This window comes from Bacillus aerolatus (assembly GCF_009183655.1).
GTDB lineage: Bacteria > Bacillota > Bacilli > Bacillales > Domibacillaceae > Pseudobacillus > Pseudobacillus aerolatus.
On the sequence record NZ_WEIO01000003.1, the window covers coordinates 173,015 to 230,685 of the forward strand.

Annotated in this window: 60 protein-coding genes and 1 pseudogene (2 of these 61 running past the window's edge); 13 read left to right on the forward strand and 48 right to left on the reverse strand. The window is 45.5% G+C overall.

All coding sequences use genetic code 11. The features are described from left to right. The 7 genes from wecB to F9802_RS06920 form a co-directional block, all read right to left on the reverse strand. Positions 1-306: the 5' end (the start) of a non-hydrolyzing UDP-N-acetylglucosamine 2-epimerase gene (gene wecB, locus F9802_RS06890; RefSeq protein WP_152150433.1), read on the reverse strand. 834 nt of this gene lie to the left of the window's left edge; the window shows 306 of its 1,140 coding nt (coding positions 1-306); the start codon lies at positions 304-306; its stop codon lies off the left edge, out of view. Between the two features lie 21 nt (positions 307-327). Then, positions 328-957 carry a uracil phosphoribosyltransferase gene (upp, locus tag F9802_RS06895; RefSeq protein WP_152150434.1) on the reverse strand — a complete coding sequence of 210 codons (630 nt, stop codon included), beginning with the start codon at positions 955-957 and terminating at the stop codon, positions 328-330. A 218-nt stretch (positions 958-1,175) separates the two neighbouring features. Beyond that, positions 1,176-2,411, reverse strand: a complete 1,236-nt coding sequence (gene glyA / locus F9802_RS06900) for a serine hydroxymethyltransferase (protein WP_152150435.1) — start codon at positions 2,409-2,411, stop codon at positions 1,176-1,178. Between the two features lie 175 nt (positions 2,412-2,586). Next, positions 2,587-3,159, reverse strand: coding sequence for a TIGR01440 family protein (locus F9802_RS06905; RefSeq protein ID WP_152150665.1), 573 nt, complete (start codon positions 3,157-3,159; stop codon positions 2,587-2,589). Between the two features lie 19 nt (positions 3,160-3,178). Continuing rightward, on the reverse strand, positions 3,179-3,619 hold the full coding sequence (gene rpiB / locus F9802_RS06910) for a ribose 5-phosphate isomerase B (protein WP_152150436.1): 441 nt from the start codon (positions 3,617-3,619) through the stop codon (positions 3,179-3,181). 103 nt (positions 3,620-3,722) lie between these two features. Next, positions 3,723-4,148 carry a low molecular weight protein arginine phosphatase gene (locus F9802_RS06915; RefSeq protein ID WP_152150437.1) on the reverse strand — a complete coding sequence of 142 codons (426 nt, stop codon included), beginning with the start codon at positions 4,146-4,148 and terminating at the stop codon, positions 3,723-3,725. Between the two features lie 90 nt (positions 4,149-4,238). Next, complete coding sequence (locus F9802_RS06920) at positions 4,239-4,790, reverse strand: manganese efflux pump MntP (RefSeq protein ID WP_152150438.1); 552 nt, start codon at positions 4,788-4,790, stop codon at positions 4,239-4,241. A 211-nt stretch (positions 4,791-5,001) separates the two neighbouring features. Between F9802_RS06920 and F9802_RS06925 the strand changes: the two genes are divergently transcribed. Beyond that, complete coding sequence (locus tag F9802_RS06925; protein WP_152150439.1) at positions 5,002-5,781, forward strand: DUF3891 family protein; 780 nt, start codon at positions 5,002-5,004, stop codon at positions 5,779-5,781. Positions 5,782-6,015: 234 nt separating this feature from the next. On the opposite strand, the gene F9802_RS06930 is transcribed toward F9802_RS06925, so the two are convergent. The 13 genes from F9802_RS06930 to F9802_RS06985 form a co-directional block, all read right to left on the reverse strand. Continuing rightward, positions 6,016-7,068, reverse strand: coding sequence for an L-threonylcarbamoyladenylate synthase (locus tag F9802_RS06930; RefSeq protein ID WP_191991795.1), 1,053 nt, complete (start codon positions 7,066-7,068; stop codon positions 6,016-6,018). A gap of 250 nt (positions 7,069-7,318) precedes the next feature. Next, positions 7,319-8,080, reverse strand: a complete 762-nt coding sequence (spoIIR, locus tag F9802_RS06935; RefSeq protein ID WP_152150441.1) for a stage II sporulation protein R — start codon at positions 8,078-8,080, stop codon at positions 7,319-7,321. Between the two features lie 59 nt (positions 8,081-8,139). Continuing rightward, positions 8,140-8,997 carry a peptide chain release factor N(5)-glutamine methyltransferase gene (gene prmC, locus F9802_RS06940; RefSeq protein ID WP_152150442.1) on the reverse strand — a complete coding sequence of 286 codons (858 nt, stop codon included), beginning with the start codon at positions 8,995-8,997 and terminating at the stop codon, positions 8,140-8,142. A 2-nt stretch (positions 8,998-8,999) separates the two neighbouring features. Beyond that, a complete protein-coding gene (gene prfA / locus F9802_RS06945; protein WP_152150443.1) occupies positions 9,000-10,070 on the reverse strand; it encodes a peptide chain release factor 1 in 1,071 nt (356 codons plus the stop codon). Positions 10,071-10,160: 90 nt separating this feature from the next. Continuing rightward, positions 10,161-10,802 carry a thymidine kinase gene (locus tag F9802_RS06950; RefSeq protein WP_152150444.1) on the reverse strand — a complete coding sequence of 214 codons (642 nt, stop codon included), beginning with the start codon at positions 10,800-10,802 and terminating at the stop codon, positions 10,161-10,163. Positions 10,803-10,906: 104 nt separating this feature from the next. Then, the gene (rpmE, locus tag F9802_RS06955; RefSeq protein ID WP_152150445.1) at positions 10,907-11,113 is read right to left on the reverse strand and encodes a 50S ribosomal protein L31; all 207 of its coding nucleotides are present in this window, start codon (positions 11,111-11,113) and stop codon (positions 10,907-10,909) included. 136 nt (positions 11,114-11,249) lie between these two features. Further along, positions 11,250-12,533, reverse strand: coding sequence for a transcription termination factor Rho (gene rho, locus F9802_RS06960; protein ID WP_152150446.1), 1,284 nt, complete (start codon positions 12,531-12,533; stop codon positions 11,250-11,252). Between the two features lie 136 nt (positions 12,534-12,669). Next, positions 12,670-12,816, reverse strand: a complete 147-nt coding sequence (locus F9802_RS19570) for a hypothetical protein (RefSeq protein WP_191991796.1) — start codon at positions 12,814-12,816, stop codon at positions 12,670-12,672. A 219-nt stretch (positions 12,817-13,035) separates the two neighbouring features. Further along, the gene (gene glpX / locus F9802_RS06965; protein WP_152150447.1) at positions 13,036-14,001 is read right to left on the reverse strand and encodes a class II fructose-bisphosphatase; all 966 of its coding nucleotides are present in this window, start codon (positions 13,999-14,001) and stop codon (positions 13,036-13,038) included. Positions 14,002-14,103: 102 nt separating this feature from the next. After that, positions 14,104-15,387 carry a UDP-N-acetylglucosamine 1-carboxyvinyltransferase gene (locus tag F9802_RS06970; protein WP_152150448.1) on the reverse strand — a complete coding sequence of 428 codons (1,284 nt, stop codon included), beginning with the start codon at positions 15,385-15,387 and terminating at the stop codon, positions 14,104-14,106. 125 nt (positions 15,388-15,512) lie between these two features. Next, the gene (fsa, locus tag F9802_RS06975; RefSeq protein ID WP_152150449.1) at positions 15,513-16,160 is read right to left on the reverse strand and encodes a fructose-6-phosphate aldolase; all 648 of its coding nucleotides are present in this window, start codon (positions 16,158-16,160) and stop codon (positions 15,513-15,515) included. Between the two features lie 118 nt (positions 16,161-16,278). Then, on the reverse strand, positions 16,279-17,142 hold the full coding sequence (locus F9802_RS06980) for a class II fructose-bisphosphate aldolase (RefSeq protein ID WP_152150450.1): 864 nt from the start codon (positions 17,140-17,142) through the stop codon (positions 16,279-16,281). Positions 17,143-17,409: 267 nt separating this feature from the next. After that, the gene (locus F9802_RS06985) at positions 17,410-17,772 is read right to left on the reverse strand and encodes a response regulator (RefSeq protein ID WP_152150451.1); all 363 of its coding nucleotides are present in this window, start codon (positions 17,770-17,772) and stop codon (positions 17,410-17,412) included. A 361-nt stretch (positions 17,773-18,133) separates the two neighbouring features. On the opposite strand from F9802_RS06985, the gene F9802_RS06990 reads away from it, so the two are divergent. Then, on the forward strand, positions 18,134-18,655 hold the full coding sequence (locus F9802_RS06990) for a DUF2529 domain-containing protein (RefSeq protein ID WP_152150452.1): 522 nt from the start codon (positions 18,134-18,136) through the stop codon (positions 18,653-18,655). A 117-nt stretch (positions 18,656-18,772) separates the two neighbouring features. On the opposite strand, the gene F9802_RS06995 is transcribed toward F9802_RS06990, so the two are convergent. The 11 genes from F9802_RS06995 to F9802_RS07045 form a co-directional block, all read right to left on the reverse strand. After that, complete coding sequence (locus F9802_RS06995; protein ID WP_152150453.1) at positions 18,773-20,371, reverse strand: CTP synthase; 1,599 nt, start codon at positions 20,369-20,371, stop codon at positions 18,773-18,775. A gap of 197 nt (positions 20,372-20,568) precedes the next feature. Continuing rightward, complete coding sequence (rpoE, locus tag F9802_RS07000; RefSeq protein WP_152150454.1) at positions 20,569-21,117, reverse strand: DNA-directed RNA polymerase subunit delta; 549 nt, start codon at positions 21,115-21,117, stop codon at positions 20,569-20,571. Between the two features lie 92 nt (positions 21,118-21,209). Further along, positions 21,210-21,437 carry a hypothetical protein gene (locus F9802_RS07005; RefSeq protein ID WP_152150455.1) on the reverse strand — a complete coding sequence of 76 codons (228 nt, stop codon included), beginning with the start codon at positions 21,435-21,437 and terminating at the stop codon, positions 21,210-21,212. 215 nt (positions 21,438-21,652) lie between these two features. After that, positions 21,653-24,922, reverse strand: a complete 3,270-nt coding sequence (icmF, locus tag F9802_RS07010) for a fused isobutyryl-CoA mutase/GTPase IcmF (RefSeq protein WP_152150456.1) — start codon at positions 24,920-24,922, stop codon at positions 21,653-21,655. Between the two features lie 12 nt (positions 24,923-24,934). Further along, a complete protein-coding gene (locus F9802_RS07015) occupies positions 24,935-25,573 on the reverse strand; it encodes a TetR/AcrR family transcriptional regulator (RefSeq protein WP_225435217.1) in 639 nt (212 codons plus the stop codon). Between the two features lie 281 nt (positions 25,574-25,854). After that, positions 25,855-26,994 carry an acyl-CoA dehydrogenase gene (locus F9802_RS07020; protein WP_152150458.1) on the reverse strand — a complete coding sequence of 380 codons (1,140 nt, stop codon included), beginning with the start codon at positions 26,992-26,994 and terminating at the stop codon, positions 25,855-25,857. A gap of 14 nt (positions 26,995-27,008) precedes the next feature. Next, positions 27,009-28,145 (reverse strand): acyl-CoA dehydrogenase, encoded by a 1,137-nt coding sequence (locus F9802_RS07025; RefSeq protein WP_152150459.1) that lies wholly within the window; start codon positions 28,143-28,145, stop codon positions 27,009-27,011. Between the two features lie 33 nt (positions 28,146-28,178). Continuing rightward, positions 28,179-29,030: a 3-hydroxybutyryl-CoA dehydrogenase gene (locus F9802_RS07030; RefSeq protein ID WP_152150460.1), complete on the reverse strand. Its 852-nt coding sequence runs from the start codon at positions 29,028-29,030 to the stop codon at positions 28,179-28,181. 96 nt (positions 29,031-29,126) lie between these two features. Then, positions 29,127-29,327 (reverse strand): hypothetical protein, encoded by a 201-nt coding sequence (locus tag F9802_RS07035; RefSeq protein ID WP_152150461.1) that lies wholly within the window; start codon positions 29,325-29,327, stop codon positions 29,127-29,129. Further along, entirely contained in the window at positions 29,317-30,495 is a 1,179-nt protein-coding gene (locus tag F9802_RS07040; protein WP_152150462.1) for an acetyl-CoA C-acetyltransferase, read from the reverse strand. Before F9802_RS07040 ends, F9802_RS07035 begins: the two co-directional genes overlap by 11 nt. 222 nt (positions 30,496-30,717) lie before the next feature. After that, positions 30,718-32,931 carry a heterodisulfide reductase-related iron-sulfur binding cluster gene (locus F9802_RS07045; RefSeq protein WP_152150463.1) on the reverse strand — a complete coding sequence of 738 codons (2,214 nt, stop codon included), beginning with the start codon at positions 32,929-32,931 and terminating at the stop codon, positions 30,718-30,720. 213 nt (positions 32,932-33,144) lie between these two features. Here F9802_RS07045 and F9802_RS07050 point away from each other — a divergent pair, with 213 nt between their 5' ends. Continuing rightward, complete coding sequence (locus F9802_RS07050; protein ID WP_152150464.1) at positions 33,145-34,341, forward strand: phospholipase D-like domain-containing protein; 1,197 nt, start codon at positions 33,145-33,147, stop codon at positions 34,339-34,341. Between the two features lie 208 nt (positions 34,342-34,549). Here F9802_RS07050 and argS read toward each other — a convergent pair whose 3' ends face one another. Both argS and F9802_RS07060 read right to left on the reverse strand, forming a co-directional pair. Then, entirely contained in the window at positions 34,550-36,220 is a 1,671-nt protein-coding gene (argS, locus tag F9802_RS07055; RefSeq protein WP_152150465.1) for an arginine--tRNA ligase, read from the reverse strand. 105 nt (positions 36,221-36,325) lie between these two features. Then, positions 36,326-36,778 carry a DUF1934 domain-containing protein gene (locus tag F9802_RS07060; protein WP_152150466.1) on the reverse strand — a complete coding sequence of 151 codons (453 nt, stop codon included), beginning with the start codon at positions 36,776-36,778 and terminating at the stop codon, positions 36,326-36,328. A 150-nt stretch (positions 36,779-36,928) separates the two neighbouring features. Here F9802_RS07060 and F9802_RS07065 point away from each other — a divergent pair, with 150 nt between their 5' ends. Next, positions 36,929-37,270 (forward strand): hydrolase, encoded by a 342-nt coding sequence (locus F9802_RS07065; RefSeq protein ID WP_152150467.1) that lies wholly within the window; start codon positions 36,929-36,931, stop codon positions 37,268-37,270. Between the two features lie 241 nt (positions 37,271-37,511). On the opposite strand, the gene speB is transcribed toward F9802_RS07065, so the two are convergent. Together speB and speE are read right to left on the reverse strand one after the other, a co-directional pair. Beyond that, a complete protein-coding gene (speB, locus tag F9802_RS07070) occupies positions 37,512-38,396 on the reverse strand; it encodes an agmatinase (RefSeq protein WP_152150468.1) in 885 nt (294 codons plus the stop codon). A 31-nt stretch (positions 38,397-38,427) separates the two neighbouring features. Further along, the gene (speE, locus tag F9802_RS07075; RefSeq protein WP_152150469.1) at positions 38,428-39,258 is read right to left on the reverse strand and encodes a spermidine synthase; all 831 of its coding nucleotides are present in this window, start codon (positions 39,256-39,258) and stop codon (positions 38,428-38,430) included. A gap of 195 nt (positions 39,259-39,453) precedes the next feature. On the opposite strand from speE, the gene F9802_RS07080 reads away from it, so the two are divergent. Beyond that, complete coding sequence (locus tag F9802_RS07080) at positions 39,454-41,508, forward strand: transglycosylase domain-containing protein (RefSeq protein WP_152150470.1); 2,055 nt, start codon at positions 39,454-39,456, stop codon at positions 41,506-41,508. Positions 41,509-41,686: 178 nt separating this feature from the next. Here F9802_RS07080 and F9802_RS07085 read toward each other — a convergent pair whose 3' ends face one another. Then, positions 41,687-42,193, reverse strand: coding sequence for a YwhD family protein (locus F9802_RS07085; protein ID WP_152150471.1), 507 nt, complete (start codon positions 42,191-42,193; stop codon positions 41,687-41,689). Between the two features lie 27 nt (positions 42,194-42,220). Next, positions 42,221-42,865: a site-2 protease family protein gene (locus tag F9802_RS07090; RefSeq protein ID WP_152150472.1), complete on the reverse strand. Its 645-nt coding sequence runs from the start codon at positions 42,863-42,865 to the stop codon at positions 42,221-42,223. A 149-nt stretch (positions 42,866-43,014) separates the two neighbouring features. Between F9802_RS07090 and F9802_RS07095 the strand changes: the two genes are divergently transcribed. Beyond that, the gene (locus tag F9802_RS07095) at positions 43,015-43,203 is read left to right on the forward strand and encodes a 2-hydroxymuconate tautomerase (protein ID WP_152150473.1); all 189 of its coding nucleotides are present in this window, start codon (positions 43,015-43,017) and stop codon (positions 43,201-43,203) included. Between the two features lie 82 nt (positions 43,204-43,285). On the opposite strand, the gene F9802_RS07100 is transcribed toward F9802_RS07095, so the two are convergent. The 3 genes and pseudogenes from F9802_RS07100 to F9802_RS19920 all read right to left on the reverse strand — a co-directional run. Continuing rightward, positions 43,286-43,789: a YwgA family protein gene (locus tag F9802_RS07100; RefSeq protein ID WP_152150474.1), complete on the reverse strand. Its 504-nt coding sequence runs from the start codon at positions 43,787-43,789 to the stop codon at positions 43,286-43,288. A gap of 33 nt (positions 43,790-43,822) precedes the next feature. After that, positions 43,823-45,121 carry an HD domain-containing protein gene (locus F9802_RS07105; RefSeq protein ID WP_152150475.1) on the reverse strand — a complete coding sequence of 433 codons (1,299 nt, stop codon included), beginning with the start codon at positions 45,119-45,121 and terminating at the stop codon, positions 43,823-43,825. 186 nt (positions 45,122-45,307) lie between these two features. Next, positions 45,308-45,530: pseudogene (locus tag F9802_RS19920) on the reverse strand (DUF1450 domain-containing protein); the annotation flags it as partial. Between the two features lie 216 nt (positions 45,531-45,746). Between F9802_RS19920 and F9802_RS07115 the strand changes: the two are divergent. Beyond that, positions 45,747-46,439 (forward strand): RsfA family transcriptional regulator, encoded by a 693-nt coding sequence (locus tag F9802_RS07115; RefSeq protein ID WP_152150476.1) that lies wholly within the window; start codon positions 45,747-45,749, stop codon positions 46,437-46,439. Between the two features lie 124 nt (positions 46,440-46,563). Here F9802_RS07115 and F9802_RS07120 read toward each other — a convergent pair whose 3' ends face one another. Next, a complete protein-coding gene (locus F9802_RS07120) occupies positions 46,564-47,403 on the reverse strand; it encodes a lipoate--protein ligase family protein (RefSeq protein WP_152150477.1) in 840 nt (279 codons plus the stop codon). 124 nt (positions 47,404-47,527) lie between these two features. After that, on the reverse strand, positions 47,528-48,502 hold the full coding sequence (gene pta, locus F9802_RS07125) for a phosphate acetyltransferase (RefSeq protein WP_152150478.1): 975 nt from the start codon (positions 48,500-48,502) through the stop codon (positions 47,528-47,530). Between the two features lie 189 nt (positions 48,503-48,691). Between pta and hemQ the strand changes: the two genes are divergently transcribed. Together hemQ and gerQ are read left to right on the forward strand one after the other, a co-directional pair. Continuing rightward, entirely contained in the window at positions 48,692-49,438 is a 747-nt protein-coding gene (gene hemQ, locus F9802_RS07130) for a hydrogen peroxide-dependent heme synthase (RefSeq protein WP_152150479.1), read from the forward strand. A 522-nt stretch (positions 49,439-49,960) separates the two neighbouring features. Then, positions 49,961-50,401 carry a spore coat protein GerQ gene (gene gerQ / locus F9802_RS07135; RefSeq protein WP_152150667.1) on the forward strand — a complete coding sequence of 147 codons (441 nt, stop codon included), beginning with the start codon at positions 49,961-49,963 and terminating at the stop codon, positions 50,399-50,401. 45 nt (positions 50,402-50,446) lie between these two features. Here the strand turns inward: gerQ and F9802_RS07140 are convergent, their stop codons facing one another. From F9802_RS07140 to F9802_RS07160, 5 genes are all read right to left on the reverse strand, one after another. Continuing rightward, the gene (locus F9802_RS07140; RefSeq protein ID WP_152150480.1) at positions 50,447-50,815 is read right to left on the reverse strand and encodes a DUF423 domain-containing protein; all 369 of its coding nucleotides are present in this window, start codon (positions 50,813-50,815) and stop codon (positions 50,447-50,449) included. A gap of 12 nt (positions 50,816-50,827) precedes the next feature. Then, positions 50,828-51,109, reverse strand: coding sequence for a YwdI family protein (locus tag F9802_RS07145; protein ID WP_152150481.1), 282 nt, complete (start codon positions 51,107-51,109; stop codon positions 50,828-50,830). A 24-nt stretch (positions 51,110-51,133) separates the two neighbouring features. After that, positions 51,134-51,307 (reverse strand): uracil-DNA glycosylase, encoded by a 174-nt coding sequence (locus F9802_RS07150; RefSeq protein ID WP_225435220.1) that lies wholly within the window; start codon positions 51,305-51,307, stop codon positions 51,134-51,136. 133 nt (positions 51,308-51,440) lie between these two features. Then, the gene (locus F9802_RS07155; RefSeq protein ID WP_152150482.1) at positions 51,441-52,121 is read right to left on the reverse strand and encodes a uracil-DNA glycosylase; all 681 of its coding nucleotides are present in this window, start codon (positions 52,119-52,121) and stop codon (positions 51,441-51,443) included. Between the two features lie 77 nt (positions 52,122-52,198). Next, entirely contained in the window at positions 52,199-52,921 is a 723-nt protein-coding gene (locus tag F9802_RS07160) for a DUF4230 domain-containing protein (RefSeq protein ID WP_152150483.1), read from the reverse strand. 160 nt (positions 52,922-53,081) lie between these two features. Between F9802_RS07160 and pdxK the strand changes: the two genes are divergently transcribed. The 3 genes from pdxK to bshB2 all read left to right on the forward strand — a co-directional run bounded on the left by pdxK (position 53,082) and on the right by bshB2 (position 55,106). Continuing rightward, the gene (pdxK, locus tag F9802_RS07165; protein WP_152150484.1) at positions 53,082-53,891 is read left to right on the forward strand and encodes a pyridoxine/pyridoxal/pyridoxamine kinase; all 810 of its coding nucleotides are present in this window, start codon (positions 53,082-53,084) and stop codon (positions 53,889-53,891) included. 132 nt (positions 53,892-54,023) lie between these two features. Further along, entirely contained in the window at positions 54,024-54,371 is a 348-nt protein-coding gene (locus tag F9802_RS07170; RefSeq protein ID WP_152150485.1) for a YojF family protein, read from the forward strand. Between the two features lie 33 nt (positions 54,372-54,404). After that, positions 54,405-55,106, forward strand: a complete 702-nt coding sequence (bshB2, locus tag F9802_RS07175) for a bacillithiol biosynthesis deacetylase BshB2 (RefSeq protein WP_152150671.1) — start codon at positions 54,405-54,407, stop codon at positions 55,104-55,106. Positions 55,107-55,249: 143 nt separating this feature from the next. On the opposite strand, the gene ilvA is transcribed toward bshB2, so the two are convergent. After that, entirely contained in the window at positions 55,250-56,509 is a 1,260-nt protein-coding gene (ilvA, locus tag F9802_RS07180; protein WP_152150486.1) for a threonine ammonia-lyase IlvA, read from the reverse strand. A gap of 579 nt (positions 56,510-57,088) precedes the next feature. Between ilvA and F9802_RS07185 the strand changes: the two genes are divergently transcribed. Then, a protein-coding gene (locus tag F9802_RS07185) for a YjiH family protein (RefSeq protein WP_152150487.1) crosses the window boundary here: on the forward strand, positions 57,089-57,671 show its 5' end (the start). It continues 776 nt past the right edge of the window; only the first 583 of its 1,359 coding nucleotides appear in the window; its start codon is at positions 57,089-57,091; the stop codon falls past the right edge of the window.

The window sequence follows — 57,671 nt, forward strand, 5'->3', positions numbered from 1 at the left end:
CGCTGTATCACCGTGAACAAGAACGATGTCCGGTTTGACTTCTTTCATCACTCCGTCAAGCCCTTCCAGTCCGCGCGTCGTCACATCGATTAATGTCTGGCGATCTTTCATCATGTTTAAATCGAAATCAGGAGTGACTTTGAAAATTTCCAGCACTTGATCGAGCATTTGCCGGTGCTGTGCCGTTACAGTCACAATTGATTCAAATTGTTCAGGATGCTTCTGCAGTTCCAGAACGAGCGGAGCCATTTTAATGGCTTCAGGGCGCGTTCCAAAAATTGTCATTACTTTAATCGGGCGGTTCATCTTGTCTGCACCTACTTCTAATTATTTTGTTCCGAACAAGCGGTCGCCTGCATCGCCAAGCCCTGGCACAATGTAGCCTTTTTCATTCAGCTTTTCATCTAAAGCAGCGATATAAATGTCTACATCCGGGTGAATTTCTTTCATCACTTCCACACCTTCAGGGGCAGCGACGAGGCACATGAATTTGATGCTTGTAGCTCCGCGCTTTTTCAGTGAATGAATCGCTTCTACAGCTGATCCCCCGGTAGCAAGCATCGGGTCCACTACGATAAAATCGCGCTCTTCTACGTCCGATGGAAGTTTCACATAATATTCAACAGGCGTCAATGTTTCCGGATCGCGGTATAAACCCACATGGCCTACTTTAGCGGCCGGAATCAAATTTAAAATGCCGTCAACCATGCCGATCCCCGCTCGTAAAATCGGAACGACGCCGAGCTTTTTACCAGCAAGTGTTTTTGCATTTGCTTCGCATACCGGCGTCTGCACCTGCACATCTTGCAGAGGCATATCGCGGGTAATTTCAAACGCCATCAATGTAGCTACTTCATCTACCAACTCACGGAATTCTTTCGTTCCTGTTTCTTTATCACGAATAATTGTCAACTTATGCTGGATTAATGGGTGATCGAATACATATACTTTTCCCAAAATCATCGCTCCCTTATGTTAAAATCTCATGTCGTTTCATGAAAGCTTTCATTACGCGTATCACATCTAAGCGGCAAAAAAATAAGCTGCTCGTGCAGCCATTTTTCAGCTTCTTTCAGCAAGCTTCCTTTTAATTTTACATAAAAAGTGGGAGAAGAACAAATAAGAAAACGAAAAAACGCCCGGGGAAGAAAGATTCCTTCCGCCGAGCAAAGGGTTTAGCTGTATAAAGGATATTTTGCTGTTAAGTCAGCTGCACGCTGGCTAAGTTCTTTCAGCTTCGCCTCATCTTCATGGTTTTTCAGTGCTTCTGCCATGATTACAGCTACTTCATCCATCGCTGCCAAATCAAAGCCGCGGGATGTGACCGCTGCTGTTCCAATGCGGATACCACTTGTTACAAATGGGCTTTGCGGGTCGAATGGAATCGTGTTTTTGTTGACTGTGATACCGATATCATCAAGCACTTTTTCTGCTACTTTTCCTGTTAAGTCAAGCGATTGCAAGTCAATTAGCAGTAAGTGGTTATCTGTTCCGCCTGATACGAGGGTAATGCCTTCTTTTGTCAATCCTTCGCCTAAACGCTTCGCATTGTCGATGACTGTTTGCGCGTACGTTTTAAAGCTGCTATCAAGTGCTTCGCCAAAGGCAACAGCTTTTGCAGCGATGACATGCATAAGCGGGCCGCCTTGAATACCAGGGAAAATGGATTTGTCGATTTTCTTGCCAAACTCTTCTTTACAAATGATCATGCCGCCGCGCGGACCACGCAATGTTTTGTGAGTCGTTGTTGTCACGAAATCAGCGTAAGGGACCGGATTTTGGTGAAGGCCGGCTGCTACGAGACCTGCAATGTGCGCCATATCAACCATTAAGTAAGCACCGACTTCATCCGCGATTTCACGGAATTTAGCGAAGTCGATTTCACGCGGATACGCGCTCGCTCCTGCTACGATCATTTTTGGTTTGTTTTCGATTGCCTTTTGACGGACATCGTCATAATCGATCCGTTGGTTTTCTTTATCCACGCCGTATTCGATGAAATTGTATTGCACGCCGCTGAAGTTGACCGGGCTGCCGTGAGTTAAATGGCCGCCGTGGGACAAGTTCATACCAAGAACAGTGTCACCTTGCTCCAATACAGTAAAGTAAACAGCCATGTTCGCTTGAGCGCCTGAGTGCGGCTGCACGTTCACATGCTCGCCTCCGAAAATTTCTTTTGCGCGGTCGCGGGCAAGATCTTCAACGACATCCACATGTTCACAGCCGCCGTAATAACGCTTGCCTGGGTAGCCTTCTGCATATTTATTCGTTAAAACAGATCCTTGTGCTTCCATCACTGCTTCACTGACAAAGTTCTCAGAAGCGATCAATTCAATTTTTGTCTGCTGGCGTTTTAATTCGTCTTGAATGGCTTGAAAAACAGCTGAATCTTGATCTTTAAGAATGCTCATGTTCAATCCCCTTTCGAATGTGTGAATCATTTATGTCTTTATGTATTGCTAATTTTAAAAATTCTCTTATATTCTATCATGTTTTCAGCTTGTTTCAAATGAAATTAATAGAAGTTCCGATCTTTTCATAAAAAATAGCCGAATTCCATAATTGAAAAACGGCTATATCTTAACATTAACTAGTGCAGCTTTCATTTATATTCGTTTTTTCATAAACAGCCCTGGCGCCGCCGATCAGTTTCGGACGCGTTACAGCCATCGTAACGTGCGCATGTCCCACTTCTTTTACGCTCGTTCGCAACGGGACGGCTACATGTTTTAAGTGCATGCCGATGAATGTATCGCCGATATCGATACCCGCGTCGGCTTTAATAAACTCTACGACTGCGCTGTTGTCATTTTGATTAAACGCGTAAGCAGCCATCGAGCCGCCCGCCTGCCGAACCGGCACGACAGACACTTCTTCGAGCTGCATCTTTTGTGCCAGATCACGATCCACGACGAGCGCGCGGTTCAAGTGCTCGCAGCATTGAAACGCAAGATGCAGCCCATGATCATTCGCAAATGTTTTTAATTGCCGGTACACCATTTCAGCAATGTCCAGCGTACCTGCTGTGCCGATTTTTTCACCGGCGATTTCTGAAGTAGAGCAGCCGATAACAACCGTCTGGCCCTTTTGGAGACGGGCCTGCTGCTGAAATTCATCCAACGTACAACTGAGCTGCTGTTCCCAATCTTTTAGCTGCAACAAAGCTCATCCCTCCGTTTTAGTTTTCTTCGTATGCTTTAATTTTACCGAGACGGTTTTCGTGACGGCCGCCTTCAAAATCAGTTGTCAGCCACACTTTAGCAATCTCACGGGCAAGCCCGGGACCGATGACCCGTTCCCCCATTGCAAGCATGTTGCTGTCATTATGTTCCCTAGTCGCTTTTGCGCTAAACAAGTCATGCACGAGTGCACAGCGAATACCCTTTACTTTGTTGGCTGCAATACTCATACCGATGCCGGTACCACACACTAAAATACCCCGGTCAAATTCTCCACTCGCTACTTTTTCAGCTACTAGTATGGCATAGTCCGGATAGTCAACAGATGTGCCGCATTCGCAGCCAAAATCTTCATATTCCAAGCCAAGCTCATCCATCAGGCGCTTCAATTCTTTTCGGATGTTCACTCCCCCATGATCGGAAGCAATCGCAATCTTCATGTCAGTAATCTCCTTTTGGCTTAGCCGATTTTCTTTTATTTTGTCATAGGCGGGAGCAAATGAAAAGAGGAAGTCGCCCATAGCCGGAATGGAATGATCACCGTTACAATTTCTTTAGTAATAAAGCAATCAATTCATCCAGTTCAGCATACGTGCGCCGGTAGTCATCGATTGACCCTCCGTACGGATCGGCTACATCTTCTTGCTGTTCATGAATAAATTCCCTCAACGGCCATATTTTCTCAGAACATTTAGGGAAAGAAGAAAGAAGAGCTTGCTTGTGGCTGTTCGTCATCGTAAAAATAACATCCGCCCACTCCACTAGATCAGGCGTTATCCCTTGGGAAATATGCTGAATCGCAATTTTATTTTCTTGTAACACTTGAACGGAATGCGAAGCTGCCGGACTGCCGTCAGCTGCAAAAATACCCGCAGACTGAACTTCCCATTCTTGCTTTTTATGCTTCAAAATCGCTTCTGCCATTGGACTTCTGCAAGTATTCCCTGTACATACGAATAATATTTTCAACCTTTTTCTCCCTCCAACTAAATTTACTCTTTCTTCTATTATAAGAGATTTTTTAAAAAAGAGAGTAAAAAGCTCTATATATTTTTCCACTTAAAGAAAAAGAAGTTTCAACCCGAATGTAAGCAAAATGCAGCCGCCGAAAGCTTCACTATACGTTCCAAGCCAGTTGTTCGCTTTTTTGCCGAGCAATAATCCGCCCCACGTTAACCCCGCTGCAATGCTGCCGAATAATAGCATGGCGAGAAAAGCTCTTACACCATAAATGCCGAGAGTTAGTCCGACTGAAAAGCTGTCGAGGCTGACAGTTAATGAAAATAAAAATAACTTCCAGCCGGAAGGTATGCTTCGTTCTTCTTCCTTCTGTTGAAAAAAAGCGATGATCATTTGGCCGCCAGCTATAATTAGAAGCATACCACCGATAAAAGCCGCAATTGTTCCAAATGTCTCTGTAACAAATCGGCCGGCAAGCATACCAAATAGCGGCAGAATAATATGAAAGCTGCCAACAACTAGTCCTATATAAAAAATTCTTTTTAGTCTAATTGGCGCCAGCCCGATTCCTAAGCTTGCCGAAAAGGCGTCCATTCCTAAAGCTAAAGCGAGCATGCTCAAAGTGACAATCTCACCCATTTTTATCTTCATTCCCTTCCTCGTTGGACGTGCCTCTTTTCAACATATGCAGGAAGCTTTCAATAGTTTCTTTTAGACTGAAATCTTAAATAAAAAAAGAGAGCTGGCTCTAGCAAACCTATTTCTCTTCGAATCTGTGATTATAAACAATCAATCGGGGAATAAATATATATCATATACATACAATTTGACCAAGTATCAAAAGGCGAAAGGGTGACCTTCCATGATTGTGAGAGAACGTGAAAATGAATTTATCATGATTGAACAGGATCATCATGCACAAGTTTCTGGCAGCATTATGACCCATTGGAAAGATTCCCTGTTCATTGGCAAAGAATTCAGAAATTCTGTCCAATACGCTATCTCTATGCATGACTGTGGCTGGAAACCATTCGACAAAGAGCCGTTTTGGAATGATACAAAACAAAAGCCGTATACATTTCTTGACTTTCCTGTACTGGCAAAAATCGTACTTTACAAAAACGGGATTGATGAAGTGGAGAAAAATGATCCTTATGCCGCTCTTTTATGCAGCATGTATTATACAGGCTTCCTCAAAAACGAGGCTGCTAACGAGGCAAAGGTCTTTGTGGCGCAGGAAAAAGAACGGCAAGAGAAGCTCATTCACTCTTTGGAAATAACCGATCGATTGTTGCTTCATTTTCATTGTGGGCTGCTACAGTTCGGCGATCATCTGTCATTATATATTTGCCTGAATGAACCTGGTGCTAAAAAGGAAGAAGAGCTCCCATTTTTCCGTGATGGAATACCGCTTTCTTCTGCTTTGCACACATTCCGACAAGATAAACTCCAACTGCACTGGAGAAATAAAAATACGATTGCTATCGAAGCTTTTCCTTTTGAAAATCAGGTAGCTGTCACACTAAAACAAAAAGTCATACAGAAAGACACCACCGCGTCCAAAGGGTTACTTGAGAGCTATAAAGAAGCTCCACTTAATGAAATGGTCCTTTACTTGGTCGATGAAAAAAATAAAGAATAAATGCGGAAGCGCCTGTCCAGCCCCGACCAGCAAATGTTCTTCCCCAAAGAAGTCCGCCCTTTGGCTTCATTGGGGAAAGGTTATTCGACCTCGGAGGGCTAGGCACTGGAACTGGAAGCAGACCTGCTCCTTGAGAAAAATTATCCACAATGCAAGTATTTTATAGCTTCTCAAACAATAAAAAAATTCCGGACGCCGCAGGATGGCAGCTTCCGGAATTCTTATGATCTTCTGCTATTTACTTGTTTCGCGAATCCAGCGGTGGCCGGCCGCTTTTTCCAGCCGGTTCATAATAGCTAAGCCTACACCCTCTGTTGAAAAGGTTTCAGAATAAATGATATCTACATCTGTTTCATTAAAAGCTCGCAACACATCATATAGAGAATGAGCGACTGTTTTCAAGTCTTTTCGGCTGCCGCATGGCAAGATAACATCCGCTTCATAGAAAGAAAGATTTTCTTCCGTTGTTAACAGGCCGACTTTCTTTCCTTGTTGACGTTCCCTATTTACTTGCGACTGAATCCACTCCTTGCTTCCTTCCATCAAATAGACAGGTGCATCCGGAGCATAGTGAGTGTATTTCATACCTGGTGATTTCGGTTGTTTTTGCGTATCTGTCAGCGCCGCATCGATCGCTGTTTCACCCACGGCTGCTTCGATTTCTTCTTTCGTAATGCCGCCCGGGCGTAAAATAACGGGAATTTCACCTGTACAATCCACCACCGTTGATTCCACTCCCACCCCGGTTTCGCCGCCATCCACAATTCCGGCAATTCTTCCATCAAGGTCATCTTGCACGTGCTTAGCAGAAGTAGGACTCGGTTTGCCGGAGCGGTTGGCGCTCGGAGCAGCAATGGGCAAGCCGGCTGCTTGAATAACGGCAAGCGCAACCGGATGATCGGGCATGCGGACGGCTACAGTTTCCAATCCGGCAGTAACGATGTCAGACAGTTTGTTCGGCTGCTTTGCCAAAATAATGGTCAGCGGACCCGGCCAAAACGCTTGCATGAGCTTTTCTGCTGTTTCCGATATATTCACCGCCACATCCGCTGCTTGCTGTTTCGAAGCAAGGTGGATAATTAACGGGTTATCCGCCGGCCGGCCTTTCGCCGCGAATATTTTGGCGGCCGCTTCATCGGATAAAGCATTTCCGCCAAGACCGTACACTGTTTCGGTCGGAAAGGCTACGACTTCATTTTTCTTTAATAAATCAGCTGCTTCTTTTACTTGTGGATATGTTTTTAACACATCCACACGGTTATCCACATGCCAATACTTTGTCTGCATTTCACTCACCTATTTTTCATTTCTTTAATTCAGTGCGTAATTTCTACATTTTTTTCAGAAAAACTAGAGATTAGTTGAATGATATTCACAATTTTAGTGATTTTATCCACATTCTGTGCATAATAAATTTCAACTTGTGCATAAACCTGTGGACAGTTGTGGATAAATTTCTGAATAATGACTGAATTCCCGCTTCATCCACAAACGGTGAATAACATGTTTATAACTTTTAGGGAAATTCGTCGATTTTTTAATCTCCTCGTTTAAATAACTCCAAAATAGCGAACTTTACTTCCGGGACTTGCGGTTTTCCTTCTGCATAAACCGGCTCTTTGATTTCGTCCAGCTGGCTGTTTTCTTCTGCGTAAACAGGCTCTTTCGTTTCACCCGGCTGGCTGTTTTCTTCCTCATAAACAGGTTCTTTCATTTCATCCGGCTGGCTATTTTCTTCTGCATAAACAGATTCTTTCGTTTCATCCGGCTGACTGTTTTCTTCTACACCGGGACCGATAGCTGTTCCGTTTGAAAAATCAAGAAAGCAGAGTGGCGGGTACAATACACACCACCAATTAGCACCTTTTCCTTCTCCAATGGTGATGACGATGGCCTCATATTCACCGGCTGGGTATAAAAATTGTCCGTACAGCTTCGTTGGAAATTTCGCTTTGTCAAACTTTACTCTAATGTCACTTGTCGCTCCTTCTTTTGCCGCTCGTTCCAAAGCAATTTGCTGAATTTCCGGCAGCTTGCTCTTCAAGAGGCGGCGGGCTTCCGGCAGCGACTCCAAGTCGGACACCCAGTTTGTAATTTCCGCATTCACATCGTCTCTGATTTTTCTTTTCAACGCCTGGTCTGCGGCATGATCGCTGTTTGCAAGAATTCGCAGCCTGATCGCCTCTTTTGGAATGACAATCGTTTCTTCTGGTTCCGCCGCCTGGCTCGGTATATATAAACTTGCAATTGTACCAATGGATAGTATAAGTAAATAAATGCCTGCAATTAATTTATTCATTGTTTTCCCCTCCTGACAAACAGTCTGTCCAGAAAAGAAAAACTTAAACAATGAAACTATTAAATTTCCATAAAGACCATTCGATCTTTGCCGTTGATGTCATTTTTTACGTCAATTAAAGCTTGTGGAAAGGCTTGTTGTAAAAGTTCAGCCACCGCTTTTCCTTGTCCCGCTCCCACTTCGAAGCCAACAAACGCGCCGGGATTCAGCACCTCGGGCAGCTGTTCACTGAACCTCCGATATAAATCAAGGCCATCTTCTCCGCCATAAAGCGCAAGTTCCGGTTCATGATCGGCAACAACCGGTGACAAATCTTTTTTGTCGGCCAAGGGGATGTATGGCGGATTGGATAAAAGAAGATCGAGCTTCATGTTTTTTTCAATGAAAGGAGCAAGCAAATCTCCGTGTATAAAATGGACATCTGCCTGCAGTGCTTCACTGTTAAGTTTCGCCGTTTGCAGTGCTTTTTCAGAAACATCAGATGCATAGACCATCAGTTCCGGCCATTCGAGCTTCATTGTAATGGCGATCGCTCCGCTGCCCGTACCAATATCCGCCATGACCATTTGATCGGCGGCTGCCAACCGTTTTTTTGCCATTTCCAGCGTGTGCCAAACTAGCTCTTCTGTTTCCGGCCGGGGAATAAGCACATCACCGTTCACGAAAAAGCTTCGTCCATAAAATTGTTCCTTCCCAATCATATGCTGTACCGGGACACCTGCTGCGTGTTGTTCGACCATTGTGATAAAGTGAGTTTCCTGCTCTTCCGTTAACTCTTGCTGCATACTCGCTAAAAGCTGTGACCTCTGCATACAAACGGCATGCTGCAGCAGCAGCTCTCCCGCATTCGCATCCCGCTTATGCTCCATTAAAAAAGAAGAAGCCCACCGGAGGGCCTCATATATTTTTCGTGACATATTTAATCCTGCAAATTCTCAAGCTTGGAAGACTGTTCTTCCATAATTAACGCATCCAGCACTTCATCAAGCTTGCCTTCTAAAATTTGATCGAGCTTTTGAATCGTTAAACCGATGCGGTGGTCAGTCACACGGTTTTGCGGGAAGTTATACGTACGGATCCGTTCAGAGCGGTCGCCGGAACCGACAGCTGATTTTCTCTGGGCATCGTATTCCGCCTGCGCCTCTTGCTGGAACTTATCGTACACGCGGGCACGAAGAACTTTCATCGCTTTTTCTTTGTTTTTAATTTGTGACTTTTCGTCCTGGCAGGAAACGACTGTACCAGTCGGCACGTGTGTTAAACGGACGGCTGACATTGTCGTGTTGACGCTCTGCCCGCCCGGACCGCTTGATGCAAATGTATCGACACGAATATCTTTTTCATGAATATCGACTTCCACATCTTCCGCTTCAGGCAGACATGCCACCGTAGATGTCGATGTGTGAATGCGTCCGCCTGATTCAGTTTCAGGTACACGCTGTACGCGGTGAGCACCGTTTTCATATTTCATTTTAGAAAAAGCGCCTTTCCCATTAATCATAAAGATAATTTCTTTATAACCGCCAAGGCCGGTCGAATGAGCTTCAATCACTTCTGTTTTCCAGCCTTGCGCTTCTGCATAGCGGCTGTACATGCGGTATAAGTCGCCGGCAAACAAAGCTGCTTCATCTCCGCCTGCCGCCCCGCGGATTTCCATAATAACGTTTTTGTCGTCATTCGGGTCTTTCGGGATCAAAAGAATTTTTAATTGATCTTCTAATTGTTCCAGCTTTTCTTCCAGCTCACCCATTTCTTCTTTGACCATTTCACGCATGTCGGCGTCAAGCTTTTCTTCAAGCATCTCTTTAGCCTCTTCGTATTGCTCCTTCGACTCTTTATATTCACGGTACACGAGCACTGTATCTTGAATGTCGGACTGCTCTTTTGAGTAATCCCTTAACTTGCCCGGGTTATTCACAATCTCCGGATCACTTAACAGTTCATTTAACTTTTCGTAGCGGTCTTCTACCGCCTGTAAACGGTCAAACATGACTTCACCTCAAATTTCGTCCATAATGTTACTATTATAATATACAGAAAAATCGAGTACAACGGCGGGACAAGAAAAAACCTTTTTCAGCTATTGTGAAAAAGGGTTTCGTTTTTTATTAGTTTTTTCTGCAGCCGCTTTTTGCTTGTGAACGGAGTTCCGCGGCACTTCATGGTGATGGCGGCAGCGCGATTCGTAGCTTTCCGCTGCCCCGACTAAAATAATCGGATCGTCATAACCCGCGGGCTCGCCGTCAATTAAACGCTGCGTCCGGCTGGCCGGTGACCCGCAGACCGCACAAACAGCCTGCAGCTTCGTAACGAGTTCAGCGGCTGCCATTAAAGCCGGCATCGGGCCGAACGGCTCTCCGCGGAAGTCTTGGTCAAGTCCCGCTAAAATAACGCGATGACCGCGATCTGCCAGCGTTTGAGCCGCTTGAATAATGCCATCATCAAAAAACTGCGCTTCGTCAATCGCGACAATGTCGACATCAGAAGTGACAGCTGCTAAGATGGCGGCCGATCCTTCGACAGGCACAGCAATAAAAGACGAACCGTTGTGGGAAACGACTGATTTTTCACTGTAGCGGCTATCGATCTTTGGCTTAAACACCATAATATTTTGTTTAGCAAACTGCGCGCGCCTGACGCGGCGGATGAGTTCTTCTGATTTTCCGGAAAACATGCTGCCGCAAATGACTTCCATCCATCCAGTTTGTTTCATCACATACATGAAAAAGCCTCACTTTCCAAATTCCTTTACACCTTCAGCCCTTAAAAAGGCAAAAAACAGGCAAGCAGTTATTTATAACTCCTTGCCTGTTTCTCATTTTTAAATTAGTTATTCTTCATGCCGTATTTTTTGTTGAAACGATCAACACGTCCGCCAGCATCAGCGAATTTTTGACGGCCAGTATAGAATGGGTGGCATTCAGAGCAAACCTCTACACGAATTTCCTCGTTAACGGAACCAGTTGTAAACTCGTTGCCGCATGCACATTTCACCATTGCTTTTTTGTAACCTGGATGAATACCTGTTTTCATTCTTGTCATCTCCTTCCGCCCTGAATCATTCTGAAACAGAGTTGTCTATACGAAGTACGGCTATGTTGCTCCGTACTTAAAGGCTAAGCATACTTACATTATTATAACAAGGGTTGTTCCAAAAATCAAATGCGAATTATAAAATTCGTTTGGATGAACCACCTGTTTTTATTTCTGCCACGAGCTGATCAATAAATTCTGCGTTCGTTTTCGTTTGCCGCAAACGGCGCAGGAATTTCTCGGCGAGATCCGGCGAATCGGACATCGTTTTGCGGATGGACCAAATCATATCAAGCTGTCCTTTTTCGATGAGCAGCTCTTCTTTGCGTGTGCCGGAACGCTTAATATCAATAGCTGGGAATATGCGGCGCTCGGCAAGCGAGCGGTCGAGATGAAGCTCCATATTGCCTGTCCCTTTAAATTCTTCATAAATGACGTCATCCATGCGCGAGCCTGTATCAACGAGGGCAGTTGCGAGAATCGTCAAGCTGCCGCCTTCTTCAATGTTACGGGCCGCACCGAAAAAGCGCTTCGGACGGTGGAATGCAGCCGGGTCAATCCCCCCGGACAATGTACGCCCGCTTGGCGGAATCACAAGGTTGTAAGCCCGGGCCAGCCGCGTAATGCTGTCCATTAAAATAATGACATCGCGCTTATGTTCCACGAGGCGCATTGCCCGCTCCAGCACAAGCTCAGCCACTTTAATATGGTTTTCCGGCACTTCATCAAATGTAGAGCTGATGACTTCCGCCTGAACCGAACGCTCAATATCCGTTACTTCCTCTGGGCGCTCATCAATTAACAACACAATGAGTTCGGATTCCGGATGATTGGCGGTAATGGAATTGGCAATTTCTTTTAACAGCATTGTTTTCCCCGCTTTTGGCGGAGCCACGATTAATCCGCGCTGACCAAAACCGACAGGCGCAATTAAATCCATGATTCTCGTGGAAAGATTTTTCGGATTCGTTTCAAGCATAATTTGGCGGTCAGGATATAAAGGAGTTAATGCGGGAAAGTGTACACGTTCTTTAGCGGATTCAGGATCATCGCCGTTGACCGCTTCAACGTGCAGAAGGCCATAGTAACGCTCATTTTCTTTCGGAGGACGTACTTTACCCGATACTTTATCACCATTTCTTAAATCAAAACGGCGGATTTGTGAAGCAGAAATATAAATATCTTCGGAGCTTGGCGAGTAATTGATTGGTCTTAAAAAGCCAAACCCTTCTGACTGAATAATTTCCAGCACACCTTCCATGAAAAAGAAACCTTGTTCTTCCGCACGCGCTTTCAAAATAGCAAAAATCAATTCTTTTTTCGTCAACTTGCTGTAATAAGAAATCTTATATGTACGCGCGAGTTCATAAAGTTCTTTCAGCTTTAGACTTTCTAAATATGCAATAGTCAGTTCTTCCATTTCGGCACCACACTTTTATTTAATTCTCCCCTATTTGGATAGGGTGAGGCATTCTTTTTTTGCTGATCCCGTCTCCTTGGGACTCGAGGTCAAATGTCTGTCAGCTGTGGCGGCCTGGAATACTGCCTCCTCGCTGTCAGCCATTTGCTTGTCGCGGCTGGACAGGCGCTTCCGCTTTTCTATTGTCCAGCTTCGCCTCCTTGGGGCTCGAGGTCATATGCCAGTCTGACTGCATGGCTGAAAAGCGCCATTTCGCCAGCCTGTCATATGCTTGTCGCCCCAAAACAGTCGGCTCCGCTTTTCTTAAAATAATATCTATTTTAACCTCTCGGGTTGGTTGTGGCAATGTTCGATTGAAAAAGGAGGGAATGTTACACTGGTTGCGATTTTAAAGCAGTGATTTTGGTAGTGGCATGTTAAACAGCAGAAGCAGGCTGCAAACCGGTTGTTTCCGGTGAAAGCCCGCTTGCTGTCAATTAATTAATTTAGAATAATGTCTGTATTAAGATTTCATGACTAAGTTTGGTTTTTTCTTCAGGCTGTGGCGGCCGTCGACAAAGCGAACCGTTCCTGATTTTGCTCTCATGACGACAGAATGTGTTTCGCCATATGATCCTTTAAATTGGACACCGCGCATTAACTCGCCGTCTGTTACGCCAGTCGCGGCAAAAATAGCATCATCACCGCGGACGAGGTCTTCCATGCGAAGCACGTTTTTCACATTAATGCCCATGCCTTCGCACCGTTTAATTTCTGCTTCGTTTTGCGGGAGCAGTCGTCCTTGAATTTCTCCGCCGAGACATTTTAACGCAACCGCTGCGATGACGCCTTCAGGAGCGCCGCCGGAGCCGAATAAAATATCGACGCCTGTTTGGTCAAAAGCGGTGTTGATCGCACCTGCTACGTCGCCGTCATTAATTAATTTAATGCGGGCGCCTGCATCGCGCAATTGAGCGATGATTTCCTCATGGCGCGGGCGGTTTAATACCGTCGCCACTACATCCTCAATGTTTTTATTTTTCGCTTTTGCCACAGCTTTCAAGTTGTCAAGGACGGAAGCGTTAATGTCAATTTGACCGACCGCTTCAGGCCCTACCGCAATTTTATCCATATACATATCAGGTGCATGCAACAAGTTGCCATGGTCTGCTACAGCGAGGACTGCTAACGCATTCCAGCCGCCTGAAGCGACGATGTTCGTGCCTTCCAGCGGATCAACCGCTACGTCTACGCGCGGTCCGTAGCCTGTGCCGAGTTTTTCTCCGATATAAAGCATCGGAGCTTCGTCCATTTCGCCTTCTCCGATTACGACCGTTCCTTTCATCGGAATCGTATCGAATACATCACGCATGGCAGTAGTGGCCGCATCGTCCGCTTCATTTTTCTTTCCTCGTCCCATCCAGCGTGCGGAAGATAAAGCAGCGGCTTCCGTAACACGGACAAGCTCCATTGATAAACTTCTTTCCATTTTATATTTTCCTCCCGTATTACAACTGCGATTTTTAATTGGTATAACATAATTAACACATATATTGTAACACATTAAAAGGAAATTGCGTGGAAGAATTCATCAGCTTTTTATTTGTTCAAGTTCTTCCTCCGACAGTTCTTCGCGCCAAATCTCTGCACCAAGGCGGCTCAACTTTTCTACAAGCAGGCTGTAGCCTCTATCGATGTGCTCAAGTCCTGTCACTTCTGTTATACCTTCCGCCATTAACCCTGCTATGACGAGAGCAGCTCCTGCCCGCAAGTCGCTCGCTTTTACTTTCGCCCCGTGAAGCTTGAGCGGCCCATTTATAATGGCTGATCTTCCTTCTACTTTCATGCTGGCGTTCATTCTTCGCAGTTCGTCGATATGTTTAAAACGGGCAGAGTAAATCGTATCCGTGACGATTGCCGACCCTTCTGCTTTTGTTAAAAGAGTCGTAAATGGCTGCTGCAAATCCGTTGGAAACCCTGGATAAACGAGCGTTTTAATATCGACCGCTTTTAACTGCTCGGCTTTGCCGACAAACACCTTATCATCACCGATTTCCACTGGCACGTTCATTTCCCGCAGCTTGGCTGTCAATGATTCTAAATGGAGCGGTATAACGTTGTCGACAACGACTCCTTCGCCAGCAGCCGCTGCTAAAATCATAAACGTCCCTGCTTCAATCCGGTCTGGAATGATCGTATGGCGGCAGCCGGCAAGCTTGTCCACACCTTCAATGCGAATAATATCCGTTCCAGCGCCTTTGATTTTCGCGCCCATGTTGTTTAACAGTGTAGCAACGTCAATAATTTCCGGCTCTTTCGCCGCGTTTTCAATGACTGTCCGTCCTTTTGCTTTCACAGCAGCCAACATAATATTGATCGTGGCACCGACGCTAACAACATCCAAATAAATTCTTGCTCCCCGCAATTCATTGGCTCGCAAATAAATGGCGCCTTGTTCGTTTGTCACTTCGGCTCCAAGGGCTTCAAACCCTTTTATATGCTGGTCGATCGGACGCGGTCCTAAATGACAGCCCCCAGGCAAACCGATGACCGCTTTTTTAAACTTTCCGAGCATGGCACCCATTAAATAGTAGGAGGCGCGCAGTTTTTTTACTTTACCATTTGGAAGCGGCATTGCCACCATCTTCTCTGGGTCAACGACCATTTCGCCGTTTTCAAAGGTGACACTTCCTCCGATTTCCTCGAGCAGCCCTTTCAGCATATGAATATCGGAAATGTCGGGCAGCCCTTCAATTGTTACTGGAGACTCCGCTAAAATCGTAGCCGGAACTAAAGCAACTGCACTGTTTTTCGCCCCGTCCACTTTAATCGTTCCTTTTAAAGGCCGGCCTCCTACAATTTTCAGCTTTTCCATTTTCTGCTCCCTTCTTTCACGCACTGGCTAAGCATCGAAAAAGAATTATTTCATGATGTGCTGACAGCTATTTGAATAGTATTAGTTTATCCCAATGTAGTAAAATCATGTAAAAAAATGAAATTTTATTTTGATTGACGTTTTTCCCAGTCAGCAAGGAATGCTTCGATGCCTTTGTCCGTCAATGGATGGTTGTACATTTGCTTCAACACTTTAAATGGAACAGTTGAAATATGGGCGCCTCGCAAAGCTGCATCTGTAACGTGCTGCGGATGGCGGATTGAAGCGGCGATAATTTCAGTTTCAATGCCGTGAATGGCAAAAATAGAAGAGATTGTTTCAATTAGATCCAAGCCGTTGTGTCCGATATCATCCAGGCGGCCTAAAAATGGAGAAACATAGGAAGCCCCTGCTCTCGCTGCAAGCAATGCCTGGTTAGCACTGAATACAAGCGTAACATTTGTTTTAATGCCTTCTTTTGCAAAAACAGCTACTGCTTTCATCCCTTCCGGAGTCATCGGCACTTTTACTGTAATGTTTGGCGCAATTTTCGCCAATTCGCGGCCTTCCTCAATCATTCCTTCTGCATCAAGCGCAATCACTTCCGCACTGACAGACTCGCTTACTAAATCTGTGATTTCGCGAAGACGGTCATGAAAGGGAACTGTTTCTTTCGCCACTAAGGACGGATTCGTTGTCACGCCTGATAAAATACCCCAAGAATGAGCTTCTTTGATTTCTTCCATATTTGCTGTATCGATAAATAATTTCATAAAATTGTCTCTCCTTTAAATGTAGCAGCGTTTGGGCTGAATGAATTTTTAGTACAAAGCCGCCTTATTTTTATAAGGCGGCTTCTAATATGCATCTTTGTAAATGAACGGGTTTTGTTTACGCTTTGCCAGATGAACCGAATTCGCGCATTTTTCCTTTAACTGTTTCTTTGATCGCATCGCGGGCAGGTCCCAAGTATTTGCGCGGATCGTATAAATCCGGTTTTTCTGCTAGTACTTCGCGTACCGCTTTCGCTGAAGCGATTTGGTTTTCTGTGTTAACGTTGATTTTCGCTGTTCCAAGTGAGATAGCACGTTGAATATCTTTCGTCGGAATCCCCGTGCCGCCGTGAAGAACGAGCGGAATGCCTGTTAAATTCATGACTTCTTCCATCCGGTCAAATCCGAGGTTCGGTTCGCCTTTGTATGGTCCATGCACAGATCCAAGTGCTGGAGCAAAGCAGTCAACGCCTGTTTCACGAACTAATTGGTCACATTCTGCCGGAATTGCGTAAGCCGCTTCAGCGTCATCCACCACAAGGTCGTCTTCCTGACCGCCAATACGGCCAAGCTCTGCTTCGACAGATACACCATGAATATGAGCAAGTTCTACTACTTTTTTCGTTAAAGCAATGTTTTGCTCAAGTGGATGGTGAGAACCATCGATCATCACGGATGTGAAGCCAGCTTGAATTGCTTTAGCACACATTTCAAAGCTGGAACCGTGGTCCAAATGGATCGCTACCGGCACAGAAACTTCGTATTCTTCCATTAATGCTTCGACCATGGTCACTACAAATTTGAAGCCGCCCATGTAACGCGCTGCGCCTTCAGAAACACCAAGAATAACTGGTGATTTTTCTTCTTCAGCTGCCTGTAAAATCGCTTGCGTGAATTCAAGGTTATTCAAATTAAATTGTCCCACAGCATACTTTTCTTCTTTTGCTTTATTAAGCATATCCGTCATGGAAACTAAAGGCATAATTATTTTCCTCCTATTTTAAAAATATAGATATTTATAACACAAACAGCTAATTCAGCCAACTGACTTTATCAAAAAGCCATAATACTTAAGTCTGCTGACACTCTATCTCTTTAAAACAGATCTATCAAGGGCAGCTAAATTACATTTTTCCTGCTCCTTGATAAACTAAAGTATGTAACCTGTTTTAGGCTTACGAATAAATTTACATTTGTATCATACCAAAATAACCGGCCCTTTACCAACGTAAAGGTGACCGGTTATCTCTCAAGAAAATATGTATTCCTTCACGGTTGTCCGAATATCGTCTATGTCAAACGGCTTAGCAAAATGCGTAAGCGCTCCCAAGTCCCTTGCTTTTTGAATCATGTCCAGTTCCCCATAAGCTGTCATGATAATTACCCGGATGCTGCTGTCTTTTTCTTTCATTCTTTTTAAAATTTCAATGCCGTCCATACCTGGAATTTTCATATCCAGCAAGACTAAATCAGGTGAATGGTTATCGACAATTTCAAGAGCCTGCACTCCGTTTGCGGCTTGAAATGTTTCGTACCCTTCTTTTTGCAAAACTTCATTTAATAAAATACGTATGCCAAACTGATCGTCCACAATAAGTATTTTCCCACTCAATTGCCTCTCCCCCTGCTCTGGATTCACTTTATATGTTTAAAAATAAAAATTAAAAATTAAAGAATACTTTATCCAGCTATTTACTATAATTCTTGTTCAACACACAAAATTCCTGCCTACAGATGTAAATTCTTGCAGAACTTTGACTAAAGAAGCTCTTAAGATTTGCACGCTTTGGCCGCTATGTCTCTTTTAAACTTAAAAATGATTAACTATTCTTTCTCCTTATTACGCCCTAAGTTTAGTAAAGCGAAAAAAGTTTCTTCCAGGCGCTTTGGCGGGATGCACCCGGTGAAAGTTTCATTTTTGCCGCGCAGTTGAAAGATATGTATAATGTACTCACAAATAAGGAGGCAGAACGATGCTAAAAATGTTTACAACTCAATTAAATGGTCTGTTTCAGCGGATTGCCGATAAAGAAGCTTATAATATTGAAGATGGCGCCCGACTTCTCGCGCAGGCAATGGTGGGTGAAGGCCGGATTTACATACAAGGAATTCAGGAAATGACAGCTGTTGAGGCAGAAGCGATGACCGGCGCTGAGCCGCTCACCCACTGCCAGCCTTTCAAAACAGCAGATGAGATCACCGAGAGCGACCGCGTCCTCCTTGTCAGCCGCTTCACCAATGATCCCGAAGCGTTAGCTGCCGCATCTGCCCTTCAAGAAAAACACATTCCCTTTGTTGCTGTAGCCGGCGCTGTGTCAACGGAAGAAGTGTCACTAGCCACACTTGCGGATGTTTTTATCGACACGAAACTCATTAAAGGTCTGCTTCCTGATGAAACAGGCGGCCGCACCGGCTTCCCGTCAAGCATCGCTGCGCTGTACATTTACTTTTTACTGAAACTGACAATTGATGAAATTTTACAAGACCAAGACTGAAATAGCTGCCGTATGCACATATTTGCAGTCAACAAAGAATGAATTCGTTTATTTATGCATCACTACCGCAAAAAAAAGCCTTTAAAGCGTCCTGCTTTAAAGGCTTTTCCATTTTTCTTATTTACCAGCCAAAGTCGCTTCGACAAATGCGCGGAAAAGCGGCTGCGGGCGAGTTGGGCGTGATGTGAATTCCGGATGGAACTGGGCTGCTACGAACCATGGGTGATCTTTAAGCTCAATGATTTCTACGAGACGGCCGTCCGGGCTCGTGCCAGAGAAGATGAACCCTTCTTTCTCCATCAGCTCACGATATTCGTTGTTGAATTCGTAGCGATGGCGATGGCGTTCGTACACTACTTCGTCCTGATAAGCTTCGTATGCTTTTGTTCCTTCTTGCAGTTTGCATGGGTACAAGCCAAGGCGAAGCGTGCCGCCAAGGTCTTCCACGTCTTTTTGTTCCGGCAGCAAGTCGATGACCGGATATGGCGTTGTCGGATCGATTTCAGATGAATTAGCACCTTCCAAGCGAACGACGTTTTGTGCGTATTCAATAGAAGCAAGCTGCATGCCAAGGCAAATGCCGAATAACGGAACATTGTTTTCTCGTGCATATTTAATAGCTTCTATTTTACCGGCAATGCCCCGGTCGCCAAAACCGCCCGGCACTAAAATGCCGTCTGCGTCTTTTAAGCGTTCTTCTACGTTTTCGGCGAGCAATTCAGCCGAGTTGACCCAATCGATTTCAATGTCAGCATCAAATGCATAGCCGGCATGGCGCAATGCTTCCACGACGGAAATGTAGGCATCTTGCAGCTCGACGTATTTTCCGACGAGGGCAATTCTAGTTTTCTTTGTTAAGCCGCGGACTTTGTCTACAAGCGCTCTCCAGTCTTCCATTTCTGCATCGTGGCACTGCAGTTTTAAGTGACGGCAGACGAGATCGTCCATTTTTTGGTCTTGAAGGGAAAGCGGCACCGCGTAAAGCGTATCTGCATCCATCGCTTCAATGACCGCCTCTGGAGCGATATCACAGAAAAGAGCGAGTTTGTCTTTCATGTCTTGTGAAACTGGCAACTCGGTACGAACAACGATAATATTCGGCTGAATACCGAGGCTGCGAAGCTCTTTTACGCTGTGCTGTGTCGGTTTTGTTTTCATTTCTCCGGCTGCTTTTAAAAACGGGATGAGTGTGCAATGAATATACATCACATTGTCAGAACCGACGTCACTTTTGATTTGGCGGATCGCTTCTAAAAACGGCAATGATTCAATGTCTCCAACCGTGCCGCCGATTTCTGTAATGACAACATCAGCTTTCGTTTCTTTCCCGGCAAGAAAAACGCGGTCTTTGATTTCATTCGTAATGTGCGGAATAACTTGCACTGTGCCGCCTAAATATTCCCCGCGGCGCTCTTTGCGCAAAACAGTAGAGTAAACTTTGCCGGTCGTTACGTTGCTGTACTTATTTAAATTAATGTCAATGAAACGCTCGTAGTGGCCTAAGTCCAAATCCGTTTCCGCACCGTCATCAGTGACGAACACTTCACCGTGCTGATAAGGACTCATCGTTCCCGGATCGACGTTAATGTATGGATCAAACTTTTGGATTGTCACTTTTAATCCACGGTTTTTCAACAAGCGGCCGAGGGAAGCAGCAGTGATCCCTTTACCTAAAGAAGAAACAACCCCGCCTGTTACAAAAATATATTTAGTCAACTTGAAAAGCCCCCTTCAATCTATTGTTCCTATTATTTATTAAACGAATACACCTTTTTTATTAGGGCAAAAAGCAAAAACGCCCCGATTACTTAAAAAGTAATGGGAGCGTTATAAACGTAAACATGTCTCTTTAAAGAGCCCAAATAAAATACTACAATTTGAGGTAAAGGAAGTCAAGAGAAGATTAAAATTCTTTATTTTAGACCTTCTTCCTCATCTTCCTCAAGGTCATATTCGTCTTCTGTTGTTAACTCTTCTTCAAGTTCTTCGTCTTCCTCATCGTCGTCAATGTCATCGATTTCTTCCACTTCATCATCTTCCAGATCATCTAAATCTTCATCCAATTCTTCCTCTTCAAAGTCAAGATCTTCCTCGATTTCCTCAAGCTCGTCGATCTCATCCTCTTCGAAGTCAAGCTCTTCTTTTGCTGCTTTTTTCGTTTTCTTCTTTTTCGCTTTTACAGCAGGTGTTGCTTCTTCTTCGAGCTGGTCGACGGGATACCATGCACGCAGGCCCCAACGATTTTCTCCAAGTGTATAAAAGCGGCCGTCAATATTTAAATCGGTGTAAAACTGAATCATCTGTGATTTTAACTCTGCATCGCTCAGTTCCTGATATTGCTGAATTTGAGAAAGAATCTCTTGAAATTGAATCGGCTGCTTGCTTTCTTTTAAAATAGCATGGGCGATTTCGATAAACGCCATTTCTTTTAGTTCTTCTGTAGACAATTGCTTCAAATTCACATCCGCACTTCCCTTCTCTATTTACACACTCTGCCAGAGTGAAAAAGGCCATATTTTTCATTATAAACATCGATGCTTTCATTATGCCATAGTTATGTAATGATTTCTGCTTTTTTTTCAGCCGTTTTTTCTGCAATAATTTCTTCTTCCGGCTTTTCAGAACAAAGTGCTTTCTTTTTCGGTTTTAGTTCGGCAAATGCTCGGTAAAACAAGAAAATAGACAACAGGATAAAAGAGATAGCTCCCAACTGCATATGGTACAGCCATACAGCAATGAAAGTACATGCGCCAAGCACTATGTAGTTTATGATTTGTTTCATCTTTTCACATCCCGTCTTTTATCCTTTTTCTATTGTATACTTCCCGGTAATTATTATAAAAGAAAAAACGTTCCGGCAAAGTAAAAGAATTGTAAACCGATGTGCCGCACCAATTATCCTTCTTTTTAAAATGCCCTTTATTTGACATTCTTAACCGTTTTTAAGAAAAAAAGGCCGCAAAAGAAATGCACCATTTCTTTTGCGGCTGCTTCTTGTTACATATTTCTTCTGTATTGCCCGCCCACTTCGTAAAGAGCGGTCGTGATTTGTCCAAGACTGGCTGCCTTCACGGTTTCCATCAGTTCGGCAAAAATATTGCCTCCGCTGACAGCCGCTTCTTTTAAACGGCTGAGCGCTTGTTCTGCTTCTCGTTCATTTTGTTGCTGGAAGCGGCGCAATTCGCTGATTTGATGTTCTTTTTCCTCTGTCGTTGCCCGGGCAAGTTCCATGCTGTCGATGTCTTCTTCAGATGGCGGATTCGGATTTAAGTACGTGTTGACACCGATGATCGGCAGCTCGCCAGTATGCTTCAGCATTTCATAATGCATCGATTCCTCCTGGATTTTCCCCCGCTGGTACTGGGTTTCCATCGCTCCAAGCACGCCCCCTCTGTCATTCAGGCGTTCAAACTCCTGAAGCACCGCTTCTTCTACGAGATCCGTTAGTTCTTCAATCACGAAGGAACCTTGCATCGGATTTTCATTTTTAGATAAGCCATGTTCTTTCGTAATGATGAGCTGAATAGCCATCGCCCGACGCACAGATTCTTCCGTCGGCGTCGTGATCGCTTCGTCATAAGCATTCGTGTGAAGAGAGTTGCAGTTATCCTGCAAAGCCATTAGCGCCTGCAATGTCGTCCGAATGTCATTAAAATCGATTTCCTGGGCATGCAGCGAGCGGCCTGAGGTCTGGACATGGTACTTCAACTTTTGCGACCTCTCATTCGCTCCGTATTTACCGCGCATTGCCGTTGCCCAAATTCTGCGGGCTACGCGGCCAATGACTGTATACTCGGGATCGAGGCCGTTAGAGAAAAAGAAAGATAAGTTTGGTGCAAAATCATCAATATGCATGCCGCGGCTTAAATAGTACTCAACATACGTGAACCCGTTCGCCAGCGTAAAAGCAAGCTGAGAAATCGGATTGGCGCCTGCTTCAGCGATGTGGTAGCCGGAAATCGAGACAGAATAGTAATTTCGCACGGAATGATCAATAAAATACTGTTGAATGTCGCCCATCATGCGGAGGGCAAATTCCGTAGAGAAAATACACGTATTTTGTCCCTGGTCTTCTTTTAAAATGTCGGCCTGCACCGTTCCACGGACTGTTTGCAGAGTTTGCGCTCGTACGTTCGTGAATTCTTCGGCCGTCAATGTACGGCCAAGTTCTTCTTCTTTTATCTTCACTTGCTGGTCAATCGCTGTATTCATAAACATCGCTAAAATAATCGGCGCCGGCCCGTTAATCGTCATTGAAACAGACGTGGACGGAAGGCACAAGTTGAAGCCGTCATACAATTTTTTCATATCTGCAAGTGTACAAACGCTGACGCCGCTCTCGCCGACTTTCCCGAAAATATCTGGACGATGGTCCGGGTCTTCTCCATACAGAGTCACCGAATCAAACGCAGTGCTTAATCGTTTCGCATCATCGTCTTTTGATAAGTAATGGAAGCGGCGGTTCGTTCTCTCCGGCGTGCCTTCCCCGGCAAATTGCCGTTTCGGGTCTTCCCCTTTTCGTTTGAACGGGAAAACCCCTGCTGTATATGGAAATGATCCCGGTACGTTTTCTTTGTACACCCAGCGGAGAATTTCTCCGTAATCCATAAACTTCGGCAGCACCACTTTCGGAATTTCGAGCCCTGACAAGCTGATCGTCGTCAGTTCAGTAACAATTTCTTTGCCGCGGACAGTTGTGACATATTCGGAGCCTGAATACTTTTCTTTCAGTTCATTCCAGCCAGCAAGCACTTTTTTAGACTCAGCCGTCAACTGACCTTCCACAGCTGCTTTGAATGTTTCAAGCGGGCGAATCACTTCGTCCCCGGCTTCATTAGCTTTTGCTTCCTCCAATGCGCCTTCCAGCTGGAACAAACGGCGGGCGATGCGCACTTGCTCTTCGGCTTGCTGATGGTAGCGGCGCACCGTTTCCGTAATTTCACGCAAATAGTAGCGGCGGTCATTCGGAATAATGACGTTTTGTTTTTCCACGTCGACTTCTTTGCTGAATGAAACTTTCCATTCTGTCCCTGCTTTTTCGTTGATCGTTTCTATAAGTGCGGCAAATAAAGCATTTGTGCCCTGATCGTTGAACTGGCTGGCAATCGTTCCATACACCGGCATATTGTCCAAAGGCTCATTAAACAAATTGCGGCTGCGCTGATATTGCTTTTGCACTTGGCGCTTCGCATCTTCGGATCCTTTTCTTTCAAATTTATTAATGACAATTAAATCGGCATAGTCAATCATGTCAATTTTTTCAAGTTGCGATGGCGCACCGAATTCACTCGTCATTACATACATGGACAGATCAGAAATTTCTGTAATTTCTGCGTCTCCCTGACCAATTCCGCTCGTCTCCACAACCACTAAATCATAACCTGCCGCTTTAGCCACGTTGATGGCATCTTTAATAGCCAGCGAAAGCTCGGAACGGGAATTACGCGTAGCGAGGCTCCGCATAAATACGCGGTCGGAAAAAATAGCATTCATCCGAATGCGGTCGCCAAGCAAAGCTCCGCCTGTTTTTTGCTTCGTCGGATCTACCGATAAAACAGCGATCTTTTTATCTGGCAGCTCATTGATGAATCGGCGGATCAACTCATCTGTTAAGGAACTTTTTCCCGCTCCTCCTGTACCGGTAATCCCAATGACTGGTGCTTGGCTGCCCATCGATTGAATTTGATCAAAAACGGCTTTCGCTTCTGCTTTTTTATCTTCGTCTGCATCAATTTGATTTTCAGCAAGTGAAATCAATTTTGATACAGCAGTGACGTCACCCGTTTGCAATTTAATGACTTCTTCTTCAACCGTGCCTGTAACTGTGGAAAAATCACATTCTTCCATCATTCGGTTAATCATGCCCTGCAAGCCATTGACCCTTCCGTCTTCCGGAGAAAAAATGCGGGCAATCCCATAATCATGCAGTTCTTTTATTTCCCGTGGAATAATAACTCCGCCCCCACCCCCGTATAAACGGATGTGGGAGCAGCCTTTTTCTTTTAACAAATCATACATGTACTTAAAGTATTCCACGTGGCCGCCCTGATAAGAAGAAATGGCAATCCCCTGTACATCTTCTTGAATGGCGGCGTTTACAACCTCTTCCACTGAGCGGTTATGGCCTAGGTGAATTACTTCTGCGCCGGTTGATTGTAAAATACGGCGCATAATATTAATGGACGCATCATGCCCATCAAAAAGACTGGAAGCTGTTACGAAACGAACATGGTTTTTCGGTTTATAAACCTCCACTGTCTGACCCATATGTTCTCCCCCTTATTGTTTCGCTTTATATCCATTAATCCCGGAAAAAAGTAAATCCGTCTGCAAATCAATATAGTCTTCAATCGTAAAGGACTTTTGCAGCGTCCAGCGGCGGAATCCCCACATCTGCCCCTGCACAAAAATGTTTTGAGCAAGCATATGAATCGTTCGTTCATCCATTTCAAGCTCTTGATTTTCCACGCAACGGCGGACGAGCGTTTCGAACATGCTAACCATGTCCATTTCTTTTTTCAGCACATACGGCAGCGCATCTTTCGAAAGCGATTTCGCTTCCTGATACATCACAAGCACTTCATCCTGCATATCATCTACTACTTTAAAATAATAGCCGACTCCAAGTTTCAAACTCTCCAGCGTCCCCGCTTCCAAATCAATTCGCTGCAAGCGGTCTTTTACTTGATCGTAGATGCTGTCACACACAAGGTAAAGAACATCCTCTTTTGTGCGAATATATTCGTAGAGCGTGCCGATGCTGAAGCCGGACGCTTTCGCAATCTCTCTCGTCGTTGTCCGGTGAAACCCCTTTTGCTTAAAAAGATTGACCGCCCCTTTAATCATTTCGGAACGTCTTTTTTGAATTAACTGTTCATCTTTTACAGATGCATGCACTGTTCTCTTGTTTGCATTCAATTTCATCGACCGCCTTTATAGGGACATTACGTTATTGTCTAGCTGCAGCGCCTAGCCGCTCGAGGTCAAATGGCTGTCAGCTGTGGTGGCTGAAGAACTGCCTCCTCGCTGTCAGACATTTGCTTGTCGCGGCTGGACAGGCGCTTCCGCTTTTCTTTATTGTCTGGCTCCGCCTCCTTGGGGCTCGAGGTCATATGCCAGTCTGACTGCATGGCTGAAATACGCCATTTCGCCAGCCTGTCATATGCTTGTCGCCCCAGGGCAGTCGGCTCCGCTTTTCTTTATTTCGTAACCATTCTTGAGATGACTAGTCTCTGTATTTCTTGTGTGCCTTCGTAGATTTGGGTGATTTTGGCGTCGCGCATGTAGCGCTCGACGGGATAGTCTTTTGTGTATCCGTAGCCGCCGAAGATTTGGACGGCTTCTGTTGTGACTTTCATGGCTGTGTCGCCGGCCATTAGTTTGGACATAGCGGATTCTTTTCCGTATGGCAAGTTGTTAGATTCGAGCCAGGCAGCCTGATACGTGAGCAGGCGGGAGGCTTCGATTGATGTTGCCATGTCGGCCAGTTTAAAGGAAATACCTTGGTTGGCTGCGATCGGCTTACCGAATTGTTTACGTTCTTTTGCGTATTCAATGGAAGCATCGAGTGCTCCTTGCGCAATGCCAACGGCTTGAGCAGCGATGCCATTGCGGCCGCCATCCAGTGTCATCATAGCCACCTTGAATCCATCGCCTTCTGAGCCGAGGACATTTTCTTTCGGCACGCGGCAGTCTTCAAAAATGATTTCTGTTGTTGGTGAAGAACGAATGCCGAGCTTTTGTTCTTTTTTGCCGACGGAAAAGCCCGGAAAGTCTTTTTCCACGATGAACGCTGTTGTGCCGCGCTGCTTGGATGTCGGGTCTGTTAAAGCAAACACGATATAAATATCAGCGATGCCGCCGTTCGTAATAAAAATTTTTGAGCCGTTTAAAATATATGCATCGCCATCTAAGCGGGCTGTCGTTTTCATGCCGCCTGCGTCTGAACCGGAACCCGGCTCTGTCAGGCCATACGCGCCTATTTTTTCCCCTTGCGCCATCGGTTTTAAATATTTTTGTTTTTGTTCTTCTGTACCAAATTTATAGACTGGCCAACCGGCGAGTGATGTGTGGGCAGAAAGCGTGACCCCTGTTGACGCGCAGACACGTGACAGTTCTTCTACAGCGATGCAGTAAGCTAAATAGTCGCTGCCGATGCCGCCGTATTCTTCGGGCCAAGGAATGCCCGTTAAGCCGAGTTCCGCCATTTTATGAAAAAGGTTCATATCAAAGCGTTCTTCTTCGTCGCGCTCTGCTGCTGTCGGCTCAACTTCCTTTTTAGCAAAGTCGCGTACCATCTTGCGAATCATTTCATGTTCTTCTGTTAGTTGGAAGTTCATTTTATTCCCCGCCTTTATTTGATTAAGTGCTTACCGATTACCATTTTTTGAATTTCACTCGTGCCTTCATAAATTTCTGTCACTTTTGCGTCTCTGAAAAACCGTTCTACTGCATAATCTTTCGTGTAACCGTAGCCTCCGTGCACCTGTACCGCTTCGATCGCTGCATCGACTGCTGTTTTTGATGCAAACAGCTTTGCCATGGACGCTTCTTTTCCGCAAGGAAGTCCTTTTGCGCGCAAACCCGCGGCTCTGTAAACTAGCAGTCTCGCTGCCTCTACACTTGTCGCCATATCTGCGAGCTTAAAAGCAAGTCCTTGCTGCGCGGCAATCGGCTTGCCGAACTGCTTGCGTTCTTTTGCGTATTCTATTGCTTCTTTTAAAGCTGCTTCGGCGATCCCCAACGCCTGGGCAGCAATGCCGATGCGGCCGACATCAAGATTGGCCATCGCAATTTTAAATCCTTCACCTTCATTGCCAAGCAGATTTTCTGCCGGCACTCTCATATCTTCAAATGTCAGCTGCACCGTGCGTGAGCCGTGAAGGCCCATTTTATGTTCGTCTTTGCCGACAATTAATCCCGGCGTGTCTTTTTCCACGATGAATGCAGATACACCTCTGCCTCCTGCTTCCGGGTTGGTCGAAGCAAAGACGATATATGTATCCGCTTCTCCCCCGTTCGTAATGAACACTTTTGATCCGTTAATAATATAGTGATCCCCTTGTTTGACCGCTTTGGCTTTTAAGCTTGCAGCGTCTGATCCGGCGCCCGGTTCAGTTAAGCAAAATGCCCCTAAATACTCCCCTGCCGCAAGTTTTGTTACGTATTTACGCTTTTGTTCTTCGGTGCCAAAATAAAGAATTGGATTCGTGCCGACAGATGTGTGAACTGATAAAATGACCCCGATCGTAGCACTAACTTTTGACAGTTCATTGATCGCAATGATATAAGAAACAAAGTCCATTTCACTGCCGCCGTATTCTTCCGGAATGGTAATCCCCATCAAGCCAAGCTCAGCCATTTTCCCAATCAGTTCACGTGGAAATTCCCCTTTTTCCATTCGTTCGACAAATGGAGCGATTTCGCTTTCCGCAAAATCTTTCACCATTTTACGCATCATCTGCTGCTCTTCCGAAAAACGCAATTCCATATTTTTTTCCTCCTGTTGTTCAAAATAAGCGCCTTATTCGTATGTGTAGAACCCGCGTCCCGACTTTTTGCCGAGCCAGCCGGCTTTTACATATTTGCGAAGCAACGGGCACGGACGATATTTATCATCACCAAAGCCGTCATGCAGTGTTTCCATAATGTACAGGCACGTGTCGAGTCCGATAAAATCAGCAAGTGTGAGCGGGCCCATCGGATGGTTCATACCGAGCTTCATCACTTCATCGATCGCTTCTTTCGTCGCTACCCCTTCATACAGCGTATAAATAGCTTCATTGATCATTGGCATTAAAATTCGGTTGGAAACAAAACCTGGAAAATCATTTACTTCGACCGGCACTTTTGCAAGTGTATTCGTCATGTCTTCAATTGTTTGGTAGACCTCATCCGCTGTCGCCAGCCCGCGGATAATTTCAACGAGCTTCATGACCGGCACCGGATTCATAAAATGCATGCCGATGACTTTTTCCGGCCGCTTCGTCGCTGCCGCAATTTCTGTAATCGGCAAGGAAGACGTATTCGTTGCAAGAATCGTGTGCTCCGGCGTAATTTCGTCCAATTGGGCAAAGATTTTGCGTTTAATATCCATACTTTCTACTGCCGCTTCAATGACGAGATCGACGTCATTTGCGTCTTGCAAGTCCGTCGACCGAGAAATCCGGCTGATCACTTCGTCTTTTTCCTGGCTTGTTATGCGTTCTTTTTGCACTTGGCGGAAAAGATTTTTCTCAATCACACCAAGACCGCGTCCTACTAATTCATCTTTTAAGTCGTTTAAAAGCACTTCATAGCCGGCTTGGGCACAAACTTGGGCAATTCCTGAACCCATCTGTCCGGCTCCAATGACCATCAGTTTTTTCACTGTCATCTTTTTCCCTCCCATACTCAAAGTGTTTTTCTACTATCCAGCTGCAGCGCCTTCCCCCCTTCCCCCTCGAGGTCAAATAACCCTCCTCCAATGAAGTCAAAGAACGACTTCTTTGGAGAAAGAACATTTGCTTGTCGGGGCAGAACAGGCGCTTCCGCTTTTCTTTTGTCCAGCTGCAGCGCCTTGCCCCTCGAGGTCAAATAACCTTTCTTCAATGAAGTCGAAGAGCGACTTCTTTGGAGAAAGAACATTTGCTTGTCGGGGCAGAACAGGCGCTTCCGCTTTTCTAGACTTCAATCATGATGGCGTCGCCTTGGCCGCTTCCGCTGCAGATGGCTGCGATGCCGATTCCGCCGCCTCTTCTTTTTAGTTCGTAAGCGAGTGTGAGGATGATTCTTGCGCCGCTTGCGCCAATTGGGTGACCGAGTGCGATGGCTCCGCCGTTAACATTGACTCTTTCGGGATCAAGGCCGGCAACTTTACCGCTGGCAAGTGCGACGGCAGCGAAGGCTTCGTTTACTTCAAATAAGTCAATGTCTTGCAGTGATTTGCCAGTTTTTTTCAACATTTCATTGATGACGAGTCCAGGAGTTTGCGGGAATTTCTTCGCTTCAACAGCTACTTCAGCATGCCCGATGACTGTTGCTAATGGTGTTTTTCCTTCTTTTGCAGCCCGCTCATCGCTCATTAACACGAGCGCGCCTGCTCCGTCGTTAATGCCCGGCGCATTGCCGGCTGTAATCGTCCCGTCTTTGCCAAATGCTGGACGCAGCTTCGCCAGTACGTCTTTTTTCGTATCCTTGCGTGGTGCTTCGTCCTGCTCTACTTTAATTGAATCGCCTTTTCGCTGCGGCACTTCCACTGCAACAATTTCTTCTGCCAGTCTGCCGGACTCAATGGCTGCTATTGCTTTCTCGTGGCTGCGTACAGCCCACTCATCCTGTTCTTCTCTCGATAAACCAAGTTCTTCAGCTGTATCGTTGCCGTAGCTCCCCATATGAACGCCGGTAAAGCTGCATGATAAGCCGTCATGAACCATTAAATCGACCATTGACGCGTCTCCCATGCGCATGCCCCAGCGGCCTTTCGGAAGAGCATATGGAACGTTGGACATCGATTCCATGCCGCCTGCTACAATTACCTCTTCATCACCAGCACGAATAATTTGATCGGCAAGTGTAACGCTTCGCAAGCCGGATGCGCATACTTTATTAATGGTTTCGGTTTTAACTTCCCACGGAATGCCTGCTTCTCTTGCCGCCTGTCTAGAAGGAATTTGTCCCTGCCCTGCCTGCAGGACATTTCCAAAAATAACTTCATCTACTTGTTCCGGGCTGACGCCTGAACGGTTCAAGGCTTCTTTGATCGCAATTCCTCCAAGCTGCGATGCTGATAAAACGCTTAACCCCCCACCGAATTTTCCAAAAGGTGTGCGGGCTCCATCAATAATTACTGTTTTTGCCATGATCAATTCCCCCTTCGTCTTTATTCATAAAGAAAACGTTTCCAAACTTACGACTGAACGCTCGCTCGAGGGACAGTCGCAAGGAAAGGGACCTAGGTCCCCTTATTAACTCTCATATTCTTTATTGTAAAATAAATGAATGAAAAATTAAATAATAATAAAGAAAATTCAAAATTAATTTACGGAACAAGAGACGGTTGCCCCTCTTTGCTCTATTTTTCTTTACTTTTGTTCTTTTTCTTCGGCGGAAGCCATTTCAGCAACGACTGCTTCCTGTTGCTCTTCGACTTGCCCGGTTTCCGGCGTGTCGTCTTCCGGAGGTTCAGATGCCTTTTGCGGACCGAAAATGGCTTTTTCGAGCAGTTCGGCCACATCGTATGTCGCCACTGTTTCTTCCACTTCTTTCGCTTTCGTCCCGTCAGACAGCATCGTCAGACAGTACGGACAGCCGGAGCTGATGACGGACGGACTGACCGCCAGCGCCTGCTCCGTGCGGGCGACGTTGACGCGGTGGCCGGTGTCTTCTTCCATCCACATTAAGCCTCCGCCGGCTCCACAGCACATGCCCGTTTCCCGGCGGCGTTCCATTTCAACGAGCTTGACGCCCGGGATAGATTTCAAGATTTCACGCGGTGGATCGTACACATCGTTATAACGGCCGAGATAGCACGAATCGTGGAACGTGATTGTTTCGTTCACAGGATATTGCGGTTTCAAGCGTCCCTCTTTCACGAGTTGGTCTAAAAGTTCCGTGTGGTGGTACACTTCTGCGGTGAAACCCATATCCGAATATTCATTTTTGAAAATATTGTACGCATGCGGGTCGATCGTGACGATTTTCTTCACGTCATTTTTCTCAAATTCCGCAATGTTCGCTGCCGCCAGCTCCTGAAATAAAAATTCGTTCCCGAGGCGGCGCGGCGTGTCTCCGGAGTTTTTCTCTTTGTTGCCGAGAATCGCAAATTTCACATCCGCTTCATTTAACAATTTCGCAAATGAAAGTGCAATTTTCTGGCTGCGGTTGTCAAACGCCCCCATGGAGCCGACCCACAGCAAATATTCGAACTCTTCGCCTGCTTTTTTCATTTCTTTCACGGTCGGCACGTGCACATCGTCACGCAGCTCGCGCCAGTTTTCTTTTTCTTTCCGGTTCAGCCCCCACGGATTTCCCTGGCGTTCAATGCTTTGCATCGCGCGCTGGGCTTCTGGATCCATTTTCCCTTCTGTTAACACGAGGTAACGGCGCAGGTCGATGATTTTATCGACGTGTTCGTTCATGACCGGGCACTGATCTTCACAGTTGCGGCACGTCGTACATGCCCAAATCTCTTCTTCGGTAATGACATCGCCAATCAAGCTCGGGCTATAAAGATCAGCAGCCACTTCTGCCCCTCCGCCTTGTGCAGCACTGGCTAGTGCGAGCTGATTTCCCTTCGTGTTCGAGAAAGCAAACGCAGGTACCCACGGCTGCTGAGAAGTGACCGCTGCTCCCGTATTCGTTAAATGGTCACGCAGCTTTACGATCAAGTCCATCGGCGACAGCATTTTGCCTGTGCCGGTTGCCGGACACATATTTGTACAGCGTCCGCACTCAACACACGCATAAAAATCGATCATCTGTAATTGGTTGAAGTCCTGAATCTTCCCGACGCCGAATGATTCCTGCGACTCATCTTCAAAGTCAATCGGTTTCAGTTTGCCTGGACGGTCCAAACGATGAAAATACGTATTCACTGGGCCAGCGATTAAGTGAGCATGCTTGGATTGCGGCACGTACACAAGGAACGCCAGTAACACGATTAAATGCACCCACCATGAAACGTAGAAAAAGGCAACCGCAGCATTCGTGCCAATCCATGAAAAAGCGACAGCAATCGCTGATGCGACCGGCTCAATGCCTGTCCAGTGGACTCCAGATCCTTCATGCCATACTAAGTCCATGCCGTTTCCAATTAAGACGGACAGCATGAGCAGGCCGATAAAAATAAGGACGAGCCCGTTTTTCCAGCCGCGCTTTAAGCGGACGAGCTTTTCTACATAGCGGCGGTGAAATGCCCAGACGACCGCCACTAGAATCATTAAAGTGACGAACTCCTGGAAAAATTTAAACCCTCCGTACAGCGGTCCAAGCGGCAAGTGGGCGCCCGGCACAATGCCTTTAATAATAAAATCAATCGCTCCGAGCTGTACGAGCAGAAATCCATAGAAAAACATGACATGAATAATTCCGCTCTTTTTGTCTTTCAGCAGCTTCTTCTGGCCGAAAGCGAATACCCAAACATTTCTTAACCGTTCTTTTACATCGTCATCAAACGATTCTTTTTTGCCTAACTTAATGTATTCGTAACGGGTTTTCAGTAAGTATGTGAACAAATAAACTCCATAAGCGATTACAATAATGGCGGCAATTAAGTTGACCCACAACAGTCCATTCATTCTCCCTCTTGCACTCCTTTCCAAGATGCGTGCATCTTTTCCCCTTCGTCAAAACAATAATACTATTCAGAATGTTTATATCTTTATTATATTATGAATGAGCATTCAGTCAACCGGTATTTTAAATATTTTTTAAATGTTTACCATGAAAGGCTTTTCTTCTTTTGGGGAAGCCTAGGAACAATACTGATTTTTTAAGGAGGAAAACGGTATATGTGGATTTTTTTCTGGCTTATTTTTTTTATTTTATGGCTTTCACTTGATATTTATTTTGGCCGGAAAAAAGCAAAGACACTGTCTTCCGAACGAATTTATCCAAAAAGGAAAGGCGAGATTGACTTTTTCTGCAGCGGTCCTGATTTCTTTAGGCAGCTGTTTTCAGATATAAAAGAAGCCCGCGAGCGCGTTTACTGCCTTTTTTATATTATTAAAGGCGATAAAGTTTGCCAGGATTTTTTTCATTTGCTTAAAGAGAAAGCGGAAAGCGGCATAGATGTTTATTTACTTATGGATTGGCAAGGCAGCCGGAAAGTAAATAAACAGCACGTTGATGACCTAAAACGAGCCGGTGTACGCGTCGATTTTTTCGGTAAACCGCGGCTGCCCTTTTTCTTTTTCTCTCTCCAGCAGCGCAACCATCGGAAGATCACGGCGATTGACGGAACGATCGGCTATCTCGGCGGCTTCAATGTTGGTCGTGAATATATAAATAAAAGCAAAAATCGGCTGCTTTCCCCTTGGCGGGATTACCATCTGCGCTTCTGCGGCGGGGCAGCGGCTGATTTAGAAGCGGAGTTTCTTGCTGACTGGAATCAGGAAGGGCGGCCGGTACTACAGCCTGCTGGAACTCAAACTGCTGCTAATAGGGAGGGTACAGAGCATGTCATTTACCCTTCCGGAAACGGGGAGCTTGAGAAGAAGCTCGTAGACATGATCAGCAAGGTTCGTTCGTCCATTTTTATCGGCACACCATATTTTATTCCGACAAAGCCCGTATTTGATCAGCTTTTAGATGCTTTAGCACGCGGCGTCAGAGTGACAGTCCTCCTGCCCAAACAAAAAGATCACCCACTCGTGCAGGAAGCTTCCTATCCTTTTTTACGCCGGCTGCTCCTTTTTCCAAACGCCCGCGTACAGTCATTTATGGAAGGGTTTTATCATGCAAAAATTGTGATTTTTGATGATGAAGTATGCGACATCGGCACGGCTAATTTTGATGCCAGAAGTCAGCTGCTCAATTTTGAATGCAATTGCTTTATCCACAGTCCCGCATTTATCGACCGAATTCGGCCGGTCCTCGAAAAAGACCTCTCCAACAGCAGGCCGGTTACGTTCGAAGACTTGCATCATCCGGCTTTTGTCGAAAAGGCAAAAGAAAAAACCGCTCATTTGCTGCGAGGGTTTTTGTAAAGGATAGGAAAGTATAAATTTTTCGAGTTAGATAACTGTTTAGCTCGGAACGCCACCGGCTCGAGGTCTTAAGCCAATCGCTTCGGAAGGCAAAGAACGCCTTCTGCCAGCCCTTGTCTTAAGCTTGTCGCCGATAAGCAGGCGCTCTGCGCTTTTCTTATAAAAAAGCTTGCGCCGAAACTTGATCGTTTCGGCGCAAGCTTTTCGTTTACATTTTTTCTGGTGCGGACACGCCGATCAGTTTCAAGGCGTTTTTAAGTGTGATTTGTACAGCTTTAATTAAAGATAAGCGTGCTTCTGATAAAGCTTGATTACTTGCATCAAGTACTTTTTCCGCGTTGTAGAAACTGTGAAAGGCAGCGGAAAGCTCTTGCGTGTAATTAGCGATGCGGTGCGGAATGCGCTTTTCAGCAGCTTCAGCTACGACTATCGGGAAGTCGCCGACTTTTTTCAGCAATTCGATTTCCTTCTCCGCTTCAAGCAGCAATAAATCAGCTTCGTTGTTGATCGTAATGCCTTGCTCTTCTCCTTGGCGCAAAATGCTGCTGATGCGGGCATGCGCGTATTGTGCATAATACACAGGATTTTCATTAGACTCAGAAACAGCAAGGTCAAGATCGAAGTCCATGTGCGTGTCTCCACTTCTCATCGCGAAGAAATAACGCACGGCATCGAGGCCCACTTCTTCAACGAGCTCACGCATTGTCACCGCTTTTCCGGTCCGTTTGCTCATTTTCATCTTCTCGCCATTTTTATACAAGTGGACAAGCTGAATCACTTCGACTTCGAGATTATTCGGGTTGTATCCAAGTGCTTCCACTGCTGCTTTCATTCGCGGAATGTAGCCGTGATGGTCAGCGCCCCAAATGTTGATGACTTTTTCATGGCCGCGTTCAAATTTATCTTTATGGTAAGCGAGGTCAGGTGTTAAATACGTATATGTGCCGTCATTTTTGATAAGCACACGGTCTTTGTCGTCCCCGAATGCTGTCGAGCGGAACCAAACGGCGCCGTCTTCTTCGTAAATATGGCCATTTTCACGCAAAGCAGCAAGTGCTTCATCAATTTTTCCATTTGTATAAAGAGACGTTTCTGAATACCAAACATCAAAGTGGACGCGGAAGTTTTCCAGGTCTTTCTTCAGCTTAGCCATTTCATACTTTAAGCCGTATTCTCTAAACGCCTCGTATCGTTCTTTTTCTGACATGTCAACAAATTTACGATCGAATTCGTCCGCTAATTTTTGCCCGATACCGATGATATCTTGGCCTTGATAGCCGTCTTCCGGCATTTCTTTGTCTTGACCGAGTGCCTGGAAATAGCGGGCTTCAACGGATAAGGCAAGGTTGTGAATTTGGTTACCGGCATCGTTAATGTAATACTCTCTCGTGACATCGTAGCCAGCTTTTTCGAGCACGTTGCACAGTGAATCGCCGACTGCAGCGCCGCGGGCATGTCCGAGGTGCAAATCACCTGTCGGGTTGGCGGAAACAAACTCGACTTGAACCTTTTCATTGTTGCCGGCATTAGTGTTTCCGTAATCTTCGCCTTCTTTTAGCACGACTGGAATTAAATCAGTTAAGTAGGCGTTATTCATATAAAAGTTAATAAATCCGGGACCGGCAATTTCGATTTTATCAATGGATGCCTTCGATGAGTCAAAATGAGCAATCATCTCCTCCGCAATCGCGCGAGGTGCTTTCTTCGCAATACGGGCCAGCTGCATCGCCATATTCGTTGAATAGTCCCCGTGTGCCTTCTCCTTCGGCGTCTCCAAAACCACAGCCGGAATCTCCTCCACCTGCGCCAGGCCAGCCTTCAAAACCGCCGCCTTCACCTCCGCCTTTAACTCCTCCTGTACCTTCTCTGCTATATTCATCTATTACTACCTCCTTATCATTCTTTAACGCTGTAAAGCAGCGGGGGTCTGTCCCCCATTACGTTAATGCTGTAAAGCAACGGGGAGCGACTCCTTTAAATACGTTTATATTGATTTGAATATGATCTCCAGTGTGTAATTGCCGACTGGTGCTCCCTGCATGAGCAGTTGATAGTCAAGCTGGAATGTTCCTTCGAGTGTTGATTCGTTGTATGTATGGTTGTAAAACAGCTTTTGTGTTTGTGTTGTCATGGCCAGTGTGCCGTGAGGACTTGTATATGAGCCATTCAGTTGTTCCTGCATGTGAAATGGGAGTCTCATATTCACTGCACCGCTGCGTAAAATAACGGCACCTTTTTCAGAAAACTTCACGATCGTTTGAACAGTGCCCTCTTCCTGGACTTCGTCATACTTAAGAAAGAATGAACTATTTTTTTCATAAAATTCACCGGACAGCATTAGTTCGAAATTTTCTTTTTCCCCTTCATGCTCAATGCTCGTCGTTAATTGAATACTGACAGGAATATGTGCTTGCGGATTTTGGGCCAAGCTGTTCACATCCTTTTAAATTTTCTTTCTTATAACTTATTAAGTATAAAAATGTTTGTTTAAAATTGCAATGGACATCCTTTAAATTTCAACCACATTCAGGGTTAAAGAGCAGGTACTTGTGGTACATCAATAGAAAAAGGGATTGGAGCTGTTAGGATGGAAAACACAAAAAGAACGTATTATGTAGATCCGGCTAGTAAGGAAATTTTACCAACGGCCGAAGGAGAAGGCAATTTTAGAATAGAAGCAACCGACCAGGAAGTAGCTTTTATAAGAAAAGTATTTAATGAGGAATATTCCGCTGAAATTGACACCTTTGTCCGCGCCCATGTTCCCTACCTCGACTATTCTTATAAAGAGAAAAACGATCATTACGACCGCGCGCTTATTGCGATTTATGGCTTAATTTATAAATTTGGCGATGAGGAAGCAAGGAGCCACATTGATGGAATGGGTATTTTAGATAAATACCGGCTGAATGAGAAAAAAGATTTTTAAAAAGAACATGCCCTCTTATAAGGGCCAGGCATCTCCTTTGAAGATGGAAGTGTCTGGCTTTTTAGTCTTGAGACGGTTGTTAGTTCTAAGGTGAATATGACACTTTAGTTAGTTTGCTTACGCAACGCTGCTCGTTGTTCATCATTTCAAACAGCTTGTTCACGATTTCCAAGCTTTATTCACTATCCCAACGACTTTGTTCACGAAAAACTCCCCCGGAAGCATCCAGGAGAGTTTTTCATTACTTTTTATTGACTAAACCCCAGCCAAGCAGCATTTCGCGAATGAGCTTGGAGGCTGTGTTTGCTGTTTGTTCAGATGAATCGTAGATTGGAGCGACTTCGACTAGGTCGCCGCCAACGACGTTAACTTCGGAACGGGCGATGGCGTGGATCGAAGCGAGCAGTTCTTTTGATGTGATGCCGCCGCAGTCGACCGTGCCTGTGCCGGGAGCGTGCGCCGGGTCAAGAACATCAATGTCGATTGTAACGTACACGGGACGGCCGGCGAGTGTCGGTAAAATTTCTTTTAATGGCTCCAGCACTTCGAACTTGGAAATGTGCATGCCGTTTTCTTTCGCCCACTGGAACTCTTCTTTCATGCCGGAACGGATACCAAATGAGTAAACATTCGACGGGCCGATCAGTTCGGCAATTTTGCGGATCGGCGTAGAGTGGGAAAGCGGTTCGCCTTCATACTCTGTGCGCAGATCAGTATGGGCATCCATATGAATGATCGCCAAATCGGGATGTTTTTTCGCGACTGCTTTCATTACGGGCCATGAGACGAGATGCTCACCGCCCATGCCGAGCGGGAATTTTCCATCCGCAAGCAAGCCGTCGATATAGTCTTCAATTAAATTAAGACTTTTCGCTGCGTTGCCGAACGGCAGCGGAATATCACCGGCATCAAAATAATTGATTTCTTCGAGTTCGCGGTCTAAATACGGGCTGTATTCTTCAAGACCGATCGACACTTCGCGAATGCGTCCGGGACCGAAACGGGAACCCGGCCGGTAGCTGACTGTCCAGTCCATCGGCATGCCGTACAGGACGACCTCGCTATTTTCATATTCCTGCTGGGCACCAATAAAGATATTGCCTGAATAAGCTTCATCAAAACGCATAACTTTCCCACCTCTTTGTCAAAATAACAAATTACTCTGTCATGTCTTTTACGAATTTAGGCAATACAAAGGCCGCTTTGTGCAGCTCTTTCGTATAGTATTTCGTGTCAATATCATGGAAGTGATCTTCGCTGACGTCAAGCGGATCGTATTTTTTCGAACCGATTGTGAACGTCCATAAGCCGCTCGGATACGTCGGAATGTTGGCCGTGTACAAACGTGTAATCGGGAAGATTTCTTTCACATCGCGCTGCACTTCACGAATTAAATCCGCTTTGAACCACGGGTTGTCCGTCTGCGCCACGAAAATGCCGTCGTCTTTCAGCGCTTTGGCGATGCCGGCATAAAAACCTTTCGTAAACAAGTTCGCGGCAGGGCCTACTGGCTCTGTCGAATCCACCATGATGACATCATACTCATTTTCACTATTAGCGATGTGCATAAAGCCGTCGTCCACTTGCACGTCGACGCGCTCATTGTCCAGATCGCCCGCAATTTCCGGCAAATATTTTTTTGAAAACTCGATCACTTTGCCGTCAATATCGACGAGTGTCGCTTTTTTCACTTCCGGATGCTTCAGCACTTCGCGAATAACCCCGCCGTCGCCGCCGCCGACAACAAGCACATTTTCCGGGTTTGGATGAGTGAATAACGGCACATGGGCGACCATTTCATGATAAACAAATTCATCTTTTTGCGATGTCATGACCATGCCGTCTAAAAACAGCATGTTGCCCCATTCTTCTGTTTCAGCCATTTCAAGATATTGAAAATCTGTTTGTTCTGTATGAAGCGTCCGTTTAATTTTCATCGTAATGCCAAAGTTATCTGTCTGCTTTTCTGTATACCAAAGTCCACCCATTTGTATCTCTTCCTTTCTTGTTAAGAGGCTGCATTCCATTTGCACTGAAAAAAGTATAGTAGAATCCTGCAAAAATTCAAGTTATTTTTTCCTGTTCTTGTCCCTTCACGTGAAAATTTTCTCTTCTTATGTTTAAAAACGAGGAAATTTTTTCATACTGATTGTAATTATTCTTTTTAAGGCAGGTAACCTTATATGACAGTCATTACCCTGTCAGGCTATCGTAAAACAGTTAAATGGATACGCGCAGGCTTGTTTCTTGGATTCTTTGGCTTAGCTGCCCTTATGCTGCTTTTGGGAGCTGGATTTTTGTACATGAAGCTATTAGGCGAGCCGGAAGTGGCCGTGCCGCAGTCTACCCTTTATTTTGCTGCCGACGGACAAGTGATCGGCGAAAGTCATACGGGTGAGAAAAGGTACTGGGTCAATCTTGATCAAGTATCTCCTTATTTACTTCAAGCCACTCTTGCTGTGGAGGATAAAAAATTTTTTAACCACCACGGTTTTGATTTTAAACGGATGGCTGGTGCCGCTGTCGCTGATATTAAAGCAATGGCGAAAGTGCAAGGGGCAAGCACGATCACCCAGCAATACGCCCGCAACCTTTATCTTTCCCACGATAAAACGTGGAAACGCAAATTATCTGAAGCAATGTACACCATACGGATCGAGATGAATTATTCCAAGGATCAAATTTTGGAAGGTTATTTAAATACGATTTATTATGGCCACGGTGCCTATGGCATTGAAGCAGCGAGCCAGTTTTATTTTGGGAAAAGCGCGGAACGGCTGACCCTGGCTGAAGCGAGCATGCTCGCCGGCATTCCGAAAGGACCGTCGATTTATTCACCGATCGCCTCGCTCGCTAACGCGAAAGAGCGGCAGCACATTATTTTGCGGGAAATGGAAAAAAGCGGAGTGATTACGGCGACGCAAAGCAAGCGGGCAAGTGCTGAAAAAGTCCGCATTACCGGCGAGCACTTGCATACAGATGTGAAAACCGCTCCTTACTTTCGCAGTGCGGTCCAGCAAGTACTCGCTGACAAGCTCGGCATCGACGAACAAACGATTGCGCTCGGCGGCTTGCGCGTTTACACAACGTTAAACAGGGAGCATCAGCAAATCGCTGAACAGACGATTAAAAAGGTGATCGCTGCAGATTCCGATATTCAGCCGGCTTTCGTTTCCATTTCACCTAAAACGCATTATGTGACCGCTCTCGTCGGCGGAAAAGACTTTTCAGACAGCTCCTATAATCGGGCGGTCCAGGCCATTCGCCAGCCGGGATCGACCTTTAAGCCGTTCTTATATTATGCGGCGCTTGAAAATGGCTATACACCGGCTACCCAGCTAAAAAGCGAAAAATCATCTTTCCTGTACGATAACGGCCGGAAAGTGTATAAACCAAGCAACTTCAATCACCGCTATGCGGACAAGGACGTGACGATGGAACAGGCGCTCGCTGTTTCTGACAACATTTACGCCGTTAAAACGCACTTATTTTTAAAGCCCGAAACGCTCGTTGAAACAGCAGAGCGTTTTGGCATTTCCACTCCATTAAAGCCGCTGCCTTCGCTCGCACTCGGCACATCAGGTGTCCGCGTGCTGGAGATGGTCAACGCCTATGCGACAATGGCCAACGGCGGAAAATATGAGGAACCTGTTTTCATTAAGCGGGTGGAAGATGCAAGCGGAAAAGTGATTTATGAACATAAATCCGAAAGCGAACAGCGCCTTGATAAAAAACAAACCGCTGTACTCACTCATATGATGACAGGTATGTTCGATAAAAACTTAAGCAGTTATGCGAATGTCACAGGCGCCTCACTCGCTCCGAAAATGACGCGGCCTTACGCCGGCAAATCCGGTTCCACCGCTTACGACTATTGGATGATCGGCTTTACTCCCCAGCTTGCTGCCGGAGTATGGACGGGATATGATAACGGGAAGGAAGTTACGAAGTCAGATGATAAAAGGTATCCGAAAAAGATTTGGCTTAATTTTATGGAAGACGCGCATAATGGCAAACCGGTGAAAAATTTTCCGAAGCCGAAAGGTGTCACCGCCGTTGACATCAATCCTGAAAACGGAAAAATAGCGAGCAGCCATTGTCCGGTGACAAGAAAGATGTACTTTGTGAAAGGAACGGAGCCGGAGGAATATTGTACCGACCATTTACCGAAAAAGAAAAAATCGAACGATAAGAAAAAAGAGGAGAGCTGGCTTGAACGGCTATTCCCTCTTTTTTAGACAAGAAAAGTGCAAGGAAAAACCCCCGGGTGTGCGGCCCAGGGGTTTTTCTTGTCCTAGCTTATGCAGTTTATGCATTACTTCAAGTGTACTTTCTTTCTGATTGCGGGGCAAGATGTGAACATCATTTTCAAAAAACGTTCAAACATTGTTCACCAAAAAGGGAATAAAAGGATAATTATTCCGCCAGTCCTTCTTTTAATTGCAGTGAAGACTGTTCCCACATATCTGCATTGTGCCCTTGTAAAAAGTCTTTCAGCACTTTCTTAGAAGGAGCATCCATATGCTCGACAATGATGTGGCTCTTCAATGATTTATCCATGCGGTTCACGTGCTCAGGCAGCGACTTATAGCCGCGGCGCTTTTCGCGGTTCACCGTCATTTCGCACGCGGTTACTCCCGCATAGAAAGGCCCGTTTTCTCCACGGTCCACACTCACCCAAACGAGCCAAAACGGCTTAGCGCCTTCTGGTACTTCTTCTTTGTTCGGAAGAAATTTAATACCCTTTTCGACCACTGAGCGGGCATGCATCGCACCGACATCAATGAAAGCTTCCCCTTCTTCTACATCAATAAATACAGGCGACACGTTTTCGAGAGAAAGCGCACCTTTTCCGAAGCCTTTATGGCCGTCTGTCGGATCATTTTTAATAATATTAAAGCCAACCTTTTTCTTTTTTTCCATGAGAGATTCTCCTTCCTCCAGCTGCCATCAGCCGAACAGTGTCATAAAGATAGTGTTAAATCCTTGGATAACAGAAGGTAAAACAATGCTGAAAATCGGCTGTATCGTGTATTGGTATAACGGTGTAATGACAATAATTAGAAAAATCAGCGTTCCATACTGCTCATACTTCGTCAATTTCACCCTGACAGCGGGCGGTGCCAAATCCTCTATGATCCGGTAGCCATCAAGCGGCGGCAGCGGCAGCAAATTAAACACAAATAAAACAACATTCAGCCACACCATCATATTCAGCAAATCAATAAAAAACGGCGGCATCCCGGCGCCTACGAAAAAAAACAAAATCCCGTAAGCAATCGCTGCAATTAAAAAGTTGCTGAGCGGTCCGGCAAGCGAGACTAATATCCCGGCGAGACGGGGGTTTTGAAAATTTCTGCGGTTCACCGGTACCGGACGCGCCCAGCCGAAGCCGGCGATTAAAATTAAGATTGTACCGATCGGATCCAAGTGATGAACGGGATTAAGCGTCAGCCGCCCCTGGTCCTTTGCAGTATCATCTCCGAATTTATAGGCAACGTATGCATGGGCAAATTCATGAAACGTGAACGCTACAATGAGCGTAATAACGACAAACGGCAATTCTTGCATTGAAAAAGCTAAAAAACGATCCAAGTGATAAACTCCTTTATAATCTTTTTGAATAGCCTCTTTGTCTAAAACATTTCTACATTATTCTTTTCTCCGTCATATTGCCTGTCCCCTCTAAAAAGCATACAATTTATGTGTACCATAATTGAATGATATCGAAAGGAGCCAAGAATATGCCTTACGTAACTGTAAAAATGATAGAAGGCCGCACGGAAGAACAGAAAAAGGCGCTCGTAGAAAAAGTAACAGCCGCTGTTACAGAAACGACTGGCGCTTCTATTGACAAAGTCGTTGTCTTCATTGAAGAAATGTCAAAAAATCACTATGCTGTCGCAGGCAAACGCCTGAGCGACGAAGAGTAAGTGTTTGCCGCCCCCTGATTTTGCCGTTTTCGACAAAGTTCGGGTGGTGACAAGCATCGAGCTCGCCTCCGGGCGGGCTTTTTTAATTTATCTGTTTTTTCAACTGTTCAATATAAGCATACGCTTCGTTAATTTCTTCTTCCGTATAGCGTTGTTTTCTTTTTAAGGTGAAGATTTTTTCCGCCACTTCTTCCCGTGCGAGTGAATCAAAATAAAGAACCGTCGATACGAGCTCAAGGAAGCGGGCGCTTTGGCTGTTCATTTTTGTAACGGTTTCCTTCAATTGCGGCATGTCTACTTCTGCATGCTTGAGGAACGCCTCTCCTTCTTCAGTGAGCGTGTAGCGGTATTGGTAATACCCGCCCTTTTTCTCGCGGATTTCATCGATAAATCCCATGTTGCACAGCTCTTCCACGCGCAGCGTCAACTCTTCGGAATACGGGCCGTAAAAATGAAACTCAAACTTCTCCTGGAAGGGAAAGGAAATTTTTTTTGCAATATAAATCATTTTCTGCAGCTTTTTCCGCCCGGTGATTTCTCCACAGGCCGCAAAGGCCCCCATTAGTTTTGCATGCTCTTTTAACAACTTTACTCAACTCCCACTGTTTCATTCCCGGCGTTAAATTTCTAAAATGGCTCTGATCTGCCGCTTAATGTTGCGCTTGGATGATTCATCATTCAACAAATCGGCAGGAAAATACAACTTATGGTCTGTCCGTCTTTTTCCTGAAATCGCATCGACAATGTCCGACTCACGCGACAACTCACGCAGTTCTTCTGTTTTCATCAACAAATAAATCGGCAGCCGCTCTTCTTCTTCTCCCGGACGATAAAAATCATATGGAAGATCTGAAGAAGAATCGAATACGAGATAATATTCCGGATCGATTCCCGCTTTTTTAAACAGCGCTTCTAGTTCACTGTGTTTACGGTATTCTTTCGCGGGGTCGAACTCTACGTATTTAAACAAATTCCGATTCACAAACCGGTGGCATAGATCTCTTAAAATCGGGTCTTTTTCTTCCTGCCAAACTTGAAAGTAATAAAGCATGACCGCTTCATCGAGTTTTAAATAGTCTTCAAGAGTGAACTCTTCTTTAAAGATAGAATAAAAATGCAGCGGCTCATATGTAAACGCATAGTTTTGGCGGCCGAGTTCCTTGGCGCGGTGCAAAATTTTTGACAGCAGCACTTCTGCACTCCGCGTTACCGGATGAAAATACACTTGCCAGTACATTTGGTAACGGCTCATGATATAGTCTTCCACAGCATGCATCCCGCTTTGCTTAAACACGACCTGGTCCTCACGCGGGCGCATGACCCGCAAGATGCGCTCCATATCGAAGTGCCCGTAGCTGACTCCGGTAAAATAAGCGTCGCGCTGCAAATAATCCATGCGGTCGGCATCTATCTGGCTCGAAATCAAGCTGACCACAAGCTTATTTTCATGCGTTTTGCCGATCACTTCTGCCACTTGTTTCGGAAAGCCTTTGTCCACTCTTGATAAAACGGCATTCACTTCCGTTTCTCCGAGAATAATTTCTTTTGTGAATTCTTCGTGATCGAGATGAAACACTTTTTCAAAGGAGTGCGAAAACGGCCCATGCCCCACGTCGTGCAAAAGAGCAGCGCATAAAGACAGCAAACGGTCTTCCACATTCCACTCCGGGCGCCCGGCAAACACATCGTCTGCAATACGCCGGACAATTTCATATACGCCAAGTGAATGGTTAAAGCGGCTGTGTTCCGCTCCATGAAACGTCAAATACGTCGTTCCAAGCTGGCGGATGCGGCGCAGACGCTGAAATTCTTTCGTTCCAATTAAATCCCATATGACTAAATCCCGGACGTGGATATAACTGTGAACAGGGTCTTTAAACACTTTTTCTTCTTTTAACTTTCTCTTCGAATATTCCATTCTGTACCCCCATTCAAGCTTATTCATATCTTTTATTATAACGGAAAAATTATGAGGATAGGAGGAAGAAACAGCCGCTCCTTTGCATATGATGAAATAAAGGGGGATTTTCTATAACCACTTTGTCGAATAGCACTTGAAACAAAAAATCACCCTATCCAACAGTCGGCAGGTGATTGGTCTTTATTTCTTCAGCTCTTTCGCTACTTTTTCCAATAGTTCTTCTTCTGTTAAAGCTGCAACTGGGCGGTTATTGACAAAAGTAAATGCTTTTTTTGCGACCGGGCCCACAGTAAGATTGACAGGCCACGTCGATTTTTGCTTCCGGATCGATTCCCTTCAGCTTTGGCACAAGAGTTTTCAAGTTAACTGCCTGGCAGTCATCGCAAACTCGAAATTCATTTGCCATCTATATACAATCCTTTCCCAAATAAGGTTAAGCTAATCGGTATTTTACATCGAAAAAGTCTTGTTTGCAAGCGCCCTAATCATCGTTAAAACTAGGTGCGGCGGCTAAACAGGGAAACTAGCAGAAAAAAATTATTTTTTCATATTGGTATAAATCTAACGTTTATTGCTCATCCTGTCAGTAATCAAACATTTAAAAACTAAGGAGTGAACTAAAATGAAAAACAGACAAGATGCATGGTCGGAGGAAAACGATCTATTGCTCGCTGAAACTGTGCTGCGCCACGTACGCGAAGGAAGTACACAATTGAATGCATTTGAAGAAGTAGGGGATCAGTTAAACCGGACATCCGCCGCCTGTGGGTTCCGCTGGAATGCAGTCGTCCGCCATCAATATGAAAAAGCGCTCTCGCTCGCTAAGAAACAACGAAAACAGCGGAACCGCCTGCTTGGCAAAGAACAAGGCGGAAAGAAAAAACTATTATACCAGCCTCCTGCCCCGTCCATTGAGGAAGTAGAAGCGATGACTTTACCGCTCGCCAATGATTTGGAAGTTCTCACAGAAGGGTCGCCGCTGCTGCCATCGCCTGCTGCCACAGGAGAAATGTCGATAGAAAAAGTCATCGCCTTTTTGCAAACCGTTTCCAGTTCTACTTATCAGTCCGACCGGTTAAAACAAGAGAATGACAGATTAAAACAGGAAATGGACCAATTAACGAAAGAGAAAGCGAAATTGGAAGAAACGGTCCGCCAGCTCGAGCAAAACTCTGTCACGATGCAGGAAGACTATGAAACACTAATGAAAATCATGAACCGCGCCAGAAAGCTCGTACTCTTTGATGAAGAAGAGCCAAACTCCACCGCCTTCAAAATGGATCGCAATGGCAACCTGGAAAAAATGGCCGAATGAATAAGCAGCCGGGCTCGTTTCCCGGCTGCTTATTTCGTGTGGGCGAGAGTTTGTGCACTAATTGATGGGATTTGTACACCGGAATTGACGATTTTTGCGTGCGCCGCACGATTTCCTACAGCCGTCAACGGTTCAGCGCTTTTTCATTGCGTTCGGTTACGCGCTCTAAGTAGCCTTGGTAAAGCTCAAGCTCGTCTCCTTGCAGAGAGCTTGCGTACAAGCGGCCGGCATGTTGATTAAGAGCGGTTAAAAAGCGCATCATAACATCTTGAATAGTAAGCTCGCGGCCTAATAAATCGGATAAGGAAGCCATGACTTCAGGCTGAATGTCGGGATACTCCCATTTTGTTGTTTCTGCTTTTTTGGCAGTCTCGTAAAATTGGCGGATGAGCGCTGCTCTCTCGGATCCGCTGCCGGTCACGCATAAGTAAATTTGTACCGCGACGCCGCGGCGGATGCGGCGCTGAGAAATGCCAGCGAACTTTTGGCCGTTTATGCTCAAGTCATAGCTTCCCGGACAATAAGACCCAACGATCTCATAGGCCTCAATTTCCATGGGGAATTCGGCAAACATTTGCCGAATTAGTGCAAGCATCGCCTCATAGCCGCGGTCGATATCAATGCCTTTTTCAGTATCGGGAAAAATAAGCGACAAATTCAGCACGCCGCCGTCAAGCGCCACTGCCAGCCCGCCGGAATTGCGGACAATGACTTTGTTCCCTGCTCTCTGCAGCATGTCAATGCCTTCATTTAAATAAGGAAGCTTCGTATCCTGGATACCGAGCACGACCGTATCGTGGTGTACCCACGCCCGCGCAGTCGGCGGACTGAAGCCAGCGCCCACGGACGTACATAATGTATCATCAGCAGCAAACGACTGGAGCGCTCCGAACATCGGACCGAGACTCGACTGATCAATAAGACGCCATTCTTGCTGCTTGAGCAATTGTAATGTTTCGTTCATAACAAGTTCTCCTTTAAGTAACACTGTTGATCAACGATATCCACTAACAGAGCCATTCATCAAAAAAACCGGCCGCTGCCGGTTTTATTATAACTTTATAGACAATATCCGTTCATTTCAACCGTTATTTGAGTGCCTGGGCAGCGGTAATTAAAGCAAGCTTGTACACATCTTCCTCGCTGCAGCCGCGAGATAAGTCGTTAACCGGTGCATTCAACCCTTGTAAAATTGGACCGACGGCTTCAAAGTTGCCAAGCCGCTGAGCAATTTTATAGCCGATGTTCCCTGCCTCAAGACTCGGGAAAATGAAAACATTGGCATCTCCTTGAATAACAGAATCCGGCGCTTTCTTTTGAGCGACTGACGGGACAAAGGCTGCATCAAATTGAAATTCACCGTCAATCACTAGTTCAGGTGCCCGTTCTTTCGCCAGGTGAACCGCTTCTGCCGCTTTTTCCGTTTCCTCTGATTTGGCTGACCCTTTCGTTGAAAAGCTGAGCATTGCCACGCGCGGAGCAACATCAAACATTTCCGCTGTCTTAGCACTTTCAAGGGCGATTTCCGCCAGGTCGCTGCTGTCGGGGGCAATGTTGATCGCGCAATCAGCAAACACGTACTTTTCTTCTTCACGGACCATAATAAACACACCCGACGTCTTTTTCACGCCTTGCTTCGTCTTAATAATTTGCAAAGCTGGACGGACAGTATCAGCTGTTGAGTGGGCGGCTCCGCTTACGAGCCCGTCTGCATACCCTTTATAAACGAGCATCGTGCCGAAATAATTTTCATCCATTAAAATTTGGCGCGCTTCTTCTTCCGTCGCTTTGCCGCTGCGGCGTTCGACAAATGACTGGACAAGTTCATCAAAGCGGCTGTCTTTTGATGGATCGGCAATTTCCAGACCTTCCAAGTCTACTTGCAACTGTGACGCTTTTGCTCGTATTTCTTGTTCACTGCCGATTAAAACAGGCGTCAGCAAGTTTTCTTTTGCAAGCCGGCCGGCAGCCGACAACACGCGCTCATCCAACCCCTCCGGAAAAACAACTTTTAACTCTTGTCCTGAAATTTTATTCGTTAAAGCTGCAAATAAATCGCTCATTCTTTCTCCTCCTTACTTCTTTATATATTCAGCATACCGCGCCTAAGCGAGATTTCAAGTATTAAGAACGTGCTCATCTATCATTCCCCCCGCCTTGCATGTTCACACTCCTGACAAAGCACTTTTGTGGATTGTCCAACAATGTGTGTTATATTAATAATTGAAAACATTTACATAGGAGTGAATAACATGAGTGAAGCAGCTAAAACGATTGAAGGCTGGTATTGTCTTCATGATTTTCGCGTGATTGATTGGACGACTTGGAAAATGCTTTCGAGCGACGAACGCCAGACAGCCATTCATGAATTCCAACAATTTTTAACTAAATTGAACGTAACTCATGAAGCGAAAGAAGGCAGTCATGCATTTTACAGCATCGTCGGCCAAAAAGCTGATTTTATGCTGATGATTTTGCGCCCGACGATGGAAGAGCTAAATGTGCTTGAAACGGAATTCAACAAGCTGAAAATTGCCGAGTACACAGTACCGGGCTACTCTTACGTGTCTATTGTTGAACTGAGCAACTATTTGTCTTCAGACGAAGACCCGTATCAGAACCCGCACATGCGCGCCCGCCTTTATCCAGAATTGCCGAGAGCAAAGCATGTTTGTTTCTATCCGATGGACAAGCGCCGCGAAGGCAATGATAACTGGTACATGCTCCCAATGGAAGAGCGCAGCACGTTAATGCGCAGCCACGGCATGATTGGCCGCCAATATGCCGGCATCGTGAAACAAGTCATTACCGGCTCTGTCGGCTTCGACGATTACGAGTGGGGCGTAACGCTATTCTCTGATGACGCGCTTCAATTCAAAAAGCTTATTTATGAAATGCGTTTTGATGAAGTCAGTGCCCGCTACGGCGAATTCGGTGCTTTCTTCGTTGGCAACCTGCTCGATGACTCCAAGCTCGAACAAATGCTGCATATTAACTAGAAAAGCGGAGGCGCCTGTTCTGCCCCGACAAGCAAATAACCTTTCTCCAAGAAGTCGCCCTTTGACTTCATTGGAGAAAGGTTATTTGACCTCGAGGGGCAAGGCGCTGCAGCTAGACAACAACGAAAAGCGGAGCCGACTGCTCTGGGGCGACAAGCATATGACAGAATGACGAAATGGCGCTTTCCAGCCATGCAGTCAGACTGGCGCATATGACCTCGAGCCACAAGGAGGCGCAGCTGGACAATCGAAAAGCGGAAGCGCCTGCCCTGCTCCGACAGGCAAATGTTCTTCCTTCAAGAAGTCGCTCTTTGACTTCATTGGAGGAAGGTTATTTGACCCCGAGGAGCAAGGCGCTGCAGCTGGACAACAACGAAAAGCCTTCTCTGTTTTTTTACAGAGAAGGCTTTTTTCTTTTGTCATGAAACGGAATTTTTTACATACATATTAATTGACAAGCGGTTTGAAAAATTAACAAGTTCAAGGAGGGTTCCTGTGAATCAATCATCTGCTAATCCTTATATGTATAGAATGCCTATTTATTACCAAACAAACCCAACGTATACGTATCCTGCTGGCACAATGATGCCCCCTGCAGGTACAATAATGCCTCCTGTAGGTGCAGGCGTTACACCCACGCAAGGAGGCGGAATTGACGTACCTGGCATGCTGCCTTCGGAAGAATCTTATATAGAAAATATTTTACGGCTTAACCGCGGAAAAGTGGCCACCGTTCATGCGACATTTGAAAACAACCGCGAATGGAATGCAAAAATTTTCAAAGGCCTCATTGAAGCAGCTGGACGCGATCATTTAATCTTGAGCGACCCGCAAACAGGCAAGCGGATTTTGTTGCCGATGGTGTATTTGGACTATGTGACATTTGACGAGGAAATTGAATACGATTACCCACTTGGCGGAGGTGGAGGCAGCGGATCGCTCGCTTCTTATCCACCTAGATAAAATGAAAAAAGCTGCTCTCCGTAATGATGGAGAGCAGCTTTTTCATTAAAATTTCATAGCCGCTAACACGAGCAGCACCCAGCCGGCTAAAAAAGCAACGCCGCCGATTGGCGTGATAGCTCCAAGTATTTTTACTCCTGACAAAGTCAGAGCGTACAAGCTGCCGGAGAAAACAATGGTGCCGATCAGCATCATCCAACCCGACCAGTTAAGCAAAGAGCTCTCTTGAACTTGGCCGATGAGAATGCCGATTAAAATCATTCCAGCGGCATGGAACATTTGATAGTGCACACCTGTTTTCCATATTTCCAAATACTTCGGTTCTACTTTTCCTTCCAGTCCGTGGGCGCCAAACGCTCCAAGTGCCACGGATAAAAAGGCATTAATTGCTCCAAGGATAATAAATAATTTCATCTTTTTTTCTCCTTAAAAATCAAAAATAGAGTCACCGTTCGCTCCGTCGTCCGTGTTTAATTTCTCGGACCGGCCTACCACCGGCTGCTGTGGAACTGCCTGGCGAAGCGGCATTGATTCAGCAAAAGCAGCCCCTGCTCCTCCGGTGTCCGGGGTATCAAGCAGCATGTCGCACAGTGTCCGGACCGTATAGACGTGCTGTTTCATCGCGCTGTCTTTTTCCGCCGATTTTGCCTGCCGTATTTCTTCTTCTATTTTGTTCAAAACCGATAAATGGGAAATGTTTATGTTCACGCACCTCCTGTCAACGCTCCCATGCTACTGCTTGCTGGGCTTCGGTAAAAATTTGTAACACGAATGGCCGGAAGCCTGCAGAACAACTGCTGACGGCAGCTGCTTTGCTTTAAAGCCGTACGCCCGGCAGCCGCGCGGATTCCCCTGGTCCCATGTGACAAAAAAGTGTTTGCATTGAAAACAATTCACTTTTTCCATCCCCCGGCTCACTCCCCTCATGTTCTCCATTTTACCAAATTTTCTCTAGCTGAAATAAGGATTCTTTTTGACAATCGCGAATGCTGTCTTTTTTTGAAATCGTTTCACGTGAAACATTGAAATTTGTCGAAACTTATTCTTCCCGAATTTCCCAGGCAATAGGCTGTTCACCAAACTGTTTAAGACAGTCATTCGCTTTGGAAAACGGCTTGCTGCCAAAAAAGCCTCTTGAAGCTGACAGCGGACTCGGATGCGGCGATTGAATAATGCAGTGCTTTTTCTCATCAATAAGCGCGAGTTTTTTCTGTGCAGGCTTGCCCCAAAGAATAAATACGACTGGTTTTTCCCGTTCACTAATTAAAGAAATAATGCGGTCTGTCAGCCGCTCCCAGCCTTTGCCGCGGTGAGAATGGGCTTCCCCCTGCCGTACCGTCAGCACGGTGTTAAGCAACAGCACCCCTTGCTCCGCCCACTGGACTAAATAGCCGTTATCAGGCACGGAGAAGCCAAGATCGCTGTGCAGTTCTTTAAAGATATTTCTTAGTGAAGGCGGCAGCGGCACATCCGGCTTAACTGAAAAGCTTAACCCGTGCGCTTGTCCGGGGCCGTGATACGGGTCTTGTCCGAGAATGACAACTTTCACATCTTTATAGGCGGTGTAATGGAGCGCATTGTAAATGTCATCCATATCAGGATAGATCGTTTTCGTTTCATATTCTTTTTTCAAAAATTCCCGAAGCTCTTCATAATAAGGCTGCTCAAATTCTGGCTGCAGCAGCTCTGCCCAATCATTTTTTAATATTTGCTTTTTCATGAAAACCACCCTTTCTAGTACGTGTTCAAAAAGAAGCAAGCTGACAAAACTTTCCCGGACTTTTTGAACAGCTTCTTCTAGCCTGAAACCTTTACAGTGGCTTTATACCCTATATGCTGAAAAAATTGCTCGAGAGACTGCACAGCATTTTTTTCGGCTGTCTGCAGCAGCCCCTGCTCAACTGCTTCTTTTTCAATTTGCTGCTTCGCTTCATCCGCGAGGGCGTACCCTTCTTTCCAGTCAACCTTTTCCCGGAAAATACCTTCGATGGAAAAGGCTTTGACTTCATTAGTCAAAAGAGCCGGCTCCTGCAAAATTTCCGCTTTCGGAATGTTGATCTCCACTGTTTTGTTTTCTTCGTCCACTTTGACATCCGCTTTGGTCACTTTGCTTAAGTCCACCCCGGCAAGCACTTTCCCGGGAATAATCAGCAATATTTTTCTTTTCGTACCGGGCACGTTTACGCTAATATTCTGGCCGAAAATTTTATTGTCTTCTTGTTCAATGACAGCTTTCGTATAAGCTTCCGCTGTCGCGAGTGAATTTAAATCCTTAATTTGTTCGACAAAAGCAGCGGATTCTTTTTGCCCGGAGCCGGAATAGAAAGAAGTGATGCCGATTGCTCCGAATACGAGCAGCGAGACAATCAAGAAGACAAGCAGTCCCTTTGCCAGTTTCCCTGCTCCGGCTGCCGGCGCTCTTTCCACTGCCAACGTTGCTGCCGTCTGTTCCTGCCCGGCTTTTAATTCTTTCAGAAGCGCTTCTACCTGCTCTAGCTTTTCTCTTTCATTACGGTCCATTTTATCCCTCCTACTCTCATTTATTACCCTTATATTAACAGCCGCTCACTTGAAAAGGCTTGTACAAAGTGTTTTAATTTTTTAAAATGTTAATATACAATGAAATGAATGTGTACTTACGTATATATCACCAAACAATCGAAGGGGGTTTTTTTACATCATGGAAATGAAAAAAACGTTAACAATTGCAGGCTCTGATACGAGCGGCGGCGCCGGCATTCAGGCGGACTTAAAGACATTTCAGGAGCACGGCGTTTACGGGATGACTGCTTTAACGACAATCGTTACAATGGATCCGGACAACGACTGGAGCCATGGTGTTCATCCGCTATCCATTGATACACTGGAAGCTCAATTGAAAACAGCGATGTCTGTCGGCATTGACGCAGTGAAAACAGGCATGCTTGCTACAGCTGAGATTATCGAAGTAGCGGCAAAGCACATTAAAGCAAACGGTCTTGATAAAGTGGTCATTGACCCAGTTATGGTTTGTAAAGGTGAAGATGAAGTATTGAATCCGGAAGCACCGGTTGCTATGCGTGAGTTTTTGCTGCCAATCGCTACTGTCGTCACGCCAAACTTATTTGAAGCGGGACAACTTTCCGGTCTTGGTCCGATTCGTACAGTCGATCAAATGAAAGAAGCTGCCAAGAAAATTCATGAATTAGGCGCTAAATATGTTGTTGTCAAAGGCGGCAAGCAGCTTGAACATGAAAAAGCAGTCGACGTATTTTATGACGGAAATGAATTCACGGTTCTTGAAGCAGAAAAAGTTGCCACTACGTACAACCACGGAGCCGGCTGTACATTTGCTGCGGCTATCACTGCGAATCTTGCCAAAGGACAAGACGTCAAAACAGCGGTATCCAATGCAAAAGACTTTGTCAGCGCAGCGATCCGCCATGGCTTTAAGCTGAATCAATACGTTGGTCCAGTTATGCACGGCGCATTTAATCAAATTAGAAACTAACATAACAGGAGGCTGTCCCACAAGTGCCTGGCGCTTTGTTTTTGGGCCAGCCTCTTTTTGGGCTCATTTTTCGCAATCGCTGATTATTTCCAGTAAAATAGTCAGTACCGGCGCTAATGAAGGAGGATGAACGTGGAGCCAATTATTACAGCAAAAGTACAAGAGTCAATTGATCATTTTGCCAATAAAGATATATATATTCATATGGAAACAACGAATGGGGCTTATGCGTCCCATTTTAACGAGAAATTTTTTTCGGCAGGTGCTTATATCCGTAATGCACGGCTGTCCTATGAGCACGGGAAAATAGTCGGAGAAGGCCCGTACCGCGTCGGTTTAAAACTGGAAATCGGCTGGGTATATGCAGAAGGTTTGACGCATTACGGCTTCGATGAAAAGGGCAGGCTGCTGCTGGCCGGTCATGACTTCGATGGAAAACTGGCTGTTGCCTTGCAAATAGGCGAGGAGCCGTTTAAATAATTATTTATAGGATGGGGGTTCTCGAATATGACAATGGAAATAGAAAAAGAACAGCATGTGCTCGTAATTTTCCCGCACCCCGATGATGAAGCATTCGGTGTGTCCGGTACAATTGCCACTCATACAAAAAGAGGCACGCCTGTTACATATGCCTGCCTGACGCTTGGCGAAATGGGACGAAACCTCGGAAATCCCCCATTTGCCACACGTGAATCGCTTCCGGATATTCGCAAGGCGGAATTGCAAAAGGCAGCGGAAGCTCTCGGTATTAAAGACTTGCGTATGATGGGTCTGCGCGATAAAACATTGGAATTTGAAGACGATGGAAAAATGGCTGATCTCGTTTCAGACTTGCTTGCTGAACTGAAGCCTTCTCTCGTCATCAGCTTTTACCCGGGCTTCTCTGTCCATCCTGATCACGAAGCGACCGCACGCGCCGTTGTCCGTGCTTTCCGCCGCCTCCCTGAAACAGAGCGCCCGAAACTGCATCTCGTCGCTTTTGCCAACAACACAGACGCCGACCTTGGTCAGCCCGATATCGTTTATGACATTTCCAATGTTTTCGAAAAAAAAATGGACGCCATGCGCGCCCATATTTCACAAACGATTTGGCTTCTCAAAGAAATGGAGAAACTCCTCGCCCAAAATGACGAAGCCACCGTCCAGCGCGTGAAATTCGAGCGCTTCTGGACGTACCGCTGGGACGACGACAAAGTCAGCGAACTAAAAGCTTAACCTAATGAACCCCCCTGGTCCAATCCAGGGGGGTTCATGTGTTTTAGTGCGCCGGATGATGGGGTTTGTTATTTTTGGGGATTTTTCACCACTACAACGACCAAAGCAAACACGCCAGTCCTCAAAGGGCTGGCGTGTTGTTGTTAAATTAGTAAATTAAATAAAAACGGATCGTTGTTGATTTCGATATATGGAAAGCCCTTTTGCCTCATTCGTTCGATGAGCGGCAAATAGTCTTCTCTCGACTTTAGTTCGATGCCGACGAGAACGGGGCCTTCGTCGCGGTTTGTGCGCTTCGTGTATTCGAAGCGGGTGATGTCGTCTTGTTCGCCAAGAACTTCGTGCATAAATTCACGCAAGGCGCCGGCACGCTGCGGAAAATTGACAATAAAATAATGCTTCATGCCTTCATAGATGAGCGATCGCTCTTTAATTTCCTGCATGCGGTCAATGTCATTGTTGCCGCCGCTAATGACGCAGACGACGTTTTTGCCTTTAATTTTTTCTTTGTAAAAGTCAAGTGCTGCGATGGTCAAAGCGCCTGCCGGTTCAGCAATGATGGCATTTTCGTTGTACAGCTTTAAAATAGCTGTACATACTTTTCCTTCCGGCACAATGACGATGTCGTCCAGCACTTCCTTACATACTTCCATCGTAAGGTTCCCGACTTGCTTGACTGCGGCGCCGTCGACGAAAGAATCAATTTTTTCTAAAGGAGTGACTTTGTCGTTTGCCAGTGATGTTTTCATGCTTGGAGCGCCTTCTGGTTCGACGCCGATCATTTGCGTATGGGCGCTGATACTTTTCATGTAAGAACCGACGCCTGCTGCTAGTCCGCCGCCCCCGATCGAGCAAAACACAAAATCTATCGGCTGAGGTGCTTCATTCATGATTTCCACCCCAACTGTGCCCTGGCCGGCGATCGTAAGGTAGGCGTCAAATGGATGAACGAACACCATTTCTTCTTTCGTGCAATAATCTCTCGCCGCTAGGTAGGAGTCGTCAAACGTGTCGCCAGTTAAGATGACTTCCACATTTTCTCCACCGAACAGCTTCACTTGGGAAATCTTTTGTCTCGGTGTCGTGGACGGCATAAAAATCGTCCCTTTAATATTCAGCTGCTTGCAGGAAAAAGCGACTCCTTGCGCATGGTTGCCTGCGCTTGCGCAAACAACTCCTTTTGCCCGTTCTTCCGCCGGCAGGCTGTAAATGAAATTGTACGCACCGCGCAATTTAAATGAACGTACCACCTGCAAGTCTTCTCTTTTTAAAAAAATATTACAGCCGTAGCGGGCAGATAGCAGTTCGTTTTTTTGAAGCGGTGTTTTGATCACGATGTCTTTTAACGTCTGGTTTGCCATGACAATATCTTCTACTTTTATTTTTGTTAAGGCTTTACTCACATTTTTCCCCTTCTTTAATTGAATTTTAAGAATTATTTTAACATACCAATCTATCGATGGATAGGACTTCCCTGTATTTATTTAAAAAAAGCGACACTCCTTCGCCGTCTGCCAGGATGCGGTTTCTTTTTCATTTACGACAAAACGGTCAATAACCACTGCTCCTCCGCAATCACCATTTGCCGCAGGTTCAAATGTACATTTTCCGGACAGCATTTTCACTAGCTTATTCACTTGGTCATTTTAACATGAATTCTTGTTTTTATCTTATATGAGCGCTTTTTGGACATATCTTATACACATGTCTTTCTCTTTCAGAAAACAGATTTTTCGTTAAAGTGTATATTCAATAATTTCCATTTTTAAATATTCATTCTCCTTTTTTATTATTCCTTTATTGTCAATATTTCGATAAATCAGCTTTCTAACGCTTATAATTTGTGTTATATTCAAAAAACAGATTTGAATTTTTCATATATTTAAATAATGATAAAAGGGCTGGATTTTTAATTAAATGTGTATTAAAATTTAAATTAGTTAATAATTATACACATTATACATTGAGAGGAAGACCATTAGATGGAAACTACTACCGCTTCTAAAAGCTCACTTTCCAATATTTTACGCTTCGTCGTTCCTTCCTTAATAGGAGTTTTCTTTTTTATGACGCCTATTCCGGTCAACGGCGAGTTAACTATACCAATCGCCATTTTATCCAACTTCTTGCAGGAAGCGATAGGCGGGGCGATCCCTGCTATTGTGACTTATTTAGTCGTACTCGCTGCTGTAGGCACACTGCTTGTCAAAGCTGTTCGTCCGGCATTTGTACGACATTCGCCATTTTTAGCTTCCTTGTTTGACGTAGCTCCTGTATGGGCAGCTGTAAGGGTGATTGGCGCGGTGTTCGCCATTATGACTTTGTACAAGCTCGGCCCTGAATGGGTGCATTCAGAAAACACTGGCGGCCTGCTGTTATACTCATTACTGCCAATTTTGTTTTCTACCTTTTTATTTGCTGGCTTGCTGTTGCCGCTGCTGTTGAATTTCGGCTTATTGGAGTTTTTTGGCTACTCTTTAACGAAAATCATGCGCCCCCTTTTTAGACTGCCGGGTCGTTCGTCTGTTGACTGTCTCGCTTCCTGGCTTGGCGACGGCACAATCG

Coding starts and splice junctions, on each gene's coding strand:
- glyA (WP_152150435.1), bottom strand. CDS start 2,411: ATGAGCATTCTTAAAGATCAAGATTCAGCTGTTTTTCAAGCCATTCAA.
- gerQ (WP_152150667.1), top strand. CDS start 49,961: ATGTATAGAATGCCTATTTATTACCAAACAAACCCAACGTATACGTAT.
- F9802_RS07080 (WP_152150470.1), top strand. CDS start 39,454: ATGACAGTCATTACCCTGTCAGGCTATCGTAAAACAGTTAAATGGATA.
- F9802_RS06925 (WP_152150439.1), top strand. CDS start 5,002: ATGATTGTGAGAGAACGTGAAAATGAATTTATCATGATTGAACAGGAT.
- spoIIR (WP_152150441.1), bottom strand. CDS start 8,080: ATGAATAAATTAATTGCAGGCATTTATTTACTTATACTATCCATTGGT.
- F9802_RS07095 (WP_152150473.1), top strand. CDS start 43,015: ATGCCTTACGTAACTGTAAAAATGATAGAAGGCCGCACGGAAGAACAG.
- bshB2 (WP_152150671.1), top strand. CDS start 54,405: ATGGAAATAGAAAAAGAACAGCATGTGCTCGTAATTTTCCCGCACCCC.
- F9802_RS07140 (WP_152150480.1), bottom strand. CDS start 50,815: ATGAAATTATTTATTATCCTTGGAGCAATTAATGCCTTTTTATCCGTG.
- F9802_RS07105 (WP_152150475.1), bottom strand. CDS start 45,121: ATGGAATATTCGAAGAGAAAGTTAAAAGAAGAAAAAGTGTTTAAAGAC.
- speE (WP_152150469.1), bottom strand. CDS start 39,258: ATGGGTGGACTTTGGTATACAGAAAAGCAGACAGATAACTTTGGCATT.
- F9802_RS07085 (WP_152150471.1), bottom strand. CDS start 42,193: ATGGAAAAAAAGAAAAAGGTTGGCTTTAATATTATTAAAAATGATCCG.
- pdxK (WP_152150484.1), top strand. CDS start 53,082: ATGGAAATGAAAAAAACGTTAACAATTGCAGGCTCTGATACGAGCGGC.
- F9802_RS07020 (WP_152150458.1), bottom strand. CDS start 26,994: ATGAACTTCCAACTAACAGAAGAACATGAAATGATTCGCAAGATGGTA.
- fsa (WP_152150449.1), bottom strand. CDS start 16,160: ATGAAATTATTTATCGATACAGCAAATATGGAAGAAATCAAAGAAGCT.
- F9802_RS06950 (WP_152150444.1), bottom strand. CDS start 10,802: ATGTATGTGATGAAACAAACTGGATGGATGGAAGTCATTTGCGGCAGC.
- F9802_RS07150 (WP_225435220.1), bottom strand. CDS start 51,307: ATGGAAAAAGTGAATTGTTTTCAATGCAAACACTTTTTTGTCACATGG.
- hemQ (WP_152150479.1), top strand. CDS start 48,692: ATGAGTGAAGCAGCTAAAACGATTGAAGGCTGGTATTGTCTTCATGAT.
- speB (WP_152150468.1), bottom strand. CDS start 38,396: ATGCGTTTTGATGAAGCTTATTCAGGCAATATCTTTATTGGTGCCCAG.
- F9802_RS07005 (WP_152150455.1), bottom strand. CDS start 21,437: ATGAAACAAATCATAAACTACATAGTGCTTGGCGCATGTACTTTCATT.
- F9802_RS07040 (WP_152150462.1), bottom strand. CDS start 30,495: ATGGCAAAAACAGTAATTATTGATGGAGCCCGCACACCTTTTGGAAAA.
- pta (WP_152150478.1), bottom strand. CDS start 48,502: ATGAGCGATTTATTTGCAGCTTTAACGAATAAAATTTCAGGACAAGAG.
- rho (WP_152150446.1), bottom strand. CDS start 12,533: ATGGAAGAACTGACTATTGCATATTTAGAAAGTCTAAAGCTGAAAGAA.
- rpmE (WP_152150445.1), bottom strand. CDS start 11,113: ATGAAAACAGGTATTCATCCAGGTTACAAAAAAGCAATGGTGAAATGT.
- F9802_RS07120 (WP_152150477.1), bottom strand. CDS start 47,403: ATGAACGAAACATTACAATTGCTCAAGCAGCAAGAATGGCGTCTTATT.
- F9802_RS07050 (WP_152150464.1), top strand. CDS start 33,145: ATGTGGATTTTTTTCTGGCTTATTTTTTTTATTTTATGGCTTTCACTT.
- F9802_RS06920 (WP_152150438.1), bottom strand. CDS start 4,790: ATGAAGATAAAAATGGGTGAGATTGTCACTTTGAGCATGCTCGCTTTA.
- F9802_RS07155 (WP_152150482.1), bottom strand. CDS start 52,121: ATGAAAAAGCAAATATTAAAAAATGATTGGGCAGAGCTGCTGCAGCCA.
- rpiB (WP_152150436.1), bottom strand. CDS start 3,619: ATGAAGATTGCGATTGCTTCCGATCATGGGGGAGTGAACATCCGAAAA.
- prmC (WP_152150442.1), bottom strand. CDS start 8,997: ATGTCACGAAAAATATATGAGGCCCTCCGGTGGGCTTCTTCTTTTTTA.
- F9802_RS07025 (WP_152150459.1), bottom strand. CDS start 28,145: ATGGAATTGCGTTTTTCGGAAGAGCAGCAGATGATGCGTAAAATGGTG.
- F9802_RS06970 (WP_152150448.1), bottom strand. CDS start 15,387: ATGGAAAAGCTGAAAATTGTAGGAGGCCGGCCTTTAAAAGGAACGATT.
- prfA (WP_152150443.1), bottom strand. CDS start 10,070: ATGTTTGACCGTTTACAGGCGGTAGAAGACCGCTACGAAAAGTTAAAT.
- F9802_RS06930 (WP_191991795.1), bottom strand. CDS start 7,068: ATGCAGACAAAGTATTGGCATGTGGATAACCGTGTGGATGTGTTAAAA.
- F9802_RS07030 (WP_152150460.1), bottom strand. CDS start 29,030: ATGACAGTGAAAAAACTGATGGTCATTGGAGCCGGACAGATGGGTTCA.
- F9802_RS07065 (WP_152150467.1), top strand. CDS start 36,929: ATGGAAAACACAAAAAGAACGTATTATGTAGATCCGGCTAGTAAGGAA.
- F9802_RS06990 (WP_152150452.1), top strand. CDS start 18,134: ATGCTAAAAATGTTTACAACTCAATTAAATGGTCTGTTTCAGCGGATT.
- F9802_RS07160 (WP_152150483.1), bottom strand. CDS start 52,921: ATGGACCGTAATGAAAGAGAAAAGCTAGAGCAGGTAGAAGCGCTTCTG.
- glpX (WP_152150447.1), bottom strand. CDS start 14,001: ATGGAAAGAAGTTTATCAATGGAGCTTGTCCGTGTTACGGAAGCCGCT.
- icmF (WP_152150456.1), bottom strand. CDS start 24,922: ATGGGTCAGACAGTGGAGGTTTATAAACCGAAAAACCATGTTCGTTTC.
- F9802_RS07045 (WP_152150463.1), bottom strand. CDS start 32,931: ATGAATGGACTGTTGTGGGTCAACTTAATTGCCGCCATTATTGTAATC.
- argS (WP_152150465.1), bottom strand. CDS start 36,220: ATGAATATAGCAGAGAAGGTACAGGAGGAGTTAAAGGCGGAGGTGAAG.
- F9802_RS07115 (WP_152150476.1), top strand. CDS start 45,747: ATGAAAAACAGACAAGATGCATGGTCGGAGGAAAACGATCTATTGCTC.
- F9802_RS06980 (WP_152150450.1), bottom strand. CDS start 17,142: ATGCCTTTAGTTTCCATGACGGATATGCTTAATAAAGCAAAAGAAGAA.